Origin of the sequence: Caballeronia catudaia (genome assembly GCF_001544755.2) — a bacterium.
In the GTDB taxonomy this organism is placed as follows: Bacteria; Pseudomonadota; Gammaproteobacteria; order Burkholderiales; family Burkholderiaceae; genus Caballeronia; species Caballeronia catudaia.
In genome coordinates this window covers 1-55,135 of the sequence record NZ_FCOF02000029.1, presented here as the reverse complement: position 1 = coordinate 55,135, position 55,135 = coordinate 1, and the positions used below count along the sequence as shown (strand labels likewise).

General features: G+C 64.7%; 59 protein-coding genes (1 of these 59 cut by a window edge). 32 read left to right on the top strand and 27 right to left on the bottom strand.

Annotation, left to right across the window (positions count from 1 at the left end; genetic code table 11):
• From AWB75_RS25275 to AWB75_RS25265, 4 genes are all read left to right on the top strand, one after another.
• On the top strand, window positions 1–553 hold the 3' portion of the coding sequence (locus AWB75_RS25275) for a LysR family transcriptional regulator (RefSeq protein ID WP_061126776.1). 386 nt of this gene lie to the left of the window's left edge; only the last 553 of its 939 coding nucleotides appear in the window; its start codon lies beyond the left edge, outside the window; its stop codon occupies window positions 551–553.
• A gap of 159 nt (window positions 554–712) precedes the next feature.
• Window positions 713–1,726, top strand: coding sequence for a 2-dehydropantoate 2-reductase (locus tag AWB75_RS25270; RefSeq protein WP_061126775.1), 1,014 nt, complete (start codon window positions 713–715; stop codon window positions 1,724–1,726).
• A gap of 114 nt (window positions 1,727–1,840) precedes the next feature.
• Entirely contained in the window at window positions 1,841–2,062 is a 222-nt protein-coding gene (locus AWB75_RS37220; RefSeq protein ID WP_143746492.1) for a hypothetical protein, read from the top strand.
• Window positions 2,052–2,783, top strand: a complete 732-nt coding sequence (locus AWB75_RS25265) for a GntR family transcriptional regulator (RefSeq protein WP_061126774.1) — start codon at window positions 2,052–2,054, stop codon at window positions 2,781–2,783. Before AWB75_RS37220 ends, AWB75_RS25265 begins: the two co-directional genes overlap by 11 nt.
• Window positions 2,784–2,837: 54 nt before the next feature.
• Here AWB75_RS25265 and AWB75_RS25260 read toward each other — a convergent pair whose 3' ends face one another.
• The 4 genes from AWB75_RS25260 to sucC form a co-directional block, all read right to left on the bottom strand.
• Complete coding sequence (locus AWB75_RS25260) at window positions 2,838–3,197, bottom strand: hypothetical protein (RefSeq protein ID WP_061126773.1); 360 nt, start codon at window positions 3,195–3,197, stop codon at window positions 2,838–2,840.
• Window positions 3,198–3,201: 4 nt separating this feature from the next.
• Window positions 3,202–3,555 (bottom strand): hypothetical protein, encoded by a 354-nt coding sequence (locus AWB75_RS25255; protein WP_143746491.1) that lies wholly within the window; start codon window positions 3,553–3,555, stop codon window positions 3,202–3,204.
• Between the two features lie 114 nt (window positions 3,556–3,669).
• Entirely contained in the window at window positions 3,670–4,545 is an 876-nt protein-coding gene (sucD, locus tag AWB75_RS25250) for a succinate--CoA ligase subunit alpha (protein ID WP_061126771.1), read from the bottom strand.
• Window positions 4,542–5,747, bottom strand: coding sequence for an ADP-forming succinate--CoA ligase subunit beta (sucC, locus tag AWB75_RS25245; RefSeq protein ID WP_061126770.1), 1,206 nt, complete (start codon window positions 5,745–5,747; stop codon window positions 4,542–4,544). The genes sucD and sucC overlap by 4 nt, the downstream gene beginning before the upstream one ends.
• 334 nt (window positions 5,748–6,081) lie before the next feature.
• Between sucC and AWB75_RS25240 the strand changes: the two genes are divergently transcribed.
• The 5 genes from AWB75_RS25240 (at window position 6,082) to AWB75_RS25220 (ending at window position 12,969) form a co-directional block, all read left to right on the top strand.
• The gene (locus AWB75_RS25240) at window positions 6,082–7,848 is read left to right on the top strand and encodes a thiamine pyrophosphate-binding protein (RefSeq protein ID WP_061126769.1); all 1,767 of its coding nucleotides are present in this window, start codon (window positions 6,082–6,084) and stop codon (window positions 7,846–7,848) included.
• A gap of 45 nt (window positions 7,849–7,893) precedes the next feature.
• Window positions 7,894–9,156: a formyl-CoA transferase gene (frc, locus tag AWB75_RS25235; RefSeq protein WP_061126768.1), complete on the top strand. Its 1,263-nt coding sequence runs from the start codon at window positions 7,894–7,896 to the stop codon at window positions 9,154–9,156.
• 85 nt (window positions 9,157–9,241) lie between these two features.
• Window positions 9,242–11,449, top strand: a complete 2,208-nt coding sequence (locus AWB75_RS25230) for an acetate--CoA ligase family protein (RefSeq protein ID WP_061126767.1) — start codon at window positions 9,242–9,244, stop codon at window positions 11,447–11,449.
• Window positions 11,450–11,509: 60 nt separating this feature from the next.
• Window positions 11,510–12,298: a fumarylacetoacetate hydrolase family protein gene (locus AWB75_RS25225; RefSeq protein WP_061126766.1), complete on the top strand. Its 789-nt coding sequence runs from the start codon at window positions 11,510–11,512 to the stop codon at window positions 12,296–12,298.
• Window positions 12,295–12,969, top strand: coding sequence for a hypothetical protein (locus AWB75_RS25220; protein WP_061126765.1), 675 nt, complete (start codon window positions 12,295–12,297; stop codon window positions 12,967–12,969). Before AWB75_RS25225 ends, AWB75_RS25220 begins: the two co-directional genes overlap by 4 nt.
• Before the next feature lie 68 nt (window positions 12,970–13,037).
• Here AWB75_RS25220 and AWB75_RS25215 read toward each other — a convergent pair whose 3' ends face one another.
• From AWB75_RS25215 to AWB75_RS25205, 3 genes are all read right to left on the bottom strand, one after another.
• The gene (locus AWB75_RS25215; RefSeq protein ID WP_061126764.1) at window positions 13,038–13,292 is read right to left on the bottom strand and encodes a CsbD family protein; all 255 of its coding nucleotides are present in this window, start codon (window positions 13,290–13,292) and stop codon (window positions 13,038–13,040) included.
• Between the two features lie 95 nt (window positions 13,293–13,387).
• Entirely contained in the window at window positions 13,388–13,744 is a 357-nt protein-coding gene (locus AWB75_RS25210; protein ID WP_061126763.1) for a response regulator, read from the bottom strand.
• Complete coding sequence (locus AWB75_RS25205) at window positions 13,741–15,252, bottom strand: ATPase domain-containing protein (protein WP_061126762.1); 1,512 nt, start codon at window positions 15,250–15,252, stop codon at window positions 13,741–13,743. Before AWB75_RS25205 ends, AWB75_RS25210 begins: the two co-directional genes overlap by 4 nt.
• Before the next feature lie 384 nt (window positions 15,253–15,636).
• On the opposite strand from AWB75_RS25205, the gene AWB75_RS25200 reads away from it, so the two are divergent.
• From AWB75_RS25200 to AWB75_RS37770, 3 genes are all read left to right on the top strand, one after another.
• Entirely contained in the window at window positions 15,637–15,912 is a 276-nt protein-coding gene (locus AWB75_RS25200; protein WP_061126761.1) for a hypothetical protein, read from the top strand.
• A gap of 194 nt (window positions 15,913–16,106) precedes the next feature.
• Window positions 16,107–16,664, top strand: coding sequence for a DUF2968 domain-containing protein (locus tag AWB75_RS25195; RefSeq protein WP_235012225.1), 558 nt, complete (start codon window positions 16,107–16,109; stop codon window positions 16,662–16,664).
• 169 nt (window positions 16,665–16,833) lie between these two features.
• On the top strand, window positions 16,834–17,568 hold the full coding sequence (locus tag AWB75_RS37770; protein WP_159462804.1) for an OmpA family protein: 735 nt from the start codon (window positions 16,834–16,836) through the stop codon (window positions 17,566–17,568).
• Between the two features lie 83 nt (window positions 17,569–17,651).
• On the opposite strand, the gene AWB75_RS25185 is transcribed toward AWB75_RS37770, so the two are convergent.
• From AWB75_RS25185 to AWB75_RS25175, 3 genes are read right to left on the bottom strand one after another with little or no spacing between them, the layout of a single operon-like run.
• Window positions 17,652–18,167: a methylated-DNA--[protein]-cysteine S-methyltransferase gene (locus AWB75_RS25185; RefSeq protein ID WP_061126801.1), complete on the bottom strand. Its 516-nt coding sequence runs from the start codon at window positions 18,165–18,167 to the stop codon at window positions 17,652–17,654.
• Window positions 18,168–18,213: 46 nt separating this feature from the next.
• The gene (locus AWB75_RS25180; RefSeq protein WP_061126758.1) at window positions 18,214–18,474 is read right to left on the bottom strand and encodes a hypothetical protein; all 261 of its coding nucleotides are present in this window, start codon (window positions 18,472–18,474) and stop codon (window positions 18,214–18,216) included.
• A complete protein-coding gene (locus AWB75_RS25175) occupies window positions 18,467–19,225 on the bottom strand; it encodes a DNA/RNA non-specific endonuclease (RefSeq protein ID WP_061126800.1) in 759 nt (252 codons plus the stop codon). Before AWB75_RS25175 ends, AWB75_RS25180 begins: the two co-directional genes overlap by 8 nt.
• A 214-nt stretch (window positions 19,226–19,439) precedes the next feature.
• Between AWB75_RS25175 and AWB75_RS25170 the strand changes: the two genes are divergently transcribed.
• Window positions 19,440–20,447: an alpha/beta fold hydrolase gene (locus AWB75_RS25170; protein ID WP_235012227.1), complete on the top strand. Its 1,008-nt coding sequence runs from the start codon at window positions 19,440–19,442 to the stop codon at window positions 20,445–20,447.
• On the opposite strand, the gene AWB75_RS25165 is transcribed toward AWB75_RS25170, so the two are convergent.
• A complete protein-coding gene (locus AWB75_RS25165; protein WP_096031704.1) occupies window positions 20,436–21,767 on the bottom strand; it encodes an MATE family efflux transporter in 1,332 nt (443 codons plus the stop codon). The genes AWB75_RS25170 and AWB75_RS25165 overlap by 12 nt on opposite strands.
• A 94-nt stretch (window positions 21,768–21,861) precedes the next feature.
• Here AWB75_RS25165 and AWB75_RS25160 point away from each other — a divergent pair, with 94 nt between their 5' ends.
• Window positions 21,862–22,182 (top strand): YnfA family protein, encoded by a 321-nt coding sequence (locus AWB75_RS25160; RefSeq protein WP_061126799.1) that lies wholly within the window; start codon window positions 21,862–21,864, stop codon window positions 22,180–22,182.
• 19 nt (window positions 22,183–22,201) lie between these two features.
• Here the strand turns inward: AWB75_RS25160 and AWB75_RS25155 are convergent, their stop codons facing one another.
• Window positions 22,202–23,224 (bottom strand): DUF2891 domain-containing protein, encoded by a 1,023-nt coding sequence (locus AWB75_RS25155; RefSeq protein ID WP_061126755.1) that lies wholly within the window; start codon window positions 23,222–23,224, stop codon window positions 22,202–22,204.
• A 330-nt stretch (window positions 23,225–23,554) separates the two neighbouring features.
• Here AWB75_RS25155 and AWB75_RS25150 point away from each other — a divergent pair, with 330 nt between their 5' ends.
• On the top strand, window positions 23,555–24,850 hold the full coding sequence (locus AWB75_RS25150; protein WP_061126754.1) for an MFS family transporter: 1,296 nt from the start codon (window positions 23,555–23,557) through the stop codon (window positions 24,848–24,850).
• A gap of 219 nt (window positions 24,851–25,069) precedes the next feature.
• Window positions 25,070–25,741: a hypothetical protein gene (locus AWB75_RS25145; RefSeq protein ID WP_061126798.1), complete on the top strand. Its 672-nt coding sequence runs from the start codon at window positions 25,070–25,072 to the stop codon at window positions 25,739–25,741.
• Here AWB75_RS25145 and AWB75_RS38195 read toward each other — a convergent pair whose 3' ends face one another.
• Both AWB75_RS38195 and AWB75_RS25140 read right to left on the bottom strand, forming a co-directional pair.
• Window positions 25,742–25,903, bottom strand: coding sequence for a hypothetical protein (locus AWB75_RS38195; protein WP_200823028.1), 162 nt, complete (start codon window positions 25,901–25,903; stop codon window positions 25,742–25,744).
• 71 nt (window positions 25,904–25,974) lie between these two features.
• Window positions 25,975–27,039, bottom strand: coding sequence for an AraC family transcriptional regulator (locus AWB75_RS25140; RefSeq protein ID WP_235012224.1), 1,065 nt, complete (start codon window positions 27,037–27,039; stop codon window positions 25,975–25,977).
• A gap of 134 nt (window positions 27,040–27,173) precedes the next feature.
• On the opposite strand from AWB75_RS25140, the gene AWB75_RS25135 reads away from it, so the two are divergent.
• The 4 genes from AWB75_RS25135 (at window position 27,174) to AWB75_RS25120 (ending at window position 31,995) form a co-directional block, all read left to right on the top strand.
• Window positions 27,174–28,307 (top strand): acyl-CoA dehydrogenase family protein, encoded by a 1,134-nt coding sequence (locus tag AWB75_RS25135; RefSeq protein WP_061126796.1) that lies wholly within the window; start codon window positions 27,174–27,176, stop codon window positions 28,305–28,307.
• A gap of 21 nt (window positions 28,308–28,328) precedes the next feature.
• Window positions 28,329–30,035 carry an AMP-binding protein gene (locus AWB75_RS25130; protein WP_061126753.1) on the top strand — a complete coding sequence of 569 codons (1,707 nt, stop codon included), beginning with the start codon at window positions 28,329–28,331 and terminating at the stop codon, window positions 30,033–30,035.
• Window positions 30,036–30,039: 4 nt separating this feature from the next.
• Complete coding sequence (locus tag AWB75_RS25125) at window positions 30,040–31,161, top strand: enoyl-CoA hydratase/isomerase family protein (protein WP_061126752.1); 1,122 nt, start codon at window positions 30,040–30,042, stop codon at window positions 31,159–31,161.
• 108 nt (window positions 31,162–31,269) lie between these two features.
• Entirely contained in the window at window positions 31,270–31,995 is a 726-nt protein-coding gene (locus tag AWB75_RS25120) for a hypothetical protein (RefSeq protein WP_407642163.1), read from the top strand.
• 89 nt (window positions 31,996–32,084) lie between these two features.
• Here AWB75_RS25120 and AWB75_RS25115 read toward each other — a convergent pair whose 3' ends face one another.
• Window positions 32,085–32,636: a DUF6572 domain-containing protein gene (locus AWB75_RS25115; RefSeq protein ID WP_061126750.1), complete on the bottom strand. Its 552-nt coding sequence runs from the start codon at window positions 32,634–32,636 to the stop codon at window positions 32,085–32,087.
• A gap of 191 nt (window positions 32,637–32,827) precedes the next feature.
• Window positions 32,828–34,000, bottom strand: a complete 1,173-nt coding sequence (gene ydiK, locus AWB75_RS25110) for an AI-2E family transporter YdiK (protein WP_143746489.1) — start codon at window positions 33,998–34,000, stop codon at window positions 32,828–32,830.
• A 352-nt stretch (window positions 34,001–34,352) separates the two neighbouring features.
• Between ydiK and AWB75_RS25105 the strand changes: the two genes are divergently transcribed.
• The 3 genes from AWB75_RS25105 to AWB75_RS25095 are packed head-to-tail and all read left to right on the top strand — an operon-like array spanning window position 34,353 to window position 37,338.
• Window positions 34,353–36,092, top strand: coding sequence for a pyrroloquinoline quinone-dependent dehydrogenase (locus tag AWB75_RS25105; protein ID WP_061126748.1), 1,740 nt, complete (start codon window positions 34,353–34,355; stop codon window positions 36,090–36,092).
• A complete protein-coding gene (locus AWB75_RS25100) occupies window positions 36,092–36,706 on the top strand; it encodes a c-type cytochrome (protein ID WP_061126747.1) in 615 nt (204 codons plus the stop codon). The genes AWB75_RS25105 and AWB75_RS25100 overlap by 1 nt, the downstream gene beginning before the upstream one ends.
• On the top strand, window positions 36,703–37,338 hold the full coding sequence (locus AWB75_RS25095; RefSeq protein WP_061126746.1) for an ankyrin repeat domain-containing protein: 636 nt from the start codon (window positions 36,703–36,705) through the stop codon (window positions 37,336–37,338). Before AWB75_RS25100 ends, AWB75_RS25095 begins: the two co-directional genes overlap by 4 nt.
• 3 nt (window positions 37,339–37,341) lie before the next feature.
• Here AWB75_RS25095 and AWB75_RS25090 read toward each other — a convergent pair whose 3' ends face one another.
• The 7 genes from AWB75_RS25090 to AWB75_RS25060 form a co-directional block, all read right to left on the bottom strand.
• Entirely contained in the window at window positions 37,342–38,490 is a 1,149-nt protein-coding gene (locus AWB75_RS25090; protein WP_061126745.1) for a DUF1501 domain-containing protein, read from the bottom strand.
• A gap of 3 nt (window positions 38,491–38,493) precedes the next feature.
• Window positions 38,494–39,924: a DUF1800 domain-containing protein gene (locus tag AWB75_RS25085; protein ID WP_061126795.1), complete on the bottom strand. Its 1,431-nt coding sequence runs from the start codon at window positions 39,922–39,924 to the stop codon at window positions 38,494–38,496.
• Window positions 39,925–39,941: 17 nt separating this feature from the next.
• The gene (locus tag AWB75_RS25080; protein ID WP_061126744.1) at window positions 39,942–40,424 is read right to left on the bottom strand and encodes a periplasmic heavy metal sensor; all 483 of its coding nucleotides are present in this window, start codon (window positions 40,422–40,424) and stop codon (window positions 39,942–39,944) included.
• On the bottom strand, window positions 40,421–40,873 hold the full coding sequence (locus tag AWB75_RS25075) for a hypothetical protein (protein WP_061126743.1): 453 nt from the start codon (window positions 40,871–40,873) through the stop codon (window positions 40,421–40,423). Before AWB75_RS25075 ends, AWB75_RS25080 begins: the two co-directional genes overlap by 4 nt.
• The gene (locus AWB75_RS25070; RefSeq protein WP_061126742.1) at window positions 40,870–41,448 is read right to left on the bottom strand and encodes an RNA polymerase sigma factor; all 579 of its coding nucleotides are present in this window, start codon (window positions 41,446–41,448) and stop codon (window positions 40,870–40,872) included. Before AWB75_RS25070 ends, AWB75_RS25075 begins: the two co-directional genes overlap by 4 nt.
• Before the next feature lie 144 nt (window positions 41,449–41,592).
• Window positions 41,593–41,937 (bottom strand): YXWGXW repeat-containing protein, encoded by a 345-nt coding sequence (locus AWB75_RS25065; protein ID WP_087086812.1) that lies wholly within the window; start codon window positions 41,935–41,937, stop codon window positions 41,593–41,595.
• A gap of 95 nt (window positions 41,938–42,032) precedes the next feature.
• The gene (locus AWB75_RS25060) at window positions 42,033–42,947 is read right to left on the bottom strand and encodes a LysR family transcriptional regulator (RefSeq protein WP_061126793.1); all 915 of its coding nucleotides are present in this window, start codon (window positions 42,945–42,947) and stop codon (window positions 42,033–42,035) included.
• A gap of 106 nt (window positions 42,948–43,053) precedes the next feature.
• Here AWB75_RS25060 and AWB75_RS25055 point away from each other — a divergent pair, with 106 nt between their 5' ends.
• Both AWB75_RS25055 and AWB75_RS25050 read left to right on the top strand, forming a co-directional pair.
• Complete coding sequence (locus AWB75_RS25055; protein WP_061126741.1) at window positions 43,054–44,025, top strand: alpha/beta fold hydrolase; 972 nt, start codon at window positions 43,054–43,056, stop codon at window positions 44,023–44,025.
• A gap of 55 nt (window positions 44,026–44,080) precedes the next feature.
• Window positions 44,081–45,031, top strand: a complete 951-nt coding sequence (locus tag AWB75_RS25050; RefSeq protein ID WP_061126740.1) for a glutathione S-transferase family protein — start codon at window positions 44,081–44,083, stop codon at window positions 45,029–45,031.
• Here AWB75_RS25050 and AWB75_RS25045 read toward each other — a convergent pair.
• A complete protein-coding gene (locus tag AWB75_RS25045) occupies window positions 45,019–45,870 on the bottom strand; it encodes a 3-hydroxybutyryl-CoA dehydrogenase (protein ID WP_061126739.1) in 852 nt (283 codons plus the stop codon). The two genes, AWB75_RS25050 and AWB75_RS25045, sit on opposite strands and share 13 nt — an antisense overlap.
• 113 nt (window positions 45,871–45,983) lie before the next feature.
• Entirely contained in the window at window positions 45,984–46,463 is a 480-nt protein-coding gene (locus AWB75_RS25040; protein ID WP_061126792.1) for a 2,4'-dihydroxyacetophenone dioxygenase family protein, read from the bottom strand.
• A 129-nt stretch (window positions 46,464–46,592) separates the two neighbouring features.
• Between AWB75_RS25040 and AWB75_RS25035 the strand changes: the two genes are divergently transcribed.
• From AWB75_RS25035 to AWB75_RS25010, 6 genes are all read left to right on the top strand, one after another.
• Window positions 46,593–47,519 carry an ABC transporter ATP-binding protein gene (locus AWB75_RS25035; protein WP_061126738.1) on the top strand — a complete coding sequence of 309 codons (927 nt, stop codon included), beginning with the start codon at window positions 46,593–46,595 and terminating at the stop codon, window positions 47,517–47,519.
• Window positions 47,516–48,277, top strand: coding sequence for an ABC transporter permease (locus tag AWB75_RS25030; protein ID WP_061126737.1), 762 nt, complete (start codon window positions 47,516–47,518; stop codon window positions 48,275–48,277). The genes AWB75_RS25035 and AWB75_RS25030 overlap by 4 nt, the downstream gene beginning before the upstream one ends.
• 43 nt (window positions 48,278–48,320) lie before the next feature.
• Window positions 48,321–48,803: a peptide-methionine (R)-S-oxide reductase MsrB gene (msrB, locus tag AWB75_RS25025; protein WP_061126736.1), complete on the top strand. Its 483-nt coding sequence runs from the start codon at window positions 48,321–48,323 to the stop codon at window positions 48,801–48,803.
• A gap of 36 nt (window positions 48,804–48,839) precedes the next feature.
• Complete coding sequence (locus tag AWB75_RS25020; protein WP_061126735.1) at window positions 48,840–49,421, top strand: hydrolase; 582 nt, start codon at window positions 48,840–48,842, stop codon at window positions 49,419–49,421.
• A 52-nt stretch (window positions 49,422–49,473) separates the two neighbouring features.
• Window positions 49,474–50,520: a patatin-like phospholipase family protein gene (locus AWB75_RS25015; protein ID WP_061126734.1), complete on the top strand. Its 1,047-nt coding sequence runs from the start codon at window positions 49,474–49,476 to the stop codon at window positions 50,518–50,520.
• A 173-nt stretch (window positions 50,521–50,693) separates the two neighbouring features.
• Window positions 50,694–51,206 (top strand): hypothetical protein, encoded by a 513-nt coding sequence (locus tag AWB75_RS25010; RefSeq protein WP_143746488.1) that lies wholly within the window; start codon window positions 50,694–50,696, stop codon window positions 51,204–51,206.
• A 194-nt stretch (window positions 51,207–51,400) separates the two neighbouring features.
• Here AWB75_RS25010 and AWB75_RS25005 read toward each other — a convergent pair whose 3' ends face one another.
• The gene (locus tag AWB75_RS25005) at window positions 51,401–52,564 is read right to left on the bottom strand and encodes a metallophosphoesterase (protein WP_061126732.1); all 1,164 of its coding nucleotides are present in this window, start codon (window positions 52,562–52,564) and stop codon (window positions 51,401–51,403) included.
• Between the two features lie 259 nt (window positions 52,565–52,823).
• On the opposite strand from AWB75_RS25005, the gene AWB75_RS25000 reads away from it, so the two are divergent.
• Window positions 52,824–53,432, top strand: coding sequence for a hypothetical protein (locus tag AWB75_RS25000; RefSeq protein WP_235012222.1), 609 nt, complete (start codon window positions 52,824–52,826; stop codon window positions 53,430–53,432).
• 67 nt (window positions 53,433–53,499) lie between these two features.
• On the opposite strand, the gene AWB75_RS24995 is transcribed toward AWB75_RS25000, so the two are convergent.
• Window positions 53,500–54,948, bottom strand: coding sequence for an NAD-dependent succinate-semialdehyde dehydrogenase (locus tag AWB75_RS24995; protein ID WP_061126731.1), 1,449 nt, complete (start codon window positions 54,946–54,948; stop codon window positions 53,500–53,502).
• Window positions 54,949–55,135 lie beyond the last annotated feature (187 nt).

Genomic DNA, 55,135 nt, shown 5'->3' with positions numbered 1-55,135 from the left:
CACGGTCGTCGTGATGGACCGGCCGCAGAACGCGGTGCTGCAACTCGTGCGCTCGGGCGAGGCGGAACTGGGCTTGGTCATCGCGCCCGGGAATCTCGACGAACTCGCCGCCGAGCCGCTTTTCGCCGATGGACTCGCGGCGGTCGTCGGCGCGTCGCATCGGTTGGGCGCGGTATCGAGCATCGACTGGCAGCAATTGCGCGGCACGCCGCTCCTTCTTCTCGATGACGACACCGGCACCCTCGGCGCCATCGAAGCCGCGCTCGCCTTGCACGGCGTGACCGGCGCGGTGCGCCAGCGGCTCACGCAGCCGGCGGCGGTCGCGCGCATGGCCGAAGCGGGTCTGGGCGTCGGCATCCTGCCGCTGCACGCGCGCGCCGCGTGCGACGGCGCGCAGACCTGCTTCATCCCTCTCTCGCCCGACGTACCGCGCACGATCATGCTCGTGCGGCGCAAGAACCGCGCATTGCGCGCGAGCGCCGCGAACGTCTGGTCACACTTCGTCGCGCGCTCGTCGCATACTCTTGGCGTGGGTCAGGCGGTCGAAGCCTGACCGGAGCGCTTTCCCAATCATCGCAGACCCGCAGCGCCGTTGCGCATGCGGGTTTTCGCTCGTCCGCCAGCGCACGATTCGCCTTGTTCTTGCTCAATACGGAATGTAGTATCTTGTATATCAGAAGGCTATCAGGCTACAACCCTCAGGAGACGAAGCATGAAAATCTGCGTGTACGGCGCCGGCGCGATCGGCGGCTATATGGGTGCGCAATTGGCGCGCGCCGGTGCGGACGTCAGTTTCGTCGCGCGCGGGCCGCATCTCGCGGCGATGCAGGCGAACGGCGTGCGGCTCAGGATCGATGGCGAAGAACATGTCGTCAAAGTGCGCTGCACCAATAATCCCGCCGAGCTCGGTCCGCAGGATTTCGTGATCATCGCGTTGAAGGCGCATTCGATTCCCGCGGTCGTCGACCTGATTCCGCCGCTGCTCGGGCCGGAAACGGCGATCGTCACCGCCGTCAACGGCCTGCCTTACTGGTATTTCTACAAGCACGGCAACGAACTCGAAGGCACGAAACTGCAGAGCGTCGATCCGGGCGGCCGTCAGTGGGACGTCTTCGGGCCGGAACGCGCGATTGGCTGCGTGCTGCTGCCCGCGGCCGAGATTGCGGAGCCGGGCGTCATCGAGCATCACTACGGCAAGAAGTTTCCGATTGGCGAGCCGAGCGGCGAAATCACGCCGCGTCTGCAGGCGTTGCACGACATGATGGCGAAGGCCGACATGGAAGCGCCGATGCGCGACAACATTCGCGACGAAATTTGGCTCAAGCTCTGGGGCAACCTGTGCTTCAACCCGATCAGCGCGCTGACCGGCGCGACGCTGGACGTCCTGACGAGCGATCCGGGCACGCGCGCGCTCTCAAAGGCGATGATGCTGGAGGCGAAGGCCATCGGCGACAAGATCGGCGTCAATTTCCGCGTCGACGTGGAGCGGCGCATCAATGGCGCGGGCGCGGTCGGTGCGCACAAGACTTCGATGCTGATGGACTGCGAGGCCAATCGCCCGATGGAAATCGATCCGCTGATGACCGTCGTGCAGGAAATCGGCCGCCTGGTGCACGTCGAGACGCCGATGCTCGATGCGGTTCTCGCATTGATCAAGCTGCGCGAGGGCGTGAACCAGGGCACTGCGAGGGCATTGCCGCTCCCGCAATCCCAAAAAGCCGCCTAAACTGCAGACAAAGGCACCGGCGTTGTTTATGATATACAAGATGCAAAATATGTTGCGCGATATTGCGATGCAACATATAATGAGGGCTCTTGAGTGATTTAACCGGAGCCTTAAATGAGCATCGCCCTGTTGGTTGTCGTCGGATTCGCGCTGGTTGCCGTTGGTGTGGGTGTTACGTTTATGATTGCGTCGTCGGTGCCGCAGAGCATGCTGCAGCGCGCACAGAATCACGGTCGCTTCGCTGGTCTCGCGGCGGACGATCAGAACGGCGGATCGGGCAAGCGTGTCGACGCTCGCCGTCCGCACTTGGGAAATCAAGCCATCAATGCCATCTGATACTCAATCCGTAGAACGGCCGGAAGTTCGCACGTCGGGACTCACGCTGTCACTGGAACCGATCAATGCCACGGTTTCGCTGCGTGACCAGGCGTACGCAAAGCTGCGACAGGCGATCGCCGAGGCGGACATCTACCGCTCGCGGGAGGAGATTCGTCTCGACGAGAAAGAACTGACCGAAGCGCTCGGCGTGTCGCGCACGCCGATCCGCGAGGCCATGACGCTGCTGGAGCAGGAAGGTTTTCTGCGCACGGTGCCGCGCCGCGGCGTGTATATCCTGCGCAAGACCAAGCGCGAGATCGTCGAGATGATCCATATGTGGGCGGCGCTGGAGAGCATGGCGGCGCGGCTCGCGACGCAGCGTGCATCGGACGAGGAAATCGCCCAGTTGCGCCACATGTTCGACAACTTCCGCGACTCGACGCCCGCCGAGCATATCGACGAGTATTCGGAAGCGAATATCGCGTTCCATTCCGCCATCGTGCGGCTGGCGAAGTCGGAAATCATCTTCGACACGATCAAGAACATCTTCGTGCACGTGCGCGCCATCCGAAAGATGACGATCTCGCAGAGCGACCGGGCGTCGCGCTCGATCGTCGATCACATGCGCATCATCGAGGCGCTGGAGAAGCGCGACACAGAGCTGGTCGAGCGGCTCGTCAAGCAGCATTCGCTCGATCTGGCGGCGTTCGTCGAGGCGAACTGCGACTTTCTGGATTGAATGTTGTCGAGCAGGAAGAAGAAAGGCCGCGCGGTGATTGCCGCGCGGCCTTTCTTATTTGCAGCCGAGTATTGCGGATTGCCGCTCGAGCTCGCGCTGCCGGTCGGGCGACGTTTGACTGTCGGCGCCGCCCCACGTATTGCTCACGAAATCCTCGCTGCCGCGATTGCGCTGCGCGCTCGGGTTGTCGCGGCCCCAGTCGATCGACGCGCCCAATGCGGCGCAACGTTCGCTTTGCAATTGCTCGTCGGTGACGGACTGTCCCGGAGCGCGATCGAGATTCGTGCTGAGTTGGCTTTGAAAGCGCGGCGCGGACGCCGCATCGGCATAGGCCGGCGATAGCGAAACGGTCTGCGCCCCGGCCACGCCGCATAGGCAAGCCAGCGCCAGGTAGACGACGATTCTGTCGAGCATGGCGTCAGTCGCGCGCGCAGTCGAGCTGCTGGGATTGCATCGGCATCTGCGATCCCTTGTCGTCGGATTGTTGCGTCACCTGTGAACTGCCATCGGGCAAGATCGCGATCGAACCGCTGCGCTGCGGCGTCGTGCCCGGCAGCCCGGCCGACAGACTTTGCGGGCTTTGCGCGCCCTGCAAGTGGCAGTGGATCGGGCTTTTGGGCGGCGCAGGCGGGTTCTTCACGTTCGCGGACGCACTGCCATCGAAACGGGAAGAAGCGGGGCCGAAGGACGGAGAAAGCGACTGGGCCAGCGCATGCTCGACACAGACGGCCAGCGTCAGCGCTGCGACGGCGAAGTAGAAGAAACGGATCATGAGGCGCAACTGTCAGGCTTGGAGAACCTTGCAGTCTACGATGCGCCCACATTGAAACTGTCAAAATGTGTGTCTTGCGAGACGGTCAGAGGCGCCGCCTCGCAAGTTTGCCGATCAGCGACGCATCGCGCGCACCATCGTTTCGCCGAGCGCGGCGGGCGAATCGGCGACGTGAATGCCGGCGGACTTCATCGCGTCGATCTTTGCGGATGCCGTTCCCGAGCCACCCGAGATGATCGCGCCCGCGTGACCCATGCGGCGTCCCGGCGGCGCGGTCGTACCGGCGATGAACCCGACGACCGGCTTTTGCGTCTTCGCGTCCTTCAGGAACTGCGCCGCGTCTTCCTCCGCCGACCCGCCGATTTCGCCGATCATGATGATGCCTTCGGTCGCGTCGTCTTCCAGAAAGAGCGACAGGCAGTCGATGAAGTTCGTCCCGTTCACCGGATCGCCGCCGATACCGATGCACGTCGTCTGTCCGAGCCCGGCCGCCGTCGTCTGCGCGACGGCTTCGTAAGTGAGCGTGCCCGAGCGCGACACGACGCCGATCTTGCCCGGCTTATGGATATGCCCCGGCATGATGCCGATCTTGCATTGCCCCGGCGTGATGACGCCCGGACAGTTCGGCCCGACGAGCCGGCTCGCGGACCCGGAAAGCGCGCGCTTCACGCGCAGCATGTCGAGCACGGGGATGCCTTCCGTGATGCAGACGATGAACGGCACTTCGGCGTCGATGGCTTCGAGAATCGCATCGGCGGCGAAGGGCGGCGGCACATAGATGACGGACGCGTCGGCGCCGGTCTTCGCGACCGCATCGGCGACGGTGTCGAACACCGGCAGATCCAGATGCGTCGTGCCGCCTTTGCCCGGCGTCACGCCGCCGACCATGCGCGTGCCGTAAGCGATCGCCTGCTCCGAATGAAACGTGCCTTGCGCGCCGGTGAAGCCCTGGCAAATCACTTTCGTGTCTTTATTGATCAGCACGCTCATTTGGCGGTTCCTCCTTGGGCGACGGCGGTGACGATCTTGTCGGCGGCATCGGCGAGATTTTCGGCGGGAATGATGGCGAGGCGGGACGCGCGCAGAATCTCGCGGCCCGCGTCGACGTTCGTGCCGGCGAGGCGCACGACGAGCGGCACGCGCAGGTCGACTTCGCGCGCTGCGGCGACGACGCCTTGCGCGATCACGTCGCAACGCATGATGCCGCCGAAGATGTTGACGAGAATTCCCTGCACTTTCGGGTCGCGCAGGATCAGCTTGAACGCGGTCGCGACGCGCTCCTGCGTCGCGCCGCCGCCGACGTCGAGGAAGTTCGCGGGCTCGCCGCCGTAGAGCTTGATGATGTCCATCGTGGCCATCGCGAGGCCGGCGCCGTTCACCATGCAACCGATGTTGCCGTCGAGCTTCACATAATTGAGGCCGTGCTTCGCCGCTTCGATTTCGGCGGCGTCTTCTTCGTCCTCGTCGCGCAGTTTCTCGATATCCGCATGGCGATAGAGCGCGTTGTCGTCGAAATTGAGTTTGGCGTCGAGCGCCATCACGTCGCCGGAGCCGGTCACGACGAGCGGATTCACTTCGACGATGGACGCGTCCAGATCGACGAACGCCTGATAAAGCGCCGTGATGAACTTCGACGCCGCCTTGATCTGATTGCCGGTCAGCCCGAGTCCGAACGCGATCTGCCGCGTGTGGAAAGGCTGCAGGCCCGTGGCCGGATCGATCGCGACCTTGAGAATCTTTTCCGGCGTGCGATGCGCGACTTCCTCGATCTCCATGCCGCCCTCGGTCGACGCCATGAGCGTGATGCGCGACGTGGCGCGATCGACCAGCATGCCGAGATACAGTTCGCGCGCGATATCGCAGCCTTCCTCGATATAGAGACGCTTCACTTCCTTGCCCGCCGGCCCGGTTTGCTTCGTCACGAGCACCGACGCGAGCATGTTCCGCGCGTTCTCGCGTACTTCATCGACCGACTTCACGACCCGCACGCCGCCCTTGCCGTCGGGATCGTTGGCGAAGCGCCCGGCGCCGCGGCCGCCCGCGTGAATCTGCGATTTCACGACCCAGACCGGGCCGCCGAGCGCACTGGCCGCATCGGCGGCTTCCTGCGCGGAAAAGGCGACGCGGCCCTCCGGAACCGCGACGCCGTACTTTCGCAGCAGCGCCTTCGCCTGATATTCGTGGATGTTCATTGCGTCTCCTAATGTCCTCTGATGGGAATGGGCGCGACCACAAAAACGCGTCATCGTGGCGCGCTGAAATACTGTATATCACATTTCACGGAGCGCAAATAAATTTTGCGCGCGACTCGCCTGAGCTGTACACATTTGATGCGTTGCAGCGTCGAAAACGATCAAACCGAGACGGGAAGGAGATCTCAGCGATTATTGCACTGCATCACAGGGTTTTTTCCGAGCTTGATACAGTTGACTAATACTGTGTGTGGAATATTGTATATCACAGCAACCGGGACGCAGCGCGACGTCCACGGGATCGCACACCACCCAATCGAGGAGGAGACAAACAATGTCCGAAGTCGTCAGCAGCCGCCCTGAAGTCGCTCCAGCCACCACCACCGCAGATGACACGCTGAAAGCAAAAACCCGCGGCGCCGGCGTCGTCTCGGGCGGCCATCTGGTCGCCCGTGCTTTGAAGAACGAAGGCGTCGACACGATCTTCACGCTGTGCGGCGGCCACATCATCGATATTTATGACGGCTGCGTCGACGAAGGCATCCGCATCATCGACGTGCGCCACGAGCAGGTCGCGGCCCACGCCGCCGACGGCTATGCGCGTCAGACCGGCAAACTCGGCTGCGTCGTCACGACGGCCGGCCCCGGCTGCACGAATGCGGTGACGGGCGTCGCCACCGCGTTCCGCTCGGAAAGCCCGATCATCCATATCGGCGGACAGGGCGCGCTGACCCAGCACAAGATGGGCTCGCTGCAAGACCTTCCGCACGTCGACATGATGGCGCCGATCACGAAGTTCGCCGCGACCGTGCCGAGCACCGAGCGCGTCGCCGACATGATTTCGATGGCCGCCCGCGAAGCGTTCAACGGCGCGCCCGGCCCGGCGTATCTGGAAATTCCGCGCGACGTGCTCGACCGTGAGATCGACGTCACCCGCGCCGTGATTCCGCAGCCGGGCCGTTATCGCGCGTCGACGAAATCGGTCGGCGATCCGGCATCGATCGAGCAGCTCGCCGATCTGCTGGTGAACTCCGAGCGCCCCGCGATTCTCTACGGTCAGCAAGTGTGGACCGCGCGCGGCCACGAAGAAGCCGTCGCGCTGCTGCGCGGCCTCGACATTCCCGGCTACTTCAACGGCGCGAGCCGCGGCCTGTTGCCGCCGGGCGATCCGCATCACTTCGACCGCACGCGTTCGCAGGCTTTCGCGAAGGCGGATCTGATCGTGATCGTCGGCACGCCGTTCGATTTCCGCATGGGCTACGGCAAGCGCATCAGCAAAGATCTGAAGCTCGTGCAGATCGATATGGACTACCGCACGGTCGGCAAGAACCGCGATATCGATCTCGGTCTCGTCGGCGATCCGGGCGCGATTCTCGGCGCGGCATTGCAGGCGGCGAGCGGGCGTCTCAAGAATGACAAGCGTCAGGCGCGCCAGGCGTGGATGCGTGAACTCTCGGCGCTGGAGGAAACCGCGACCGCCAAGCTGATGCCGCTCTTCACGTCCGACGCGAGCCCGATCCATCCGTACCGCGTCGCGCACGAAATCAACCAGTTCCTGTCGGACGACACCATCTACATCGGCGACGGTGGCGATGTCGTGACGATTTCCGCGCAGGCCGTGCGTCCGCGCCGTCCGGGTCAGTGGATGGACCCGGGCGCGCTCGGGTCGCTCGGCGTCGGCACGGGCTTCGCGATCGCGGCGGGATTGGCGAACCCGGAGAAAGAAGTACTCTGTTATTACGGCGACGGCGCGTTCTCCATGACGTCTTTCGACATGGAAACCGCGAACCGCTTCGGTGTGCCGTATATCGCGGTGATCGGCAACAACTCGGCGATGAATCAGATTCGCTACGGCCAGCTCGCGAAGTACGGCGAGGAGCGCGGCAACGTCGGTAATCTGCTGTCGGATGTGCCGTATGGCCGCTTCGCCGAAATGCTCGGCGGCTACGGCGAGGAAGTGCGCGAGGCGTCGAAGATCGCAGGCGCGCTGCAACGCGCGCGCGAATCCATCGCGAAGACGGGCAAGAGCGCGGTCATCAACATCTGGGTCGATCCGACTGTCTACGCGCCGGGCACGATGGCGCAGACGATGTACAAATAAATGTGAACCTATAAACGTCGTAAGAGAGATTTGGGAGACAAAGCCATGACGGTGAACACTTCTGGCAAGGCGCTGGACGGCGTGCGCATCCTGGACTTCACGCACGTCCAGTCCGGCCCGACCTGCACGCAGCTGCTCGCGTGGTTCGGCGCGGACGTCATCAAGGTGGAGCGCGCGGGCGCGGGCGACATCACGCGGGAGCAACTGCGTGACATCCCCGACGCCGACAGCCTCTACTTCACGATGCTCAACCACAACAAGCGTTCGATCACCATCGATACGAAGAATCCCGAAGGCAAGAAGGTGCTCGAGACGCTCGTCAAGAAATGCGACGTGCTCGTCGAGAACTTCGCGCCGGGTGCGCTCGATCGCATGGGCTTCACGTGGGAGCGCATCCAGGAGCTGAATCCGCGGATGATCGTGGCCTCCGTGAAGGGTTTCGGACCGGGACCGTACGAAGACTGCAAGGTCTACGAGAACGTTGCGCAATGCGCGGGCGGCGCGGCCTCGACGACCGGTTTCGACGACGGCCCGCCCACAGTGACCGGCGCGCAGATCGGCGATTCGGGCACGGGGCTGCATCTCGCGCTCGGCATCGTCACGGCGCTGTATCAGCGCAACACGAGCGGACGCGGCCAGAAGGTGCTCGCGGCGATGCAGGACGGCGTGCTGAACCTCTGTCGCGTGAAGCTGCGCGATCAACAGCGGCTCGAACGCACCGGCGTGATGAAGGAATATCCGCAATACCCGAACGGCAGCTTCGGCGAAGCGGTGCCGCGCGCGGGCAACGCGTCGGGCGGCGGCCAGCCTGGCTGGATCCTGAAGTGCAAGGGCTGGGAAACCGACCCGAACGCGTACATCTACTTCATCACGCAGGCGCCGGTGTGGGGCGAAATCTGCAAGGTGATCGGCCGCGAGGAATGGATCGATCATCCGGACTACAAGACGCCGAACGCGCGCCTGCCGCATCTGAAGGACATATTTGCGGAGATCGAACGCTGGACGATGTCGAAGACCAAGTTCCAGGCGATGGAAATCCTCAACAAGCACGACATTCCGTGCGGCCCGATCCTGTCGATGAAGGAAATCGCCGAAGAGCCGTCGCTGCGCAAGACCGGCACCGTAGTCGAAGTGGATCATCCGGTGCGCGGCAAGTACCTCACGGTCGGCAATCCGATCAAATTGTCCGACAGCCCAACCGACGTCGTGCGCTCGCCGCTGCTCGGCGAACACACCGATGAAGTCATGGCCGAACTCGGCTACACGCCCGACCAGGTCGCCACATTGAAGAGTCTCGGCGCGATCTGACTTTAACGTTCTGAACGCTTGACCGCCGCCGCCTCGAACGAGGCGGCGCGGGCCCCTGCACGCCCATATACGGAGACACCTCAAAATGAACAGCACGGTTGTCCAGGAACGCAGCGAAGCAGCCAATTCATCCACGCAGACGGCGCAGGTCGTGCCGCTGCATGCGCCCGACGCGAAACGCCGTGTCGCCGAAATCTTCGATCGCGTGAAGGCCGAAGGCCGCACGTCGCTCACCGCGCCCGAAGGCAAACTCGTCTGCGATGCATACGGCATCGCGGTGCCGCAGGAAGGCGTGGCGAAATCGGCGGACGATGCCGCGAAGCTCGCATCGTTCATCGGCTATCCGGTGGTGCTGAAGATCGTATCGCCGGAAATCCTGCACAAGACGGAAGCGGGCGGCGTGCTCGTCGGCGTGAAGAATGAAGCCGATGTCCGCGCGGGCTTCGACACGATCATTTCGAACGCGAAGAAGTACGACCCGAACGCGACGCTCGTCGGCGTGCAGGTGCAGCAGATGGTCGGCGCCGGTCAGGAAGTGATCATCGGCGCGGTGACGGACCCGTCGTTCGGCAAGCTGATCGCGTTCGGTCTCGGCGGCGTGCTCGTCGAAGTGCTGAAGGACGTGACGTTCCGCCTGGCTCCGGTCACGCGCGACGAAGCCGCATCGATGCTCGACGGCATCCAGGCCGCCGAAGTGCTGCGCGGCGTGCGCGGCGCGGAACCGGTGAATCGCGAGGCGCTCATCACGCTGATCGAACGCGTGTCGCGTCTCGTCGACGACTTTCCGCACATCTCCGAGATGGACCTGAATCCGGTCTTCGCGAGCCCGAACGGCGCGGTCGCGGCGGACGTGCGCATCGTGATGGACTTCGCGCCGGCCGAACCGCGCTATCGCCCGACGCAGGAGCAGATCGTCGCGCAGATGAACCGCATCATGAAGCCCGATGCGGTCGCGGTGATCGGCGCGTCGAACGAGGACGGCAAGATCGGCAACTCGGTGATGAAGAACCTCATCAACGGCGGCTATCAGGGCGCGATCTATCCGATCCACCCGAAGGCCGACGAGATCATGGGCCGCAAGGCGTACAAGAGCGTGAAGGACGTGCCCGGCGTCATCGACGTGGCGGTCTTCGCGATTCCGGCGAAGTTCGTCGCTCAGGCTTTGGTGGAAGTGGGCGAAAAGAAGATTCCGGGCGCGGTGCTGATTCCGTCGGGTTTCGCGGAGACGGGCAATCACGAAGGCCAGGACGAGATCGTCAAGATCGCGCGCCAGTACGACATCCGCATGATGGGCCCGAACATCTACGGCTTCTACTACACGCCGAAGAACCTCTGCGCGACGTTCTGCACGCCGTACGACGTGAAGGGCAAGGCCGCGCTGTCTTCGCAATCGGGCGGCATCGGCATGGCGATCATCGGCTTCTCGCGCTCGGCGAAGATGGGGGTTTCGGCGATCGTCGGCCTGGGCAACAAGAGCGATATCGATGAAGACGATCTGCTCACGTTCTTCGAGCAGGATGACAACACCGAGATCATCGCGCAGCACTGCGAGGACCTGAAGGATGGCCGCTCGTTCGCCGAAGCCGCGAAGCGCGTGTCGAAGAAGAAGCCGGTCGTCGTGCTGAAGGCGGGGCGCACGAGTCTCGGCGCACGCGCGGCGAGCTCGCACACCGGCGCGCTCGCGGGCAACGACAAGATCTACGAGGACGTGTTCCAGCAATGCGGCGTGATCCGCGCACGCTCCTTGCGCGATCTGCTCGAATACGCGCGCGGCATTCCGAAGCTGCCGACGCCCAAGGGCGAGAACGTCGTCATCATCACGGGCGCGGGCGGCTCGGGCGTGCTGCTGTCGGATGCGTGCGTGGACAACGGACTCTCGCTGATGACGATGCCCGACGATCTCGATGCCGCATTCCGCAAGTTCATTCCGCCGTTCGGCGCGGCGGGCAATCCGGTCGACATCACGGGCGGCGAGCCGCCGTCGACGTACAAGAACACGATCCGCCTCGGGCTCGAAGACGATCGCATCCATTCGATCATCCTCGGCTACTGGCACACGATCATCACGCCGCCGATGGTCTTCGCGAAGCTCGTGATCGAAGTCAAGGAGGAGATGAAGGCGCTCGGCATCGAGAAGCCGATCGTGGCGTCGCTCGCGGGCGATGTCCAGGTCGAGGAAGCGGCCGAGTATTTGTATGAGCACGGCGTGCCGGCGTATGCGTATTCGACCGAATTGCCTGTCGCGGTGCTCGGTGCGAAATATAAGTGGGCGCGCGGCGCGGGTCAGATTTAAGGAGGAGGGGACGAGGGCGCGGGCCAAGCATGCCCGCGCCCCATCACAAGGGAGACACCTGTGACACACTGGATTCGCTTTCGCGATGCCGATGGCAGCATCGGCTTCGGCACGCTCGATCAGCACTCGGGCCGCGTCGTGCAGCACGACGGCGCGATGTTCGACCGCCCGCGCCCGACCGACATCACCTTCGCCGTGGACGACCTGACGCTGCTCGCGCCGTGCCAGCCGAGCAAGGTCATCGCGCTGTGGAACAACTACTACGCGCTGTCGCAGAAGCTGGATAAAGCGCCGCCGCAGCATCCGCTATTTCTCATCAAGCCGCCGATGTCGGTGATCGGGCCGAACGAGTCGATACGCCGGCCGAAGAGCTATCAAGGCAAGATCGCGTACGAAGGCGAGCTGGGCATCGTGATCGGCAAGACGGTGAGCGGCGCTTCGGTCGAGGAGGCCGAGGCGGCGATCTTCGGCTACACCTGCGTCAACGACGTCACCGCGATCGAACTGTTGCAGGAAGATCCCAACTTCGCGCAATGGTGCCGCTCCAAAGGCTTCGACACGTTCACTTGTCTCGGGCCCGCGATCGTCACGCCGGGCAATGGCTTCGACTGGCGCGCGGCGAGTGTCGTCACGACGCTCGAAGGCGTCGAGCGCCAGAACTATCCGCTCGACGACATGATCTTCTCGCCCGCCGAGCAAGTGAGCCTGCTGTCGCAGGACATGACGCTCGTTCCCGGCGATGTCATCGCGTGCGGCACGTCGATCGGCGTCGGCTCGATCAAGGACGGCTCGCGCGTGGATGTGTCGATCGGGGGGATTGGCACGCTGTCGAACGTGCTCGAAGCATGATCGGGGATGCGCTCTCGGGTGCGCTGTGCGTGCTCGCCGCGCTGTCGGCCGGGGCGTCGATGCGCCAGGGCGCGATGCGTTCGCTGTGGGTCGCCGGCGCGATTGCCGTCGTGGTTTGCGCGGTGAGCGGCGGGGCAGGCACGGTCGCGCTTTTACTCGCCGCTGTCGCGGGATTCGCAGGATTTCGGCTCAACCGCGGCGCTTCGAGTGCGTCGACGCAGGCATTGCTTGCGACGATCGCGTTCGTCGCGTGGCTGCTGCCGTACTCGAATAGTGTGTACGCGGTGGCCGCAGGCGGCGCGATGGCGGCGCCGGGCTATCTGCTTTGCGCCCGGTCGAATCGCGAAGGCGCGAACCAGCAAGCACTGCATCTCGCCTGCGCAGGCGCGTGCGCGGCGCTCGCGTATATCGTCGGCGCGCAGCCGGGCGTGCTCGCCGTGGTTCCGACGCTTGCGCTTCTGGCGCTCATCGGCGCGCATTTGTCGCTCGCCATCGGTGGCAATGTCGGCGCGCCTTTCGCGGGTCTCATGACTGGCGCGGCGTCGTGCGGTCTCGGCATCGCGGCCGCGATTGCTAGCGCGCATGGCGCGCTCGCCGTGACGGCGGCCGCGCTCGCAATCGAATGCGCGCAGTCGGCGGCGCTCGTCCGCATCGTGCGCGAAGCACCGTAAACGACAAAGCCGTCGCGATCGTCACGCCGGCTTTGTCATCGTTACGTCAGACGTGACGCGCGATCAGATCAACGATCGCGATTCCACAACGCGCCGAGCACGAAGCCGACCGCCACCGCGATCAGCACGCCCTGGATCGGCTGGTTCGCGACAGCCAGACGGACGTTGTCGACGGTCTGTCCGTAGCTTTGCTGCAAGTTGCCGTATGCCTGCCGCACTTTGCCTTCGACTTGCGTGCTTTCATCGCCCGTCAGCGCGCCGACCGCGTCCTGCACCTTGCCGACGACGCGTTGCGCCGTGCCTTCCACTTGATCCTGCACCATGGTGCCTCCCTTTCGGTTGAGCGGTTTCTCGTGAGGTCCTTCAGAGTCCGGTTTCGCCGGAACGCACCTGTACAGCACGTCGCGTGCCCAGTGCATCAGGCCGGACCGATCAGGCCTGTGACCGCGTCGATCAGTTCATCGATGGAAAGCGGCTTGCGCCGGAATTGCGCGTGCGGATGTTCGAGCACCGGCGCGTGGGCTGCCGCGCTCATCAGGATCACGGGCACCGCGCCGAGCCCGTCGCTCGCGGCGAGCTGCCGGATCAGCTGGACGCCGTCCATGTGCGGCATCATCCAGTCGGTGATAACGAGCGCGGGCGGATTGGCGCGCGCGACGTCGAGCGCCGTGCGCCCGTTGGATGCGGTCACGACCTCGTAGCCCTCCATTTCGAGGACGAGCCGCCACGTGGTCAGAATGTCGAATTCATCGTCGACGACGAGGATCTTTTTCATGCGCGCGCGCCGGGATCCGCCACCGAGAGTGCGGGCGCCACCGACGGTTGCCCGGACAACAGACCCGTCGTGCCGATGAAGCCTTCGCTGACATGCAGGCCGCGCGCATCAATCGTGAGGCGGCGGATCGCGGAATCGTGCGGGCCCTCGCGCTGCTTCACGATCGACACCATGCGATAGAGCGCGGAGTTCGCCTCCACATAGCGCATGAGCACGATGTTCTCGGTCAGCGCCGACGCGCGCAGCGTCGCGGGCAACGTCGCATCGCCGAAGAGCGGCAGCTCCTCGGTGAGAAGGGTCGTCACGCCCGCATCGCGCAGGCGGTGCGTGAGCGCGTTCAGGAAGAGCCCGAAGCGCTCCGTGCGATTCGCGGACTGATGAAATCCGTCGATGCCGTCCACCACGAGGCGCGACGCGTTCGTGTTCCGGACCGCGTTCATCAGCTCGACGGCGAGCTCGTCGATCGCGAGTTCGACGGCCGGATGCCAGTGGATCGACAGGCGCCCTTCCGCCACGGCCGGCGCGAGATCGATGCCGACCGAGCGCGCTTTCGCGAGGAGCCGCTCGGGCGATTCGTACAGCCCGAAATACACGCAACGCTCGCCGCGATCGACGCCCGCCTGAAGAAACTTGAGCGACAACAGCGTTTTGCCGATGCCCGACGGCCCGATGAGCGTGGTCGTCGAGCCGCGCACGACGCCGCCGCCGAGCATCTGGTCGAAATCGGAAAAGCCGAAAGCGAGCCGGCTGCTGAAGTCGGGCATGCCTTCGGCACTGGCAGGCGTCGCCTCGATGCGCGGGAAGGTCACGAGACCTTCCTGGGTGATCTTGAAAAAATGCTTGCCGAGCAGATGATCGCGGGCGCGCAGCTTGTGGACTTCGATCTCGCGGGCGCGGCGCATGCCGGTGTTGTAGCGGTTCAGCTCGATCAGCCCGTCGACGAGCGTGTGCTCTGGATGCGGCTCGTTGCCGGACAGCGGCGCGAGGATTAGCGTCGTGCAGCGGGCGGCGTTCACGAACGCGGACAGTTCGTGGATGAACTGCGAGAGTTCGAGCTCCGTCGAACTGAATTCGCGCGCGCTGCGAAAACCGTCGATGACCATGAAGCGCGGCCGGCTCGATTTGATGGTCGACGCGATCAGCGCGAGGAAACCGGACAGCCCGTCGCGCATCAACTCGTGATAACCGGAGACGAAGAGCATCCGGTTGGAGATCGCGTCGGCGTTGTAGAACGAGAGCGCCTTCAGGTGGGACAGCAGCTTGGTGTGCGATTCGGCGATCAGCGTGATGTACAGCACCATGTCGCCCTGAGCGACGCGGTGAAAGCCGATCTGCGAGGAAAGGATCGTCTTGCCCGCGCCCGCCATCCCTTCGATCAGATACAGGCCGCCTTCGACGAGGCCGCCGCCCAGGATGTCGTCCAGACCCGCGACGCCGGTCGTGACATTGCCGTCCGTGGCGGCCGTCTGCCTCGGTTGATCGGTGGGGAGTTTGTCGTCTTGAGTCATGGCATTTTCGTTTTTACTTGGGCGATCCGGCATTTTTTGCGAAGGCGCATTATGGCTGACTCCCGGCAAGCTGTGGCTGCATGCCGTGCCTGTCATACCTTTGCGCACGTGTTTCGCGGCGCGTGGCGCCTTTGCGCACCGTCGCTACGAGATTCAAAGGCATGCCGGAAGCCACGCTGCGGAGTGAACGTTTCAGGCTCGCATTTTTCACGCCTGAGCGCGTGCGATGCTTAGGCTGGTTGCGTGGAAACAGGGAATCTTTGAGAACCTTCTCATGGGCAAGTGACGTGAAGGCTGGTGGAATAGCGAGCTATGCCGTAGCCGCGTCTCGCTTTCGGCGGCTCCTTTCCGGCGCTCGAGCGCCATCCTGACCGTTCCCTAGCCATGTTTCGTTCACACCCGATTTCGGGCGCTTTCGCGCTCGTTGCCTGCCTTTTATCTTTTTTTGCTGTCAGCGCCGGTACGGTACACGCCGTCGAGCCGCTGCCCGACGCGCGCATTCTGTCGGCGGCGCCGTTCGTCTTTAAGGGCGACCGCGAAATTTTCTCGCGCATGAGCGCCGAGCCGTCCGACGCGCGTATCTTCAGGCCGCCGCAATCGTTGCGCAGCGCCGACGAGCCACACCTGAACGAGCGTCCGAAGCGCCAGTCGATGATTTGATTCCACGCAATTCCGATTTTCGAATAGCGCTTTGAATCGCCTGGCATTAACGGCTTGGCGCCACCATAATCCTTTCCGGGCGACGTGCTTTGCCGTTACGGAAAATCGCAATGAAACGCCTGGTGATTGCGAATATCGTGCTGATCTTGTCCGGTCTTGCTGGCCCGCTCGCGCAGGCGCTTGCGGCCGGCGATATGCGTGCGGACGCATCGTCGAATATGCCGGAGGGCGCGGCGGCGAAGAATGGCGATGTCGCGGAACTCGAGCATCTGACTGCCGCCGGGAAAATCACCGAATTGCGCAAGAGTTTCAATGGCAGTTACGGCGCGAGTCTTTCGTATTTTCCCGAGCAGATGACTTATTACGCCGCGCTCTTTCAGCAAAGCACGATCTGGCGCGTTTTCAAAACGCAAAATGACGGACGTGCCGAAGCGGTGTATTTTGATTTCGCCAAGACCTCCATGACCCTCGCCGATGCGGAAATCAAGCGCATCAAGCTCGAAGCCGAAAAAGCCTATGCCGACAGGCAGATTGCGGCTCAGCAGGAGCGCGCCGGCCGGCTGCAAGCGGATCTCGACATTGCGCGCGCGCAGCAAGGCCAGGTGACGAGCTACCAACAGGAGCAGCAGAATGCGGTCCGCGAACTGCGCACGGAACAGGCGGCCGCGCAGGCGCAGCTTCGCGCGCTGCAACTACGTGTGCAGGAACTACAGAAACAGGCCGACGGTGATCTTCCCGCCCCCGCCAGATAGGCGCATTGCCACGCATTCGGTGCACTTTAATTTGGGAGTTGTCCGCTTAAACCGCGATGGTCCGCCACGCTACAATCGCGCAGCTTTTGGATGGCTTACGAGCAATGAACACATCCGAAACCGATCCACGAATCTGCCTGCCTCTTTCAGGATGAGTCCGAGCCTGAAAATGAGGCGCGCTCAGCGCCACCGCGCTATGGAATTGACCTGCATGAACACCAAGATGATCACGAAAACCCTCGCCGTTAGTCTTACCGCCGTCGCTGTACTTGCGGGCTGTTCCTCGACGACCGGGCCGGCTTTCAATATCAGCGAGATTCAAACGTCGAATGGGCAAAAGGCGTTTCGCGCCGAATGCTTCGGACTTTTCGAAAGTGGCAGCGCATGTATGACCGCCGCTCAGAAATTGTGTGGCGACAAGAACGTCGCTTTGCTTCAGACCGCCGCAGGGACGAGTGCACCGAGCGACCCGCGCGACGTGATCTTCACGTGTGCGACGCCGGCGCAACCTGCCCCTGTGACGCCGCCGCCCGCGCCGCAGCCGGCACCGGCACCCGCACCGCGCAAGGTCGTGCTGGATGGGCAGACGAACTTCGCATTCGATAGCGCTGCCCTGACGCCTAAGGCGAAGGTCATTCTGGACAAGATCGTCAGCGAATCGCAGGGTACGAAGTTGGCGTCGGTCACGGTCGAGGGGTACACGGATTCGACCGGCCGGGATGCGTATAACGTCAGTCTGTCCCAGCGCCGTGCGCAGTCCGTACTCGACTATCTGAAGGGACGCGGCCTTGACGCCTCCAACTTCTCGGTGAAGGGTTACGGCAAGGCGAACCCGATTGCGTCGAACGCGACGGCTGCGGGCCGCGCTGAAAACCGTCGTGTGGAAGTGACGCTCACGCCGTAATAGCCGCCGCACGGCATCAAAGGAAAAGCCCGCGAACCGTCAAGTTCGCGGGCTTTTCGCATTGTGCGCCGAATCCGCGCAACTCAGAAAAGCGCGAGCTGCTCGCGCCCCGGTCCGCCTTCCAGCGTGAGCAAGTGCCGCTTGCGCTCCACGCCGCCCGCATAGCCGGTGAGTTCTCCATCGACGCCGATCACGCGATGACACGGCACGATGATCGCGACAGGATTGCGCCCGTTCGCCCCGCCGACGGCCCGCGATGCGCCCGCTGGCAAACCGAGCCGGCGCGCGAGATCGCCGTAGGTCCAGGCATCGCCGAAAGGAATCTGCCGCAGCGCATTCCATACCTGCTGCTGAAAAGTCGTGCCGCCGAGCCGCAACGCGATCGAAAATTCAGTGCGCGCGCCCGCGAAGTATTCGTCGATCTGCTCGCGCGCTTCGACGATCACGCGCGAGCGAGGCGCCGTCTCGGACAGCGTCGGCTCGGACAGGCCGCCAGGAAAATGCTTCTGGCCGACGAAGAAGAGTCCCGTCAGACAGTCGTTCTCGGCGCGATACAGAATGTGCCCGAGCGGGCTCGGGCCGACATGACATTCGATCACTTCGCATCCCCGCACGGCCAATACGACGAAACCATTGTAGGGCGCGTCAGATGAAGGGATTATCGGCGGTGCCGGACGGCGCGCTCGGCTCGTCCGGCAGCTTCGCGGGCAGCGACGCATCGTTTTGCAACGCGTCGACGATCGCGCCGAGCGCCTTGTGCAGCGCGAGCGCGTTCGCGAGACCGGCCTTGTCGCGCGTGATCGTCAGATCGCCGCTGACCGACAGGCGCTTCACGCCGTTCTCGATGTTGATCGCGTCACCCGCGATGTTCATCACATCCGTATCGTTGGCAAAGGGCTTAAACACCTCGCAATCCTCCAATTCGTTTGTCTTTCAGGCCGTCCGGAATGCCGGGAAACGTGAGGCCGCTCATCGTTTCGAGTTCGCGCACGGTCTTCATCGTATACGTGTTCGTCGGCGCATTTTCGACGATCACCGCGAACGCGACCTGACGCTGCGGCAAGTAGACGACCTTGTACAACTGCGTCGGCACGAACACGCGCGATTCGCCGATCGTTTGCAACTGGCGTCCTGAAAAAAGCGGTCCGGTGACGACGTAGGCTTCGCCCGATTCTTCCGTCAGCCTGCGCACCGCTTCCTCGATGCGCGACCAGATGCGCCGGTTGTTCGACGGATCTTGCGGCACGATGTTCGCGAGCGAGAACGATTCGGCCATGCCTTTCTGGCTTGCGCGATCGCCCGCGGGACTCATGTGGCCGCGGTCGTAACCGCTCTTCTTGTAGTCGGCGAGCTGCGCGCTCTCGCCAGCCGGCAAACGCTTGTCGACGAAAAAGCGATTGGTGCGCGTGTTGCTCTTCGCTTCATCGACACTTTGCGAGGTCAGATGTTCCGCCGACCAGAGCGGCCCTTTCGTGATGCCGGAATGAAGCAGCGCAAAGTCGGAATAGCAGATTTCCTGCGTCGCCGCGCGCATCTTCGAATTGACGACGACCGGCGCGCGGCCATTTGGGCTGAACTGTGGGCAGTCGCTCGCGAATGCGCCGGCACATACGAAACCGATGAGCGCGGCGGCGAATGCCTTGATGCGGAATTGCATGCGTTGAAATCCGGGCTGAATGCGATGCTTGAAAGAGCGCGCCGCGTTGCATCCTTGCGCAGCGCGCGGGGCCGAGAAGTATAAGCTGACAGGCAAGTGAACGCGCGTGAAATAGAGGCGCGCTAGAATGCGTCGGCCCGCCGTCATTTCGAAATGAAACATGAATTCAACGCGCAGCAAGTCCGTCGTCCGATCCTTGATGTCGTGTCTCGCGATGCTCTTCGCCTTGCACGCGCATGCCGATGAACCCGCGCCGCCGCCGGGCAACGACGGCCCCGCGTATGGCCCCGAACTGCAGGGCTTCGACTATCCGTATCCGGTCGCGCGCTTCTCGCTGACGTCGCAACGTCAGGTCGTGCGCATGGCGTATATGGATGTGCATCCGCTGCATCCGAACGGCCGGACCGCCGTGCTTCTGCATGGCAAGAACTTCTGCTCGGCGACATGGAAGCAGACCATCGAAACCTTGAGCGACGCGGGCTATCGCGTGATCGCGCCGGATCAGATCGGCTTTTGCAAATCGACGAAACCCGAGCGCTATCAGTACAGCTTCCAGCAGCTCGCGCGCAACACGCATGCGTTGCTCGCGGCGCTCGGCGTGTCGAAGGCGACGCTCATCGCGCATTCGACGGGCGGCATGCTCGCCGTGCGCTACGCGCTGATGTACCCGCGCGAGACCGAGCAGCTCGTGCTCGTGAATCCGATCGGACTCGAAGACTGGAAAGCGAAGGGCGTGCCGTCGATTTCGATCGACGACTGGTATGCGCGTGAGTTGAAGACCAGCGCCGACGGCATCCGCCGCTACGAGACGAACACGTACTACTCGGGCCAGTGGCGCGCCGATTACGAGCCGTGGGTGCAGATGCTCGCGGGCATGTATCGCGGGCCGGGCAAGGACATCGTCGCGTGGAATTCGGCGCTGCTGTACGACATGATTTACACGCAGCCCGTCGTCTACGAATTCGACCAGTTGAAGACACCGACGCTGCTGCTCATCGGCGACAAGGACACTACCGCAATCGGCAAGGACTTCGCGCCGCCGGAAATCCGCTCGACGCTCGGCCGCTATCCCGATCTCGCGAAACTGGCGAAGGAGCGTATCGAGGGCGCGAAGCTCGTCGAGTTTCCGGAGCTCGGCCATGCGCCGCAGATGCAGGACCCGACCGCCTTCCACAAGGCGCTGCTCGATGGCCTCGCCGCCATGAAGCCGCTATCGAACTGACTCGGCGCACGCCGCGCGCTCGATCGCGGGCACCTGAACGGACAGCGTGATGCCGCGCGCCACCATGAAAATCGTAAGCGCGAGCCACAGTCCGTGATTGCCGAGCGATCCGGCGAGCGCCCACGCCGCGAAGAGAAAGACCGCGAGCGAAACCGCCATTGCTTTCATCAGCTCGTGCGTGCGCGTGGCGCCGATGAACACGCCGTCGAGCTGAAAGCCCGCGACGGACGCGAGCGGCAAAATCGCGGCCCACGGCAAAAAGCGCAGCGCTTCATGCCGCACGACGGCCTGATCCGTCAGCGCGCCGATGATCCATCCGCCGCTCACCCAATAGACGATCGAAAAACCCGCCGCGCCGATCGCCGACCAGAGCATCGTCACTTTCACGGCCTGGCGGAACGCATGGCGGTCGCGCGCGCCGGCCGCCGCGCCGACGAGCGCTTCCGCGGCGTGCGCAAATCCGTCGAGCCCGTAGGACATGAACGTCTGGAAGTTCAGCAGGACGGCGTTCGCCGCGAGGACGGCATCGCCCTGACGCGCACCGAGATGCGCGAACCAGCCGTACGACCCGAGCAGGCAGATCGTGCGGATGAAAATGTCGCGATTGATCGCGACGAGCCGGCGCATCGCGTGGGCATCGAACAGCGTGCGCGGCGCGAGCGGCGGCAGGCCGCGCGGACGCCGGTGCCACAGTATCGCGAGGCCGAGCGCGAAGCCGCAGAAATCCGCGAACGCGGTCGCCGCGCCGATACCCGCGATGCCCCAATCGAGCCGATACACGAATAGCAGCACGGCGACGATGTTCACCAGATTGATGAAAATCTGCGTGACGAGCGCGAGCCGCACGCGCTGGCAGCCGAGCAGATACCCCAGCACGACATAGTTGCCGAGCGCGAATGGCGCGGCCCAGATGCGCGCGTGGCAATACGCGCGCGCGGTGTCCTGCACGGCCGCGCTGCCGCCCAGCGCGACGAGCGCATAACGGATCACCGGCACCTGCAGCGCGAGCACGGCTACGCCGATCGCGAGCGCGAGCAGCATCGCGCGCAGCACGCTCGCGCGCAACGCATCGTCGTCGCGTGCGCCGAACGCCTGCGCGACGAGACCCGTCGTGCCCATGCGCAGAAAGCCGAAGCCCCAGAACACGAAGCTGAACACGAGACCGCCGAGCGCGACGCCGCCCAGATACTGCGGACCGTCGAGATGGCCGGCGACGGCCGTATCGACGGCGCCGAGAATCGGCTGGGTGAGATTGGCGAGGACGATCGGAAACGCGAGCGTCAGCACGCGCTTGTGCCAGTGCATGGAGACTGCATTCATTCGATCGTGTGAGGTGGTCTGCAAAAGCAAGCGCGTCATTGTCCGCACACCACGCGCGCCGCGCAACGTCGCACGAACGCCGATAATGCGCGTCATGAAAACATTCACGCTCTATGTCGTCACGGCCATCGCCGAGATCGCCGGCTGCTATTTCCCTTATCGATGGCTCAAGGCGGGCGGCTCGCCGTGGCTCGTCGTGCCGGGCGCGCTGTCGCTCGCGTTGTTCGCGTGGCTGCTGACACTGCACGATACCGCCGCGGGGCGCATCTATGCGGCGTACGGCGGCGTGTATATCGGTGTGGCGATCGCGTGGCTATGGGCCGTCGACCGCATCCGGCCGACGGCGTGGGATCTCACGGGCGCGGCGATCGCGCTCATCGGCATGGGCGTGATCGCGTTTCAGCCGCGCGTCTGACACGATTCGGCATCACCCTTCACGCTTCGAGCGCGAGCAGCGCGAACGTCGCGAGCCAGTGCTCGCCCATGTAATCGCCCGCGACGTGCGCGATTCCCGAAGCCAGATGCTCGCCGGCGCTGGCTTCGAGCACCGCGATGCGCGCATCGCCTGCCGGCAGCGCCCGCGCAATCGTGCGCTGGCACCAGGCGCGGCTGAGGTTCAGGCCGTCGAGATGCGCGAGCTTGCCGTCGCTGCGATCGGTGACGGTCGCGGGCGTGAAAAGCGTCGCGGGTTCGCGCGCCGCGATGCGCGGCAGGAACCGGTCGAACCAGCCGACGAAGCCATCGCCCGGCAGCACGTGGCGCATCAGCACCGCTTCCATCAGCGACGGCGACAGGAATTCGTCGCCCGCCGGCTCCCACGCCTGGCAGCCTGCATCGTTCCCGAACCAGCGCAGCGCCGTCTCGCTCAGCATGCGCTCGAAGTCCGCGTTCCGCGCGATGCGCGCATAGCCGATCGCCAGCGTCAGCGCGAACGCCATGTTGAAGTGCGTGCCGACGCGCAGCGGATACGTCGATTTCGGCAGAAATTCCTCGAAACGCGCGACGAAGGCATCGGCGAGCGGCTGGAGCGTGCGGGCCCAGCGCCCGCCGTCGTCGGACTGCATCGAGCGAAGCTGACCCGCGAGCGCGAGCAGCCACGCCCAACCGTAGGGCCGCTCGAATCCGCGCGCGGCCGGGCGCCGCAGGTACGCGACTTCGGCTGCGACGTTCGCATCGGTGAAATGCGCGTCGATCGTCGCGCGGATACGCTCTGCCTCCGGCAAGCCGGGAAAAAGGTCGTGAAGGCGCGCGATCAGCCAGTAGCCGTGCACGCAGGAATGCCAGTCGAAGCTGCCGTAGAAGATCGGATGCAGCGCGCGCGGGCTTTGCACGTCGGCTTCGCCCGCCATTACGTGATCGAGCTTGTTCGGATATTCGCGTGTCAGGTGGCCGAGCGCGACCTGGGCGAACTTCGACGCGAGCGCGGCGTCGAGCGTGATCGGTTGATGCGGGTTCATACGGTCCTCTTGGTGCGAATCGTGATCCCGAGACTTTATCGACAAATAGTCAGCGAAATCTCGAATCAGGGTAATTACTTAGTACGACGGCAGCGGGAGCGCGCCGCAAGCCCGCAAAACGGCAGCGAAATGCTTTCACGACAAGCCTGAGCGAGCGCCGGACGCCATCGACGGCAAACGGTCGACACGGAATTTCGCATGTCCCGACCGCGCGCTCTCTGCCGAACCGTCGTATAAACTTGCGCCCGAACGCCGCCAAGAGCGTTCGCACCGGGGTCACGAGCCCCGGCAAACGCCATCCAGACAGTGACCAAGAGCCCAGAAAACAACATGACCGACATTCACGCTTATTCCCCCGAGGACACCCGGCGCCGCGTTTTCGCGATCGTCGGCGCCTCGTCGGGCAACCTCGTCGAGTGGTTCGACTTCTATATCTACTCGTTCCTCGCGCTGTATTTCTCGGCGGCGTTCTTTCCGGGCGGCAATCCGACGGTGCAGCTCCTGAACACGGCGGGTGTGTTCGCGGCGGGCTTCCTGATGCGTCCGATCGGCGGCTGGCTGTTCGGCCGCATCGCCGACAAGCACGGCCGCCGCAACGCGATGATGATCTCCGTCCTGATGATGTGCGGCGGCTCGCTCGTCATCACCTTCCTGCCGACCTACGCGACGATCGGTGCGTGGGCGCCGTTCCTGCTGCTGATCGCGCGGCTGTTCCAGGGTTTGTCGGTCGGCGGCGAATACGGCACGAGCGCGACCTACATGAGTGAAGTGGCGCTGCGCGGCCGGCGCGGCTTCTTCGCGTCCTTCCAGTACGTGACGCTGATCGGCGGGCAGCTTGCCGCGCTGCTCGTGCTCGTGATCCTGCAACTGTTCCTGTCGACGGAAGAGCTGAAGGCGTGGGGCTGGCGCGTTCCGTTCTTCATCGGCGCGTGCGCGGCGCTGGTTTCCCTGTATCTGCGCCGTTCGCTCGACGAAACCTCGACCGCCGAAACGCGCGATCGCAAGGAAGCGGGCACGCTCAAGGGCCTGCTGCAGCACAAGGGCGCGTTCATGACCGTGGTCGGTTTCACGGCGGGCGGCTCGCTGATTTTCTACACGTTCACGACCTACATGCAGAAGTACCTGGTCAACACGGCGGGCATGCACGCAAAGACCGCCAGCAACGTGATGACCGCCGCGCTCTTCGTCTATATGCTGTTGCAGCCGTTGTTCGGCGCGTTGTCGGACCGTATCGGGCGCCGTGCGTCGATGCTCTGGTTCGGCGGCCTCGCGACGGTCTGCACGGTGCCGCTGCTGCACGCGCTCTCCACCGTGACGAGCCCGGTCATGGCGTTCGTGCTGGTGGTCGCGGCGCTCGCGATCGTGAGTTTCTACACGTCGATCAGCGGTCTCATCAAGGCGGAAATGTTCCCGCCGGAAGTGCGCGCGCTGGGCGTCGGCCTCTCGTATGCGGTCGCCAACGCGGTGTTCGGCGGCTCGGCGGAATTCGTCGCGCTGAAGCTGAAGTCGATCGGCAGCGAATCCACGTTCTTCTGGTACGTGACCCTGATGTGCGCGATCTCGCTCATCGTCTCCTGGCGCATGCTCGATCCGAGCAAGGAAGGGTATCTGCGCAACGAGCCCTGAACCGGCTGACGCCATGCGGATGACGGCGACACGGCCGCCGTCCGCATCGCTTGCCGATGAAGGTAGTATGGTGTTTTATGCGGTATGTAGGCGACGCACCGGTTACGGTGCACGATCACAACGAGAGAAGCGCGGGAACCGGATATGCATGCGCGCGCAGCCGCCGCGCGCAATGCCGGTGCGCACATTCGGGCGCGTCGGTCTGCGTGGAGCCTGTTCATGGAAGATTTCGACGAAACGCTGTTCCTTGTCTGGCGCGCCAACCTGAACGTTCTGGTCGGCTCGCCGGGAGGCGCTGGACGCCTCGCGCGCATGATGAACTTCTCGCCGACGTTCATGAAGCTCATCGTCGCCGGTCAGCGTGATTTCAATGAGGAGTTCGTGCGCGGCATCGAGCTCGTCACGGGCCTGCCGCCGCACTGGATGGACGAACGCCGCGCGAGCGACGAAGTCCCGCCCGACGTGCAGCGCGCGATGGACGAAGAAACGCCGATGGCCGTGTTCCGCGGCACGGCCCATCCCGCGCCGAAGCGCTCGGTGCTGCGCGGCCCGGAGCCGCTGCTTTCGCAAACCGAGGCGACGCGCCGCGTCGCCGATCTCGCCCAGCAACAGGCCGAGGTGAACCGCCGCGACCTGCTGTTTCGCAAGAATCGCGAACTGCTGTCGCAGGATTTGCGCCGTCTGGAGCGTCAGCTCGGGCTGCTGCAGGTCGACGGGATGCAACCGAAAGTCGATGAACTGCTTACCTCGGATCGCATGAGCGAAGCGGCGAAGGCCGATCTGACCGGGCGTCTCGAACAGATCGACAAGCACGTGAAGCTGTTACATCAGCATGTCGAGAAACTGGTGGCGCTGCTGTCGAGCCCGGACGAGCCCGAACTGGGCGAATGATTATTTTTTCTTGCCGTCCTTCGGAGCTTTCGGCTCGGGATGCACGGCGATCGGATCGCTCGCGGGGAAGGTCTCTTCCAGCGCTTCATCGAGCAAATCCTCTTCGTTCAGTGCGGGCGGCTGATCCCGCTTTGAACGTTCCTCCCGGTTGGCTTTCTTCATGGTGCGCTCCGTGATGCGAGGTCATCGAGTCATCGTCGATTCAATATAGCAGTCCCGGCACACCCGCGCAGTCAGCCGTCGCGACGGTAATCGGCGGGGCGCACGCCCGTCCACTTTCGAAAAGCGCGCCGGAATGCGCTCGGCTCCGCGAAGCCGAGCGCGTCGGCGATCTGCGCAATCGTCTCCTGCGTGTGCGCGAGACGCGCGATCGCGAGATCGCGTCTCAGCGCGTCCTTGATCGTCTGATACGTCAGCCCTTCCTGTTTGAGGCGCCGCCGCAGCGTCGCTTCCGCCATGTTCAGCGCCGCCGCGATGTTCTCGGCCTCGGGCCAGTCCGTCGGCGCGGTCTGCTTCAGACGCGCCTTGATGCGCGCCGCGAGCGAATCCGGATTGCGATATTTCACGATGAAGTTCGCCGGCGCGTCGCGCAGGAAGCGCCTCAGCGTCGTGCTCGTCTGCACGACCGGCAGCGCCGCGCAGTCGGCCGACAGATCGACGAACGAGCGCGGCGCGTCAAAGCGCAGGTCGTCGCAGAACATGAGGCGGTATTCGTCGCTCGCGTGCGGTTCGGGACAGCGCAGATGCGCCGCGAGCACCGGAATGCGCCGCCCGACCAGCCAGCACAACAACCCATATACGAGGATGAAGCCGGTCGCGTAGGCGAACATCGACTTGGGCGCGGCTTTGTCGTCGAGCCAGATGCGCACGCGCTGTTCGTCGATATCGGGCGTGAAGGTGAGATCGTCGAGCACGAGGCGCAGGAAATTCGCGATGCGCGCGAGCGCCTGCGCGCCGTCGCGTGCGGAAAGCGCCGCATGACACAGGAGCACGAAGCTGCCGCGGCGCATCGGATGCGCGTCCTGGCCGAAGAACTCGTCGTCGAGCGCGTCGGCGGTGGCATTCCACAGCTTGCCGTATTGCACGGGCGACACGCGTGCGCGCGGCGAATCGAGCGTCGCCGGGGCAATGCCCGCAGCGGCCAGCAAGCCCTCGCGCGCGACGCCGCGGGCCTCGGCGCAGTGCAGCGCGGCTTCGACGAGACTGACCGAAATCGAATCGCGCTCGATGTTGCGTCCGTGAGTTGGGGTTGTCACTAGGTGGCCAAAGCGCTCAGTTAGCGTGATCGTTTTGGGCATCGGCTAATGTCCGGCGATTGCCTAGACTCGTAGCCGGACGGCCCATCCGCCACGCGGGCGGCGGCCGGAAAGTTTAAACGATGCGTACCGCGCGCCGCGCCGCGCAAGCCCCATTCAAACGAAATCGAAACATGATCGACGCTTTCCTCACCGAAGAGCAGCGCATGATCCGCGACGCGGCTCGCCAGTTCGCCACCGAAGTGCTCGCGCCGAACGCGGGCCAGTGGGACAAGGACGCAGCCATTCCCGACGCCGTCGTGAAGCATCTCGGCGAGCTCGGCCTGCTCGGCATGATCGTGCCCGCCGAACTCGGCGGCACATTCAGCGACTACATCGCCTACGCGCTCGCGATGGAAGAGATCGCCGCCGGCTGCGCGTCCTGCGCGACGCTGATGAGCGTGCACAACTCCGTCGGCTGCGGGCCGATCCTCGCGTACGGCACCGACGCGCAAAAGGCCGACTGGCTTCCGAAGCTCGCGAGCGGCGAGATCATCGGCGCGTTCTGTCTGACAGAGCCGCAGGCGGGCTCCGAGGCGAACAACCTGCGCGTGCGCGCCGTCGAAAAAGACGGCACGTGGGTGCTTTCCGGCAGCAAGCAGTTCGTCACCAACGGCAAGCGCGCGGGCGTGGCGATCGTCTTCGCGGTCACCGATCCAGAGCAGGGCAAGCGCGGCATCTCGGCGTTCATCGTGCCGACGAATACGCCCGGCTTCAACGTCGGCGCGCCGGAGCACAAGCTCGGCATCCGCGCCTCCGATACCTGTCCGATCACGTTCGACGATTGCGCGATTCCCGCCGCGAACCTGCTCGGCAAGCGCGGCGAGGGCCTGAAGATCGCGTTGTCGAATCTGGAAGGCGGGCGCATCGGCATTGCGGCGCAGGCGCTCGGCATCGCGCGCGCGGCTTTCGATGCGGCGCGCGCGTATGCGAGGGAGCGCGTGCAGTTCGGCAAGCCGATCCAGGAACATCAGTCGGTCGCGAACATGCTCGCCGACATGCAGACGCAGATCAACGCCGCGCGCCTTCTTATCCACCACGCGGCGCGCATGCGCACGGAAAGCGTGCCGTGTCTGTCGGAGGCGTCGCAGGCGAAGCTATACGCATCGGAAATGGCGGAGCGCGTGTGTTCCGATGCGATCCAGATTCACGGCGGCTACGGCTACTTGCAGGACTATCCGGTGGAGCGTCACTATCGCGATGCGCGCATCACGCAGATCTATGAAGGCACGAGCGAAGTGCAGCGGATGGTGATCGCGCGCAACGTCTGAAGACCTATAAACGGAGACGCAATGAATCGAGCCCAGGCATTCATCGAAGCACGAGACTTTCTGTTTGCGCATCGCACCGATTACGACACCGCGTATCGCGAGTTCGAGTGGCCTGTGCTCGATCGCTTCAACTGGGCGCTCGATTATTTCGATCCGATGGCGCGCGGCAACGATGCGCCCGCGCTGCATATCGTGAACGAAAGCGGCGGCGAGACGCGTCTATCGTTCGCGCAGATGAGCGAGCGTTCCGCGCGCGTGGCCAATCACTTGCGCAGCCTGAACGTGCGGCGCGGCGAGCGCATTCTGCTGATGCTGCCGAACCGCGTCGAGCTATGGGAAACGATGCTCGCCGCGATGAAGCTCGGCGCCATCGTCCTGCCCGCGACGACGCAGCTCGCGAACGCGGACTTGCGCGACCGCATCGCGCTCGGCGGCGTGCAACATGTGATCGTCGATGCAGCGGAAACGCAGAAGTTCGATGGCATCGACGTGCCCGGCCTGCGCATCGCGGTGGGCGGCGCGATGGAAGGCTGGCTTGCCTATGAAGCGGCTTACGGCGCATCGCCGGAATTTAATTCGGATGCCGAAACGAAAGCGAACGATCCGTATCTGCTGTACTTCACCTCGGGCACGACGTCGAAGCCGAAACTGGTCGCGCATACGCATCAGAGCTATCCGGTCGGCCATCTGTCGACGATGTACTGGATCGGCCTGCAACCCGGCGACGTGCACTGGAACATCAGCTCGCCTGGCTGGGCGAAGCACGCGTGGAGCTGCTTCTTCGCGCCGTGGAATGCGCAGGCGTGCGTGTTCATCTACAACTTCAGCCGCTTCGACGCGGCGCGCACGCTCGATGCGCTCGTGAAGCACGAAGTCACCACGCTGTGTGCGCCGCCGACCGTGTGGCGCATGCTCGTGCAGGAGCCGCTCACCGCGTATGACGTGAAGCTGCGCGAGATCGTCGGCGCGGGCGAGCCGCTCAATCCGGAGATCATCGAGCGCGTGCAGGCCGCGTGGGGCTTGTCGATCCGCGACGGCTACGGGCAGACCGAGACCACCGCGCAGATCGCCAACACGCCGGGCCAGCGGGTCGTGCCGGGCTCGATGGGCCGTCCGTTGCCGGGTTATCGCGTGGCGCTGCTCGATCCGGACGGAAACGCCGCGGAGGAGGGCGAAATCGCGCTCGCGCTCGATCCGCCGCCGCTCGGCCTGATGACCGGTTACGCGGGCAATCCGAAGGCCACCGAAAACGCGATGCGCGGCGGTTTCTATCGCACGTCGGATGTGGCGGCGCGCGGCGCGGACGGTTACTTCGTCTACGTCGGCCGCGCGGACGACGTGTTCAAGTCGTCGGAGTACCGGCTGAGCCCGTTCGAGCTGGAGAGTGTGCTGATCGAACACGATGCGATCGCGGAAGCGGCTGTCGTGCCGAGTCCAGATCCGCTGCGTCTTTCGGTGCCGAAGGCGTTTGTCACGCTGCGTCACGGTTACGCCATCGGACCGGAGCTCGCGAAGAGCGTGTTCGCGTTCTCGCGCGAGCGGCTCGCGCCGTACAAGCGAATCCGCCGGCTCGAATTCGCGGAATTGCCGAAGACGATTTCCGGCAAGATCCGCCGCGTCGATCTGCGCAGGCAGGAAGCGGCGCGCACGGAAGCCGGCACGCGCGGCGAGTTCGAGTTCTGGGAAGAAGATTTTCCGGAACTGCGTCAGACGAGCAAGGCGGACTGAACGCATGAGCACGCAAGGGCTGTTGCGCGACACGCCGGAAGTCGCCTTCGAAATCGTCAATCGGGTGGCGATCGTCACGCTCGACCGGCCGCATGCGATGAACGCGCTGTCGCACGACATGATCGCGCTGCTCGCCGATTGTTTCGCCACCTGCGCCGAAGACGATGCCATCCTCGCGGTCGTTTTACGCGGCGCCGGTGACAAGGCGTTTTGCGCGGGCGGCGACGTGCGCAAGCTGTATCACGCCGTGCGCAACGATCCGCATCACGCGACACCGTGGCTGAAATTTTTCATCGACGAATATCGGCTCGATTACACGATCCATCGTTTCGCGAAGCCGGTCATCGCGCTGATGGACGGCATCGTGATGGGCGGCGGCATGGGCCTCGCGCAAGGCGCGGCGCTGCGCATCGCGACCGAGCGCACGCGCATGGCGATGCCCGAAACGCGCATCGGACTCCTGCCCGATGTCGGCGCGACGCACTTCCTGCGCGTGCTGCCACGCGATCTCGCGCTGTACGTCGGCCTGACCGGTGCGAGTCTGTCGGGCGCGGATGCGAAGCGCATCGGGCTCGCGGATGAATGCGTGCCGTCCGCTTGGCTGCGCGGCTTCATCGAGCGTCTCGAAACGGTGCGCTGGCACGACGCGCAAGATGCAATGACGCAGTTGAGGCGCGTGTTCGTGCCGAGCGCGAACATCGAGCGCCACGCGCCAGTCGACGAACTCCGCGCGCAGATCAGGCGTCATTTCACCGCGTGCGCGACAGGCGGCGCGGAACGCATCGCGGCGTCGCTTGCCGCCGATGCGGACAACGAATGGTCGCGCGCGACGCTGGGCACGCTCGAACGCCACTCGCCGACGATGCTCGAGGTGACGTATCACGCGCTCTTGCGCGGCCGTCAGATGTCCCTTGCGGATTGCTTTCGCATGGAGCTGGGCGTCGTGTATCGCGCGATCGACGACGGCGATTTCGTCGAAGGCGTGCGCGCGCTCATTATCGACAAAGATCAGCGGCCTCGTTTCGCGCCGACGACGCTCGCGCAGGTGCGCGCCGAGCGCGTGCAGCACTTTCTCTCATCTCCGTGGCGTAAAGAGATGCATCCGCTCGCGGAGCTGTGCGCATAATCTCCAGACGCAATTCGCAAGCAATTGTTTCCGCGGCGAACTGTGTGAATGTCCGACGGGTCGAAGCTGGCTCACCGTTCATCGGACATTCAAGAGGAGGAACCGACCATGCCGAACCGTAAGTCACCGATTCGTATGTCACATCGGGCGCTTCTGTCGGCCGGCATCGCATTCGCGCTGATCGCACCGGCCGCGTCGCACGCACAGATCAACCTTCAGCAATTCGGCTTCGGCAGCGGCAAGTCCGAAGCCGCCGCCGGCGCGAACGGCGCGGCGCAGCCTTCGGCGCTGACTTCGCTCGTGCAGAACTATCTCGGTGCGAACCAGCAGGTGCTGTCGGGGCAGTCGAGCCTCGCGTCTGCAATGGGCATGTCGAGTGTCGCGAGCCAGGCGCAATCGGCGGCTGGCTTGTTGTCGGGCGCATCGGGCGGAAGCGGCGTACCGAGCACGAGCGTGCTGTCGCAGCTCGGCGGCACGCAGCAGAGCGTTTCGCAATCGTTGATGCAGGCAATGACCAGCGGCGCGGCCACGCCACCCACCGCCGCGAGCAAGAAGACCTTCACCGAAGGCCTCGCGTCGCTCGGGCAAGGCGTAAAGCAGTACGCCGGCCTGCAATCGGATCTCGGCTCCGTGTCGAACTCGATGAATATGTCGTCGCTGCTGCAAGCCGGTTCGAACCCGGCGACCGCACAGGCCGCGACCTATATCGCGCAATCCGCGCCGGGACAGTTGCAGTCGCTCGTGCAGACGCTCACGCAAGCGGTGCAATACGCGAAGACGAACGGCATTTCCGTGCCGTCCATCGCGACTTCGGCGTTGACCGGCGCGAAGTGATGTGACGCGTCGAACGCGCGCGTAAAACGAAAGCGGCGTGGCTCTACTTCGAGCCACGCCGCCTTTTTGTTTGCGGGGTCATGCGTTCTTCAGCCGGCCGCCTGGCGCATCGCCAGGCGCCTCAGTAAAGGGAGGGCTTGCCTCCGGCGCGACTCGCGCGACAGCGGCGGGAGATACGCGATATCGGTGACGTCGGCAAGTTGCGCGTGCGGATCGGCATCGAGCACTTCCAGCGCGGGCGGCTCGACGGGCTCGGCCTCGACATGCTCTGTTTCGACAGGCTCGGGTTTTTCGACCGCGATGCCGAGCGAAGGACGCACGTCTACGCCGCGGGCACGCGTTGTGTAACCGGCATCGGCCAATAGGCGTTCACGCGATTTCCAGTATTCGCGCGCAGAGGAAGGCATGGAATGCGTCGACACATATTCGATCACGATCTCATAACCGCGAACTTTCGGATAATTCAACAGCAATTTGCCGGAGCGAATATAACGAATGTAGTGGTCGATTTTCTTCGTGAGCAAATCCTGGTGTTCCCGTTCATCGCGCCAGTCGAGCTCGTCGAAGAGCCCGACATATACACGCTTGAAGAGAATGTTCACTCCGATGTAATCGATGGCGTCCACGTCGCGCAAAGACATGGTCAATCCCCTGCGCCCTGAATCGGGCAAGTATCAAAGGTTTGTATTGTAGCGGACCTTCACTGCCCGATTATCGTGAAACACGCTATTTAATCGGAGAAAATCTTATTTTCGTAAGAATCCTAATTCGCCAATTAAGCGCAATCTGATTGCCGCAAACAAATGCGACAAAATGCGAATCTATTTATCAATCACGTCCGCCTCCGCGATGCATCCGCGAGATCCGCAGCCGATGTGGGTTTGGCGACTTCCTCGTTAGTCATCGCTTCGACTTGCGGCAGCGGCGGCTGCTCGTTGATCCACGCATTCAGGATCGTCGACGTGACCGCGAGAATGACGGGACCGATGAACAATCCGACTATGCCGAACGCGAACATGCCGCCGAGCACGCCGGAGAGAATCAGCAGCATCGAGAGGTTCACGCCGCGCTTGATGAGAATCGGCCGCAGGAAGTTGTCGAGCATGGCGATCATGATCGACCACACCAGCAGCAGCGATCCCGCGATGTGCGCGTCGTGCCAGAAGAGATAGGCGACGCCGCCGAGAAGCGGCAGCAGCGGGCCGATCTGCGCGAGACACAGCATCAGCATGACGGCCGTGATGATGCCCGCCGCCGGCACGCCCGCGAGCGCGAGCCCGATGCCGCCTAGCGCCGACTGCGTGACCGCCGTCACGACGATGCCGAGCGCCACCGCGCGAATCGCGAGGCCGGCGAGCTTCACGGCTTCCGCGCCGCGCTGCGCGGCGATGCGCGTCGCGAAGCGCACGACGAAGCGTCCCGCCGCCTCGCCGTTCATATACAGAATGCCGGAGATGACGATGGTGATCAGCATGTGCATCACGAACACGCCGACGACGGCCGCATGCGAAAGCATCCAGCGTGCGGCGATCGTCACATACGGTTCGAGCTTCGCGAGCAGGCCGCCGGGGCCCGCGTCCGAGAGCGTCTGCCATTCCTTCGAAACCCGCGCGCCCGCGAGCGGCACATCGTGCACCCAGTTCGGCGGCGGCGGCAGGGCATAGCTCGGCAGGCTCTTGATGGCGGCCATGATGTCGGCGCCGTGCACCGCGAGCGTGGAGATAGCCGAATAGAGCGGCAGCACGATGACGATCAGCAGGATGAGCAGCATCACGGTGGTCGCGATCCAGCGGCGGTTGCCGCAGCGCCGCTGCACGGCGAGCATGAGCGGCCAGGTCGCGACGACGATCGTCGTCGCCCAGATGAGACCGGGCAGGAACGGGCGCAGCACGTAGAGGCTGCCGACCGTGAGCGCGGTCAGGATCGTGATGACGAGCAGGATGCGGGCGATATCCACCGGCTGGCGGGGATTCGGATTCGGCTGCCCGTTGGATAGGATTGGCATGATGCGTCCGGATGAAAGTGAGGGTCGATGCCGCAACAGGAAACATCGAGACGGCGCGCAACGAGCGCTACACGAACGATAAGCGAGCGATAAGCGAAAGCCGGCGATCCGGCAAGCCGCTTCCGGCGTGACGGGCGCAATGATAACGGCATCCAATCCATACTACTAAAAATCGTCACGCGCCTGCCCATGAAATACCCTTCTTCGCATGCGTGGCGCATCGAACGGGTGCTTCGATGTTTGCTGGAAATGCGTTATTAAATTGCCTATTCTTTTTGCGGGCGCAGAAAAGAGCACGTTATGCTCCGCCGCAACCAACGAGGACGATACAAGAACGATTTGAGAGACTGTCATGGCCGGTTTTTCCCGCACTTCGCTCGTTCCGCTCATTGTTGCCTTCGGTGCTTTCGGGATCGTGACATCGCCCGGAATTCAGGCCGCCGACGAAGTCCAGAACGCCAACACGACGCAAGCCTCGCCGGTTCCATCGACGTTGCGGCCGATCTCGCAGCAGCAACTCGACAGCGCCGCGGGCGACAGCGCGTCGTGGCTGCACTCGAACGGCTCGTATGCCGAAACGCGCTACGCACCCGCGACGCAGATCAACACGTCGAACGTGGCGAAACTCAAGCCCGCGTTCATCTTTCAGACGGCGGTCATGGAGTCGATGGAAACCGCGCCGATCGTTTCGAACGGCGTGATGTTCCTCACCACGTCCTACAACCACGTCTATGCGATCGACGCGGTCACGGGCAAGGAGTTCTGGCATTACAAGCACAAGATGGGTCCGGTCACGACCTTCTGCTGTGGTCCGAACAATCGCGGCGTCGCGATCTCGGGCAACCGGCTCTTCATGGGCACGCTCGATGCGAAGCTCGTCGCGCTCGATGCGAAGACCGGCAACGTGCTCTGGTCGACGCAGATCGCCGATCCGGAAGAGGGCTATTCGGAGACGATGGCGCCGGTCGTCGTCGATGACAAAGTGCTGATCGGCACGAACGGCGGAGAGTACGGCATACGCGGCTTTGTGAAAGCGTTCGACGCGAACTCGGGCCAGTTGCTGTGGACCTTCTACACGATTCCCGACACGGGCAGCGAAGGCGTCTGGGCGGAGAACGATGCCGTCGGCCGCAACATGAAACGCGACATCGCCGCGGAGAAGAAGACGCTCGCGGACAAGGGCACGGATTTCACGAAGACGCTCGGCGGCGGCGTGTGGATGGCGCCCGCGATTGATCGCCAGACGCGCACGGTGTATTTCGTGGTCGGCAATCCGTCGCCGGATCTCTATGGCGCGATTCGCCCCGGCGACAATCTCTATACCGATTCGCTCGTCGCGATCGAGCTCGATACCGGCAAGTACAAATGGCACTACCAGTACATCGCGCATGACGTGTGGGATCTCGATGCGGCGAGCCCGCCGATTCTCGTCGACGTGAAGGACAAGAACGGGCAGATGATTCCCGCCATCATCCACGGCGGCAAGACGGGCTTCGTGTATGTGCACGACCGCCGCGACGGGAAAATCATCCGCATCTCCGATGCGATGGTTCCGCAGGAAGGCGTCTGGACCCTGCCGACGCCCACCGGCGCGCGCATGCTGCCGGGCGCGAACGGCGGCGTCGAATGGTCGCCGATGGCGTTCAGTCCGAAGACGCGCATGGCCTACGCGGCGAACCTGCATCAGCCGATGACGTATCAGGTCGAGGAAGTGGCGTATCCCGGCGGCAAGCTGTGGCTCGGCGGCGCGTTCAAGGTGATACCGTCGGAGCAGCAGTGGGGCAGGCTCGTCGCGGTGAATGTCGATACCGGCAAGATCGCGTGGGGCTTCAAGACGGAGCAGCCGCTGATCGGCGGCGTGCTCGCGACCGCGGGCGGGCTCGTGTTCAACGGCGAAGCCAACGGGCTCTTCCGCGCCTTCGACGCCGCCAACGGCCGCAAACTGTGGGAGTTCCAGTGCGGCGCGGGCGTCAATGCGCCGGCGGTGTCGTACATGGTGAACGGCAAGCAGTACATCGCGGTCGCGGCCGGCGGCAACACGCAGATCGATGCCAAGCGCGGCAACAGTGTGATGGTGTTCGCGCTGCCCTGATGAAGACACGCGCGATCCGTGTGCGTATCTGGCTCGTCTACGCGCTGTGGATCGTCGTGTGCCTGCTGTTGTCGCTGCCGTCGTTGTCCCGCGCTGCCGACGCGGCCGCCGCCGCAGCAGCGAAGGCGGCCATCTGCACGTCGTGTCACGGTCTCGGCGGCAACTCCACGACGGGCGAGTATCCGTCGCTCGCGGGACAGACGTCGCGCTATCTCTATCTGCAGTTGCGCGATTTCAAGGCGGGCCGCCGCAGCGACCCGCGCATGTCCCCGATGGCCTTGAATCTCACGCCCGAGGACATGCACGCGCTCGCGGATTACTTCGCCGCGCAAAAGCCGATCGCCACCGATTTCAAGGCGGACCCAATCAAGGTCGAGGCGGGCAGGAAGAAGTCCGAAGAAATTCTCTGCACGATGTGTCATCTCGGAGGCTCCTCGGGGCAGAACGAGATTCCTCGCGTCGCGGGGCAGCAGTATCCGTATATCGTCAAGCAGTTGCAGGACTTCCGCGACAGGAAGCGAACCAACGACGCGGGCAACATGACGAGCGTATCGAAGAACCTGACGGACGCGGATATCGAGAATCTCGCGAACTACATTGCGAATCTGCAATGAAAGCGCTCGTCTTGTCGATGATGCTGGTTTGCGCGGCCGCTCACGCCGAACCCGACACCTACACGCTCAACGAACAGTTGCTCACCGCGACGCGCGCGGGCGACCGGGCGGCCGTCACGCGCCTCGTCGACGAAGGCGCGGCAATCGACGCGCGCAACCGCATCGGTGACACGCCGCTCATCAGCGCGTGCAAGAAAGGCCTGACGGCGATGGCGCGCATGCTGATCGAGCGGGGCGCGAACGTGAATCAGGCGGACGTGCAGGGCATCACGCCGCTGATGGCCGCCGCCTTCGATGGCAACGACGAAATCGCCGCGCTCCTGCTCGCGCATCATGCCGATGCCGCCGCGGCCGACCGCATCGGCAAAACCGCGATCGAGTACGCCGCCGGGCGCGGGCATACGGCCATCGTGCAGCGTCTGCTCGATGCGGGCGTCGATGTGAACGCGGCGTACCGGAATCACCTCACGGCCCTGATGTGGGCGGCGGGCTACGATCAGGAAGACACCGCGTCGATGCTGCTCGCACGCGGCGCGCGACGCGATCTGCGCGACGATCGCGGCATGACGGCGAAGGACATCGCCGAGCAGACCGGCTCGACGCATGTCGCGGCGTTGCTGTCGAAGGGCTGAACCTTACGCCCTCAGGATTCGTTGTCCAAACTGTTGCGCGCCGCCATCGGGAAAGAGCGCCGCACGTGCCTGCCGCGGATCGATGCCGAAGGTCTCGCCCGCCGCGCTCGCGATGACCGCATCGAGCCCGATCGTCGGCTTCAGGTCGCGCGCCTGATACAGCGATGCCGCAGCGAGTCCCGGCCAGTCCGCGAGCACGCGTCCGCCGGCCACCGCGCCGCCGACGATCATCGCCGCCGACGCCGTGCCGTGATCCGTGCCGCCCGTGCCATTCGCCGCCGCCGTGCGGCCGAACTCGGTCGCGACCAGCACTGTCGTGTTGGCCCAGTGAACGCCCAGGCCATCGCGCAGGGCGGCGAGCATCGCGTCGAGCGCCTTCAGTTGCGTGGCGAGGCGCGGATTCTGCGCGCTGTGCGTGTCCCAGCCGCCCGTTTCGATCATCGCGATGCGCGGGCCGTCGGGCTTGCTCAGGAAAGTCGCCGCGAGCTTGCCGAGGCTCGCCGGATTCTGGCGCGCGCCCGCATCGGCGGCGAGACCACGCGCCTGCATCGCGGCCTCCCATAACGAATGAAGTTGCGCATCGCCCGCGTAGAGCTGCGACACGCGCGCGATGAGATCGTCCGGCGCCTGGGGCAGCGACGACGGCGCATACGACGTCACTTCCGCGCGGCCGCGCAGCGCGAGCGGCACGGTCGGCGCGAACGCGATGGCATCGGTGCGCGGCGCGGGCAGCATCGCGAGCAGGCGGTTCATCCAGCCGTCCTTCAGCCGATACGGCGCGGCGCCGCCCGTTTCGAGCACGTTCTGGCCGTCGAAGTGCGAGCGCTCACGATACGGCGACGCCACCGCGTGCACGAACAGCGCCTCCTTGTCGCGATACATCTGCGCGGTCGCCGCGAGCGACGGATGCAGCGCGAAGGTGCCGTCGAGCTTCGTCGCGGTCGATGCGTCGATGGCGAGCGGTCCGCGCGCCGCCGCATAAGCCGGATCGCCATACGGCACGACGATGTTCAGCCCGTCCGCCGCGCCGCGCTGGATCACGAACACGAAGCGGCGGTCGGTTTCGGCGGACGCGAACACGAGTTGCGGCGCGACGAGCATCGCGCCGGCGCCCGCGCCCGCGCACCACAGGAATTTGCGACGCGTCAGCATGATTTATCTCCTCAGAAAGTCTGGCGATACGAGCAACAGCGCGAGTGCGGTCGGGGCGCTCTCGGCGCGCGACACGGCGTTCGCGGTCGCGTCGGACAGCGAGCCGGGAAGCAGTTGCGGCGCGAGCGTGCGGGCGTCGAGCGTGTCGCCTGCGGGTTGAGCAAAACTCGCCGCAAAGCGCTGCGCCAACTCGACGCGGCGCACGAGCGCATCGGGCGCGGCCCAGCTCGCGGCGATATCGTCGTAGCCGGCGGGCGAGCCGGGACGCCAGACTTGCTGGCCCAGTTGCGTCAGAAGCGGCGCGGCGTGCACGCCTTGCAGATCGCGGCGGCCGAGTCCGCGCAACGATGAAATCGTCCAGTCCCACGGCGTCTTGAACTTGGCGGGCGCGTTCGTCCACGCTTCGGGCGCATCGATGAGCGCGCGATACACCGAAGGCAGATCGCCGCCGCTATCGCTGAAAACATCCGCGAGCTTGTCGACGAGCGCGGGCGGCGGCGTATCCGCGACGAAGTGGCGCGCGAGCTTTTCCGCGATGTGATGTGCGGTTGCGCGCGCGTTGGCCAGATCGTGCAGCACGGCGAGCGGCTGGGCTTCGCCCGCCTGCGCGTATTGCTTGCCCATCACGGTGCGCGCGCCCGGTTCGTGCAGACGCGTGCGAAACACGAACTGGCCGGGCGGCGTCGGATCGTTGGCATTGTTCGCCGGCTTTGGCGTCATCGCGCCGAGGCTCCAGCCGGTGAGCGCGCGCGCGAATTCGGTCACGTCGGTCTGCGTGTAGCCGCTGCGCACGCCGAGCGTATGCAGCTCCATGATTTCGCGCGCGAGGTTTTCGTTGAGGCCGCGCTTCGCGTTCGGATCGCGCATCGCGGCGCGCATGGCGGCCGGGCTGTCGGGACCGACGGAGCGCGGTTGATCCAGAAAAATCTGCATCGCGGGATGCCGCTCCACTGCGACCAGCATGTCCTCGAAGCGCCCGAGCACGTGTGGGCGGATCGCCTCGTTTTCGAACGATCCGGCCAGCAGCGCAACGGGCGGCTTGTCGATCGATACGGCGAAGTGGTTCGCCCAGAAATGCACGAGGCGTTCGATGAACGGCGTGTCCGTCGCGAGCGCGCTCGTCACGCGGGCATCGACGGCATCGCGGTACACGTCGCGAAGCTGCTCGCGGTATTGCTTGCGAGCGGCGGGCTTGTCGGCGTCGCTGGCGTCACGCAGCGCGCGCTGGCGTTCGGCGAACTGCGCGGCGAGCGCGCCGCTCGACGGCTGGCCGCTCAGCGCGGGCGGCATCGGCTGATACCTGCTCTGGCGCGGATCGGCCTGTTGCGCGAGCCAGCCGCGCGGATCGGCGGGAAGCGGCTCGCCCGGCCGCGCACCGAGCCCGAAGCGGTTCAACGCGACGGCGGCGGGCGTGAGTTTCGGGTCGAGGGTCATGATGATGTGCTCCGGTGTCATGGCTGCGGACGTTCATCGGCGGGCACCGCGCGCAGCGGGCCGTAACGCTCCATCGCGCCGACGAGCTTGAGACGCTCTTGCGGCGTCAGCGTCGACGCGAAATCCGCGACCGCGCCTTCGATGCGCGCGCGCAATGCGACATCGGCGGCGCGGGTGCGGGCGAGGGCGTCGTCGAGCGCGTGGCGATCGAAGTCTTGCGCCGCGAGCCGATGCGCGAGATCGATGCGTCCGTCGCGCGCATCGCGGATCAGCGGCAGGCTTTCGCGTCGCGTCTTGCGCAGGGCGTCGCGCAACTGGCGCTGGCGTTCCGGCGAAAGATCCGCCGCCGCGAAGCGAATGCCGCGTTGTTGCGCGGCTTCGGTGCGCTGATGCGCGAACGGTCCCGACAGCCAGTACGCGCCGCCCGCGATCGCGCCGAGCAGAAACACGTTCAGCACGAGCGACAGCGCCGCGAGCGTCTTCAGCGTGCGTGGATTCATTGATCGCTCCAGTCCGTAGAGGCGCCGCCGAACGCCGTGCCCGACCACGATTGCTCGAACGCGCCGAAGTGCGCGTTATCCATCGACGCCGGCGCCGGCGCCGGCGCCGGCGCGAGCAGCGACACCAGCAGCGCGCCCGCCGCGACGCCCGCCGCGCCCGCGCCGACGAAGCCCACTCCCGAGAACCAGGTGCGCGGACGCCGCCAGAACGCGCGCGCCGGGTGCGTTGGCGCGGATTCGACGATGCGTCGCGTGAGTGCAGCACTCGGCGGCGCGACGGCATGCGCGTCGAGCAGGCCGTCGAGCGCGCGGGCATCGGCGAGGGCGGCGAGCGCTTCTTCATCGCCGGCATTCACGAGCGCGAGCGCCGCGTCGCGTTCGCCTTGCGGCCAGCGGTCCGGCGACGCGCCGTATGCCTCGGTGATGTGGCGAAATCGTTCGGGTGTCATCGATGTTCCTTCGGAGCGTCATCGCCCGGCCTGGCGAGATCCGCGAGTGCGGCTTTCAGATTGCGGCGCGCGCGCGCCAGCAGGCTTTCGAGCGCCTCGACGCTCACGCCCATCAGCGCCGCGCTTTCCGCGTTCGGCACGTCCTGGTAGTACTGCAGGACGAGCGCCTCGCGTTGCCGCGCGGGCAGTGTCGCGAGCGCCGCCTGGATGCGCGCGTTCGCGTGGGCCGTGGCGAGACGCTCGTCGGGCAAGGGCGCGAGATCGGCTGCTTCGGGCAGATCGTCGGACGACGGCGTTTCCCGATGGCGGCGCAGGCGGTCGTAACACAGATTGAGCGTCACGCGATGCAGCCAGGTATCGAAGCGCGCGGAGCCGGAGCGCCACTTCGGCGCGATGTTCCAGATGCGCAGGAACGCTTCCTGGGCCACGTCGTCGGCCTCGTCCCGATCGCCGAGCATGCGCGCGGCAAGCGCGACGATGCGCGGGAGCTTCTTCGCGACGATCTCGCGGATGGCTCCCGGTTCCCGATTGCCGACGCGGGCAATGAGCGCGGTATCCGGATCTTCTTCGTTCAAAGTGGTGTCGGGTTTCGTTGCGCATGTCGGACTGCGCGGGCGCTCTTCAGTAAACGACGACCGGTCCGCGATAGTAGACAGGATGCGCCGGATACACGACGCATCCGGCGAGCATCACCGCGACGAGCACGGTTTTGAGCCGGTTCATGCCCAGTGGCCCTCGGCCCAGCGCCAGCTCGGCCCGCGCTGCACCCAATGCCCCGGAATCCAGCGATAGCCCGCGCGCACCGGCCGCCAGTGGCCCGGCGCCCAGACATAGCCGCCGCGCGTCCAGCGCCAGTGCCCCGGGTCCCATGCGTAACCCGCGCGCGGCGGCGGAAGCTGCTCGACGCGCATCGGCGGCGGCGCGGACGGCGCGATGATGACGGCCTGCGCGCTGGCAGGCGTGCTGTGCAGCGCGGCGAACGACACCGCGATGACCGGCGCGAATACCGCGGCCGAAAGCGCCGCCGACAATGCCGCGCGCAGCGGCGTACGTGTTCTCTTCATGTTCTCTCCCGTCGACTTCTGGTTGCGACGAGAACTTGAACGTGGCGGCGTGCGCTATTCCGTCGCTTGCCGCGCGACGACTTTGTAACGGGTCATTACGCCGATATCGTCAGTCCATCGACGAGACGTTTCGCGAGGCGCGGCTGCCGCAATTGCTCGATCCACCATTGCAGCGCGCGGCCTTCGTGATCGCCGCGCCATGCGACGTACAGCACGTTCGGTTCGCGCGGATCGGCGGTTTCCTTTTCGACGAGTTCACCGCGCGCAAGCAGCGTGTCCACGCGATGCCGTGGCACCCATCCCGTGCCGAGCCCTTGCCGCTGCGCGAGGATTTTCGCGCGCATCGTCGGCACGGCGAGCGCGGCCTGACCGCCGAGCACGCCGTACGCGCGCCCCGCCGAACGCGACGAATCCGCGACGACGACCGCCCGATGCGCCGCGATCTGCTCGCGTTTGAGCGGCCCGTTCACGCTGGCGAGCGGATGACGCGGCGACACCGCGAAGGTCCATTGCATGACGCCGAGCTCGAACCAGCGCAGGCCGGGGATCGCGGGCGGCTCGTTGGTCGCGCCGACGATCAGGTCCGCGCGGCCGTCGCGCAAGGCTTCCCAGGTGCCGGAAAGCACTTCGTGCGTGATCCGCAGCGCGACGCCGGACTCGAGCGCATCGAACGCCTGCACGACCGGCAAGAGCGTTTCGAATTCGAGGATTTCATCGCAGACGATCCACAGCCGGTCTTCCCAGCCGCTCGCGATCTGCTTCACGCGCTGCGTGAGCCGCGACACGTCGAGCATCAGGCGCGCGGCTTCGTCGGCGAGCAGGTGTCCGGCGGGCGTCAGTTGCAGTCGATAGCGGCGCCGGTCGAAGAGCAGCGCGTCGAAGCGCGTTTCGAGTTGCCGCGCGGCGTGCGAGATCGTCGACGGCGCCTTGCCGAGCCGCGCGGCCGCGCGCGACAGGCTGCCGGTTTCGCGGATCGCGTCGAGCAGCGAGAGTTCTTCCTCTGTCAACATGTTCGACTCCATCGAACGAGTTCATCGTCCGGATCGTACGGCAAAGCGGGGTCGGCGGTCCAACATCAGTCATCGGGTAAAACCCAACCTTCGACGGAGCTGAACGATGAACACCTTCCTGCACACGATGCGCCGCGCCGCCGGCGTGCTTCTCGCCGCTGCCGCGCTGCAACCGCTCGCGCATGCCGCGAACACGCCGCGTGCGCCGCAGCCGGCTGCCGCCGCAAGCGCGATCCAGTCGCGCACGATCGACGCGAACGGCGTCGAGCTTCACTATCTGCAAGCCGGTCGCGGCGACGCGACGCCCGTCGTGCTCCTGCACGGCTACACGGAAACGAGCCACATGTGGCAACCGCTGATGACGCGTCTCGCGGGCGAGCGCGTCGTGATCGCGCCGGACTTGCCGGGCGCGGGCGGCTCGGCGATGCCCGCTTCCGGCTACGACAAGAAGACGATGGCGCAAGACATCCACGCGATGGTGCGTTCGCTGGGCTATCGCAAGGTGAAGCTGGTCGGGCACGACATCGGGCTGATGGTCGCGTATGCGTACGCGGCGCAGTATCCCGACGAAGTCGAAAGCATCGTGCTGATGGACGCCTTCCTGCCCGGCGTCGGCGACTGGCAAAAGGTCTGGTTGCTGCGCGACAAATGGCACTTCAACTTCTACGGCGGGACGCCCGAGCAACTCGTGCGCGGTCGCGAGCGCGTCTACTTCGAGCATTTCTGGAACGACTTCGCCGCCGATCCCGCGCATTCGGTGAGCGAAGCGGATCGCCGCTACTATTCGGCGCAGTACGCACGCAATGGCCGCATGCGCGCGGGCTTCGAGTATTTCCATACGTTCACGCAAGATGCGGACGATTTCGCCGCGTTCGCGAAAACGCCGCTGCCGATGCCGATGCTCGTTCTCGCCGGCGAGCGCGCGTCGGGCACGTTTCTGATCGATCAGGCGAAGCTCGTCGCGACGAACGTGCAGGGCGTGGTCGTGCCGGGCGCCGGACACTGGCTGATGGAGGAAGCGCCGGATGCGACGACGGCGCAACTCGTGCGCTTCATCGACGCGCCTTCGTCCAACTGAAAACCATCGATGCCGTGGCGCGTGTCTTGCGCCACGCCATCAAAGGAGAGCTGAAATGGGACTTCTCGTCGACGGGAAATGGCAGGACAAGTGGTACGACACGTCATCCACCGGCGGGCGCTTCGTGCGCAAGGACGCCGCGTTCCGCAACCGGGTGACGGCGGACGGTGAAAGCGGCTTCAAGGCCGAAGCGGGACGTTATCACCTGTACGTGAGCCTCGCGTGCCCGTGGGCGCATCGCACGCTTATCATGCGGGCGCTGAAGGGACTGGAATCGATGATCGACGTCTCGGTCGTGAACTGGCTCATGCTGGAAAACGGCTGGACCTTCGACGACGGCCCCGGCGTCGAGCGCGACACGATCAACGGCGCGCGCTATCTGCATCAGGTCTACACCGCCGCCGACCCGCACTACAGCGGCCGCGTGACCGTACCGATCCTGTGGGACAAGGCGCGCGGGACAATCGTGAACAACGAATCGTCGGAGATCATTCGCATGCTGAATTCGGCGTTCGACGGCATCGGCGCGAAACCGGGCGATTACTATCCGGGCGACCTGCGCGAAGAGATCGACGCGCTCAACACGCGCATCTACGACACGCTCAACAACGGCGTCTACAAGGCGGGCTTCGCGACGACGCAAGCCGCCTACGAGGAAGCGGTGACGCCGCTCTTCGACACGCTCGACTTCCTCGAAGAACGGCTGGGCACGCGCCGCTATCTCACGGGCGAGCGCTTCACGGAAGCCGATATCCGCCTCTTCACGACGCTCGTGCGCTTTGACGCGGTGTATGTCGGCCACTTCAAGTGCAACCGGCGGCGCATAGCGGACTATCCGAATCTCTCGAAGTACCTGCGCGAGATTTACCGGATGCCGGGCATCGCCGCGACGGTGAACTTCGACCACATCAAGCGGCATTACTACGAGAGTCATCGCACCATCAATCCGACGGGCATCGTGCCCGCCGGACCGGTGCTCGATTTCGCTGCGGATCAGTCGTACTGATAGACGCCGCGCTTCGTCTTGCGCCCGAGCCGCCCCGCCGCGACGAGCTCGCGCAGCAGCGGGCACGCGCGGTACTTCGAGTCGCCGAAGTCCTTGAGGAACACGTCCATCACCGAGAGACACACGTCGAGGCCGATCAGGTCCGCGAGCGCGAGCGGGCCGATCGGATGATTCGCGCCGAGCTTCATGCCCGCGTCGATCTCCTCCGCGCTCGCGACGCCTTCATAGAGCACGTAGAACGCCTCGTTGATCATCGGCACGAGAACACGGTTGACGACGAAGCCCGGCGAATTGCGCACGCCGATCGGCGACTTGCCGAGCTTCTCGGTGAGCTCGCGCACGGCGGCGGCGGTTTCATCGCTCGTCTGCACGCCGCGGATCACTTCGACCAGGGGCAACAGCGGCACCGGATTGAAGAAGTGCATGCCGATGAAACGCTCGGGCGTCGCGATCGTCGCGGCGAGCGCGGTGATCGAAATCGACGACGTGTTCGACGCGATGATCGCATCCGGGCGCGCCGCTTCCTCGATCTGCTTCAGGATGCGGTTCTTGAGCTCGGCGTTCTCGGTGGCGGCTTCGATCACGATATCGGTTGCGGCCAGGCGCGCGTAATCGGTCGAGGTCTCGATGCGGTTCAATGCCGCATCGCGCGCGGACGCGTCCAGTTTGTCCTTCGACACGAGCCGCTCCAGGCTTCCCGTGAGCGTCGCGACGCCCTTGGCGAGCGCGGCGTCGGTGACGTCGATCAGCACGACGCTGAAGCCCGCGACGGCCGCGACCTGCGCGATGCCGTTGCCCATGGTTCCCGCACCGACGATGCCGACGGTCTGAATCTTCATGCTCTGCTCCTCCTTGATCTGCGCCGGCGTGAGGCGCCGGCAAACCGGAAATGGTCGAATGCGCGCGAAGCGCTCTCAGGGAACGATTCTAACCAGCGATGCGGGCCGTGACGTTACCCGAAAGCCGTCAAATCTTTCAACGCGATGCCGTTTGCATGACAGAAGGCAGCGTACCGGTCCCAGCCGCTCTTCCAGTTTTCGGCCGCGAGCACGTGGCCGCTGTCGTTCACGAAGAGCAGTTCCCCCTGAATGATGTTGAGCGTGACGATGTCCGCGCCGTCCGTATCCGATGGCAGCGCCTCGGGCGTATGACTCGATCCCGCCGTCTCGTACACGATGCTCCCCGGCTCCGCGATCCACTCGTGCTCGCGATACTTCCAGCGTCCCGCCACGGTGTAGACGATCACCGTCCCCGTGTGCCGATGCCGCGGCATCTGGCCTTTGGCCGGAGCCTTCATCAGCGCGATGACCTCGCCGCGCACCGGGTCGAGCTTGAAATACTTGACGAGCACGCGCTCGCTGTATGGCGTGAACGGCACCCACGGCAGGTCGGCGTCATTGAGGCAGGCGGTCTGGATCTGTTCGAACAGCATGATGTCGGCTCCTTGCATTCAGCAGTGCATTGTAGGCAGCGCGGCGCGTGTCCACCATTGGCCGAATGGACGACCCGGGCCGACCCCGCCGGCCAAGCCGGATCGCGCGGTATCTGCTATCGTCCCGCCATGCCAACCATCATCACCGTTTCCAATCTGTCCAAGACCTACGGGTCGGGCTTCCGCGCGCTTCGGGACGTGAATCTCGAAATCCGGCGCGGCGAAATTTTCGCGCTGCTCGGCCCGAACGGGGCGGGCAAGACGACGCTCATCAGCACCGTGTGCGGCATCGTGAATCCGAGCGAGGGAAAGGTCACCGTCGCCGGCCACGATATCGTCACGGACTATCGCGCCGCGCGCGCGATGATCGGCCTCGTGCCGCAGGAACTCACCACCGACGCCTTCGAGACCGTCTGGGCGACCGTGTCGTTCAGCCGCGGCCTGTTCGGGCGGCCGAAGAATCCGGCGTACGTCGAGAAAGTGCTGAAATCGCTGTCGTTGTGGGCGAAGAAAGACAACAAGATCATGACGCTGTCGGGCGGCATGAAACGGCGCGTGCTGATCGCGAAGGCGCTCGCGCACGAGCCCGAAATCCTCTTTCTCGACGAGCCCACCGCCGGCGTCGATGTCGAACTGCGCCGCGACATGTGGGACCTCGTGCGCGAGTTGCAGAGCAACGGCGTGACCATCATCCTGACGACGCATTACATCGAGGAAGCGGAGGAGATGGCCGATCGCATCGGCGTGATCAATCGCGGCGAGATCGTGCTCGTCGAGGAAAAGCGCGAGCTCATGCGCAAGCTCGGGCAGAAGAAGCTCACGCTGCAGCTCGAACAGCCGCTCGCCGAGATCCCCGCGCCGCTGACGCCTTACGGCCTCGCACGCTCGGCGGACGGCAGCGAACTCACGTACACGTACGACGCGCACGACGAGCCGGGCCGCATCATCGCACTGCTGCGCCATGTCGACGAAGCCGGCGTGCGTTTCAAGGATCTGCAAACGACGCAAAGCTCGCTCGAAGACATCTTCGTGAGCCTCGTCAGGGAAGCCAAATGAATCTATATGCCCTTCGCGCGATCTACCGTTTCGAGATGGCGCGCGCCGGACGCACGCTGATGCAGAGCATCGTGTCGCCGGTCATTTCCACGTCGCTTTATTTCGTCGTGTTCGGCGCGGCCATCGGCTCGCGCATTCCGGAAGTCGACGGCATCAGCTACGGCGCGTTCATCGTGCCCGGTCTCGTGATGTTGTCGCTGCTGACGCAAAGCATCGCCAACGCGTCCTTCGGGATTTATTTTCCGAAGTTCACCGGCACGATCTACGAATTGCTGTCCGCGCCGGTGTCGTACTTCGAGCTCGTCCTGAGCTACGTGGGCGCGGCCGCGACCAAATCCGTCATCCTCGGGCTGATCATTCTTCTGACGGCAGGACTGTTCGTGCCGCTCAGAATCGATCATCCCGTCTGGATGATCGTATTTTTGCTGCTCACGTCCGTGACGTTCAGCCTGCTCGGGTTCATCATCGGCATCTGGGCGGACGGCTTCGAGAAGCTGCAGATCATTCCGCTGCTGATCGTCACGCCGCTCACGTTTCTCGGCGGCAGCTTCTACTCGATCAATATCCTGCCGCCGTTCTGGAAGACCGTGGCGCTGTTCAATCCGGTCGTGTATCTGATCAGCGGCTTTCGCTGGAGCTTTTACGGGCTTGCCGATGTCGAAGTCGGCGTGAGTCTCGGCATGACGCTGGTGTTTCTGGCGGTATTCGTCGGGATCGTCGCGTGGATCTTCAGGACGGGATACCGGCTCAAAACCTAGAGCGGCGCGCGGCACGGCGGCCGGGCATGAGGGCGTTCATCGGATGAAAATCATGAAACGCACGAAGCGCAATTTCCTCGGTGTAATGGCGGCGGCGTTCACGGGCGGCGCGGGTCCATCGGCGCCCGCCCGATCGTACGAAATCGACCATAGCAGCGCGGACTGGCGACGGCGTCTGTCATCGGAGCAATATCGCGTGCTCAGGCGCGGCGGAACCGAGCCGCCGTTCGCGAGCCCGCTGCTCAAGGAAGACCGCGGCGGCAACTACGCGTGCGCCGGATGCGGCCTCGCATTGTTTTCGTCAACGGCGAAATTCGACAGCCGCACCGGCTGGCCGAGTTTCTGGAAGCCGCTCGACGGCGCCGTCGCGATGCACGCGGAAGCGACCGGTCATATGCGCAACGAGGTGCATTGCCGGCGTTGCGGCGGCCATCTCGGCCATGTCTTCGACGACGGCCCGAAGCCGACCGGCCTGCGCTACTGCATGAACGGCGCGGCGCTCGAGTTCCTGCCGGACGAAGCCTGACACGGCGCGCCCATCCACTTTTCTTCAGGCTTTCCCATGAACGCAACCCAACTCGTGCTCGATGCCGCGAAGACCGCGCTCGTGCTGATCGATTTGCAGAAGGGCATCGCCGGGTTGCCCGTGCAGCCTCACGCCGCGGCGAGCGTGCTCGCCAACGCGCGTGCGCTCGCCGACCGTTTCCGCGCGCTCGGAGCGCCGGTCGTGCTCGTCAAAGTGGCGTTCCCGAACGCGCCGGGCGGCCTGCGCCCGATCACCGACGCGGGGCAGGCACAGGAAGCGCCCGAGCCCGCGGGCTGGAGCGAACTGTGCGCGGAGCTCGACGCGCAGGCATCGGACATCGTCGTCACCAAGCGGCAGTGGGGCGCATTCCACGGCACCGATCTCGATTCCCATCTGCGCCGGCGCGGCATCGATACGATCGTGCTGGGCGGCATCGCGACGGCCATCGGCGTGGATACGACCGCGCGCGGCGCGCACGAGCGCGGATATCAACAGGTTTTCGTCGAAGACGCGATGAGCGACCTGCACGCCGATACGCACGAATCCACCTGCCGTTACATTTTTCCGCGCATTGGCCGGCTCCGGTCGACGCAACAGGTGCTGGCGGCGCTGGCATAGCGGCGCGCGTCGCCTATGCTGTCCGATATCGACGGACGAATGAGGTGCGGTGATGGCGGCCATTCCGAAGGTAGCGATCGCGTGTCAGGGCGGCGGAAGCCATGCGGCGTTCGCCGCGGGCGTGCTTGACCGGCTGTTGAGCGACGAATGCTTCAGCCGCTTTGAGCTCGTCGCGCTGTCGGGAACCTCCGGCGGGGCGATGTGCAGCGCGCTCGCGTGGGCGGGCTTGCTGCTCGGCGGCCCCGTGGACGCCCGAAGGCGCCTCGCCGCTTTCTGGAAGGATCTGGAGGCGCGCGACGGCCCGGATATCGTCGCCAACGCGCTCGGCACCTGGTACGCGCGCTTGCCGGTCAATGCGGAAATCAGCCCGTATCTGTATCCGCCGGTCGCCGAGGAGCGCCTGCGCGAATTGCTCGACAAGCATCTGCCGTTCGCGTCGCTGCCCGACGCGCCCGAGCAGCGCGCGAGGCCCACGCTTCTCGTCGGCGCGACCGATGTGCGCACGGGCGATCGCGTGATTTTCCCCGGCGACAGGCTCGATCAGGACCAGTTGGTGGCATCGGCTGCGGTCCCGCCGCTGTATCGCGCGGTCGCGGCCGGCGGGCGCATGTGCTGGGACGGTCTCTTCAGCAGCAACCCGCCGGTGCGCGAGTTCACCGATTTCGCGTTCGACATGCGGCCCGACGAAATCTGGGTCGTGCAGATCAATCCGCAGCTTCGCCGGGAATTGCCTGAATCGATGAACGAGATCATCGACCGGCGCAACGAGCTCGCCGGCAATCTCGCGCTCGGGCAGGAGCTTTACTTCACGACGCGCGTGAACGAATGGCTGAAGGCCGACGCATCGCTCGCGCAACGCTATAAGCCGATCAAGGTTCGCGTCGTGCAGATGCATCTCGACGCGAAGGATTATCCCGGGCCGCTCGACTATGCATCGAAGCTCGATCGCAATCCCGCGCTCCTGCATGCGCTCATCCGCAAGGGCCGCGAGCGCGCCGAATGGTTCTTCGACGCACGCTCCGACTGGCCGAGAGAAGGCACCGCGCCGCATCGGAGCGTCTATGCGACGACGCCCGCGGCGGTATCGGCGAAGGCGTAGCGTCGCTGTCATCAGGCAACGATCTGGACGTCTGCCTGGCACAAAATTTCGCGCTGCCGTTGTCATGCGGACGGTCGATTCGTCGGCACAATCTATTGTTCGGGCCGAGGCACGGATGCCTCTTCGAAGTGCCGCGCCGGGCCGGACAGAGACAGGTGACAACAGAGAAAATCATGAACACAAGAAAACTCGGATTCCTTTTTGCAGCCTCGCTCATCGCGCTGTACGGCGAGGGGGCGATGGCGAACCGCGCAGCTTCGCGCATCGAAGGACTCATGGTCGTGCAGGTCATCGGCGAGGTGAAAGCGGTCGATGCAAGCGCGCATCGCGTCACGGTCGTGAACGCGCAAGGCGTCGCGACGCAACTGAACGTGAGCCCCGATATGCAGGATCTTGGCAAGCTGCCGCTCGGCACGCGCGTCAAGAGTTCGGTGCTGCAGCCCGTCACGCTGACACGGATCGGGCATGCGAAGCTTCAGCAGGCCGTTCCCGGCGACAAGCGCTTCGTGGCGCAAGTGGCGAGCGTCGACGCAGCAACAGGGGTCGTCATGCTCGAGGATGCGGACAGACTGCCCATCGAAGTGCGCGCGCGCGATGCGCGACAGGCGGGCATGCTCGCAAGCGGCGCGACCGTCAGGGTCGACGTGGTGAACGAGCACGCGAATGCGGCACAAAAGAAGCCATGATTGGCGTCGCGCTTTAAGAAAGTTCTAATGGTCCCGTTATTTCGGTTCCCTTAACTTTGCATCACTCGCTGGCGGGACCCCGCCTGCCACGTCGAGAGCGTCCGTTCATCCCCGTGTCCGGACGCAGCGCTTATCCCCGAGCGCCGGACGCGCGCCGCACCTGCGGCGCGCGTCCCTTTTTCTTGTCACTGGCGTCATGCCGGCGTCGACGGAACCAGCCGAACCCGCGTGATCTCGGACGGCGCGCCGAGTCGTTTCGGCGGCCCCCAATAGCCGGTGCCGCGGCTCGTGTAGACCCACAGCCCATTCACCTTCACGAGTCCCGCGACGAACGGCTGTTGCAGCCTTACGAAGAAATTCCACGGCAGAAACTGGCCGCCGTGGGTGTGCCCGGAGAGCTGCAAGGTAAAGCCTGCTTCGGCCGCCGCGGTGGCGCTGCGCGGCTGATGCGCGAGCAGCACGCGCACGGCGGCGTCGTCGGGCGCGCCGCTGATCGCCTTCGCGGGATCGCTGCGATGCGCGGGATCGAAGCTGCCCGCGCTGTAATCCGTGACGCCCGCCACCACGGCTTGCGCGCCGTCGTGGTTCAACACGACGTGCTGATTGAGCAGCACGTTCAAACCCAGGCGACGGAATTCGGCGATCCACTTGTCCGCGCCCGAGTAATACTCGTGATTCCCGGTGACGAGAAACGCGCCGTGCCGCGCACAGAGACCGGCGAGCGGGCGTGTGTGGTCGGCGAGATTCGGCACGGTGCCATCGACGACATCGCCCGTCACGGCGATCAGATCCGGTTCGAGCCCGTTCACCGCCGCGACGATGCGCTCCACATAGTGGCGCTTGATCGTCGGGCCGACGTGAATGTCGCTGATCTGCACGATGGTGAAGCCGTCGAGCGCGGCCGGCAGATCGTCGATGGGCACATCCACGCTCACGACCGGTGCGCGCCGGCGCGCGTTGTAGAAGCCGATCGCGGAAAAGAGCACGGCGAGCATCGGCACGGCGAGCGCGCTATACGCGACGAGCGTCGGTGAACCGACAGGCGCGCCGCGCAGCCAGTCGACGAGATGCACGAAGAAGAGCATCACATCGCGCGCAAAGGTCAGGAGAAGCAGCGAGGAGAAAAAGCCGAGCGCGGTGAGCCCGCACCACGCGAGCCGATCGGCGAGCGCCTGCGGTTCGATCTGACGCGCCGCCATGCCGAGCGGCACGAGGATCACCGATGCCGCGAGCAAGACCGCCGCCAGCATCTTGAGCGGCATGCCGACGGGCGCGGCCGGGATGAGCCGCACGCCGACGTAGATGTGAAACAGAATGCCGATGCCGATGAAGCGGAGAAAGAAAGCCGAGCGTCGCATAGCGCCCCTGAGAGATCGGAGAAGCGGCAAAAAGGCGCATGACGGACGGCAGCGCCGGAGCCAGAGCCGATTCTACCCGCTAGAAAAAGTCCCCGCCTTCGGCGCACCGATGCGCCGCATTCCCTCAATTGCAAAAAATTGCGCGTCCCTTGGACTTTCACCGGTACAGGGCGGTATAAATCGTCCGTTTAATTCCTGTAATCGCATTGTCGATCTCAAAAACATTAGCAATGCAAAACTCGAGAAGAGGAGTAGGCGCATGAACATGAAATTGCGTGCAATTTCGATCCTGGCGATGACCGCAATCGCAGCATCGGCGGGTTCCGCATTCGCACAGACCGATTCGCTTGCGAAGACGGCCGAGCAAGTGACGATGGCGGAAAACCCGATTCATCTTCAGTCGACTATCGTGGGCATCGATTCGGCGAACCGCGTGCTGATGCTGCGAGACCAGAGCGGCGACGTGATGCTGCCGGTCGTCAAAGAAGTCAAGAATTTCGACAAGTTCAAGGTCGGCGACGTCGTTGACGTGTATTACAAGAATGCGCTGCTGATGGACATCAGCAAAGCGACGGGCGACAAGACCGACCGCGCGCGCGTCGACACGACCACGGTCGCGCCGGCGTCGGGCGCGAACGTCGTCGCTGGCTTCGATGCGATGCGCAAGGTCGAAATTCTCGCCACCGTCGTGAGCATCGACGCGGCGAAGCGCACGATCACGCTGCGCGGCCCGCAGAACACCGTGAAGCTCGACATCGTGAAGAACGTCGACGTGAGCAAGCTGAAGAAGGGCGACAATGTTCACGCCGTGTTCGTGTCGGCGCTGGCGGTTCAGGTGTCGCAACCCGCGGCGACAGCGTCGAACTAAGACGCGCGGTTGCCGGAAATAGAAAGGCCTCGGCATGTCGCATGCCGAGGCCTTTGCCGTTGTGCGATCACACCGCCATGCAGAGATATTTGATGACGACGTAGTCGTCGATGCCGTAATGCGAGCCTTCGCGGCCGAGGCCCGATTGCTTCACGCCGCCGAACGGCGCCACTTCGTTGGAGATCAGCCCGGTGTTGATGCCGACCATGCCGTATTCGAGCGCCTCGGCCACGCGCCAGACGCGGCCGATGTCGCGGCTATAGAAGTACGCGGCGAGGCCGAACTCGGTGTCATTCGCGAGGCGTACGACTTCATCGTCGGATGAGAACTTGAAGAGGGGCGCGAGCGGGCCGAAGGTTTCTTCCTTCGCCACTTTCATGTCGGGCGTGACGCCTGTCAGCACGGTCGGCTCGAAGAAGCCGTGACCGAGCGCGTGACGCTTGCCGCCCGACGCGAGCGACGCGCCTTTCGCGAGCGCATCCTCGATATGCGACTCGACCTTCTTCACGGCCGCTTCGTTGATGAGCGGCCCGAGCGACACGCCGCTTTCGGTGCCGCGCCCGACCTTGAACTGCCCGACCGCCGCCGCCATCTTTTGCGCGAAGGCATCGTAGACGCGCTCGTGCACGTAGAAGCGGTTCGTGCAGACGCAGGTCTGTCCGCTGTTGCGATATTTCGATGCGATCGCGCCTTCCACGGCGGCGTCGAGATCGGCGTCGTCGAACACGATGAACGGCGCGTTGCCGCCGAGTTCCAGCGTCACTTTCTTGACCGTCGGCGCGCTTTGCGCCATCAGCAGGCGGCCGACCGCGGTCGAGCCGGTGAACGAGAGCTTGCGCACGACCGGATTGCTAGTCATTTCGCCGCCGATTGCTTGTGCATCGCCGGTCAGGACGCTGAGCACGCCCTTCGGAATGCCGGCGCGCTCGGCGAGCACGGCGAGCGCGAGGGCGGAGAAGGGCGTCGCTTCGGCGGGCTTCACGACGATCGGGCAGCCGGCCGCGAGCGCCGGCCCGACCTTGCGCGTGATCATCGCGGCGGGGAAGTTCCATGGCGTGATCGCCGCGCAGACGCCGATCGGCTCCTTCGTCACGACGATGCGTTTGTCGGAAGCGGGCGACGCGAGGGTATCGCCGGCGACGCGCTTGCCTTCCTCCGCGAACCATTCGATGAACGACGCTGCGTAGGCGATTTCGCCCTTTGCTTCGGCGAGCGGCTTGCCTTGCTCGGTGGTGAGGATGAGCGCGAGATCGTCGGCGTTCGCGATCATCAGGTCGAACCAGCGGCGCAGGATGGTGGCGCGTTCTTTTGCCGTCTTTTGACGCCAGGCGGGCCAGGCCGCGTTGGCGGCTTCGATGGCGCGTTTGGTTTCGTTCGCACCCATGTGGGGGACCGCGCCGAGGGATTCGCCGTTCGATGGGTCGATGACTTCGAAGGTTTTTCCATCGTCGGATGGGTGCCATTCACCTGCGAGGTAGGCTGCGTTGCGCAGCAGAGTTGGGTCTTTCAGGTTCATTTCTGTTTGGATTCCTTTGTTTTTCGATTTGGCTTTCGCCGGATCCCGTGTTCGTGTCGGTTTATTAGCTTCGCCCCTATGCGGGGCAGCAGTCACTTTCTTTGCTGCTGTGTATAGACCGGAGACATGGGTAACAGGTGTGTCAGGACATGGGTAACACATTTAGCTCCTTTGACTGCCACGTTTC

Coding starts and splice junctions, on each gene's coding strand:
- AWB75_RS25015 (WP_061126734.1), top strand. CDS start 49,474: ATGGCGGCCATTCCGAAGGTAGCGATCGCGTGTCAGGGCGGCGGAAGC.
- ydiK (WP_143746489.1), bottom strand. CDS start 34,000: ATGCCAATCCTATCCAACGGGCAGCCGAATCCGAATCCCCGCCAGCCG.
- AWB75_RS25270 (WP_061126775.1), top strand. CDS start 713: ATGAAAATCTGCGTGTACGGCGCCGGCGCGATCGGCGGCTATATGGGT.
- AWB75_RS25265 (WP_061126774.1), top strand. CDS start 2,052: ATGCCATCTGATACTCAATCCGTAGAACGGCCGGAAGTTCGCACGTCG.
- sucD (WP_061126771.1), bottom strand. CDS start 4,545: ATGAGCGTGCTGATCAATAAAGACACGAAAGTGATTTGCCAGGGCTTC.
- AWB75_RS25255 (WP_143746491.1), bottom strand. CDS start 3,555: ATGATCCGTTTCTTCTACTTCGCCGTCGCAGCGCTGACGCTGGCCGTC.
- AWB75_RS25100 (WP_061126747.1), top strand. CDS start 36,092: ATGAAGACACGCGCGATCCGTGTGCGTATCTGGCTCGTCTACGCGCTG.
- AWB75_RS25195 (WP_235012225.1), top strand. CDS start 16,107: ATGCGTGCGGACGCATCGTCGAATATGCCGGAGGGCGCGGCGGCGAAG.
- sucC (WP_061126770.1), bottom strand. CDS start 5,747: ATGAACATCCACGAATATCAGGCGAAGGCGCTGCTGCGAAAGTACGGC.
- AWB75_RS25160 (WP_061126799.1), top strand. CDS start 21,862: ATGAAAACATTCACGCTCTATGTCGTCACGGCCATCGCCGAGATCGCC.
- AWB75_RS37770 (WP_159462804.1), top strand. CDS start 16,834: ATGAGGCGCGCTCAGCGCCACCGCGCTATGGAATTGACCTGCATGAAC.
- AWB75_RS25060 (WP_061126793.1), bottom strand. CDS start 42,947: ATGTTGACAGAGGAAGAACTCTCGCTGCTCGACGCGATCCGCGAAACC.
- AWB75_RS25125 (WP_061126752.1), top strand. CDS start 30,040: ATGAGCACGCAAGGGCTGTTGCGCGACACGCCGGAAGTCGCCTTCGAA.
- AWB75_RS25035 (WP_061126738.1), top strand. CDS start 46,593: ATGCCAACCATCATCACCGTTTCCAATCTGTCCAAGACCTACGGGTCG.
- AWB75_RS25000 (WP_235012222.1), top strand. CDS start 52,824: ATGAACATGAAATTGCGTGCAATTTCGATCCTGGCGATGACCGCAATC.
- frc (WP_061126768.1), top strand. CDS start 7,894: ATGACGGTGAACACTTCTGGCAAGGCGCTGGACGGCGTGCGCATCCTG.
- AWB75_RS25040 (WP_061126792.1), bottom strand. CDS start 46,463: ATGCTGTTCGAACAGATCCAGACCGCCTGCCTCAATGACGCCGACCTG.
- AWB75_RS25260 (WP_061126773.1), bottom strand. CDS start 3,197: ATGCTCGACAGAATCGTCGTCTACCTGGCGCTGGCTTGCCTATGCGGC.
- AWB75_RS24995 (WP_061126731.1), bottom strand. CDS start 54,948: ATGAACCTGAAAGACCCAACTCTGCTGCGCAACGCAGCCTACCTCGCA.
- AWB75_RS25030 (WP_061126737.1), top strand. CDS start 47,516: ATGAATCTATATGCCCTTCGCGCGATCTACCGTTTCGAGATGGCGCGC.
- AWB75_RS25090 (WP_061126745.1), bottom strand. CDS start 38,490: ATGCTGACGCGTCGCAAATTCCTGTGGTGCGCGGGCGCGGGCGCCGGC.
- AWB75_RS25155 (WP_061126755.1), bottom strand. CDS start 23,224: ATGAACCCGCATCAACCGATCACGCTCGACGCCGCGCTCGCGTCGAAG.
- AWB75_RS25055 (WP_061126741.1), top strand. CDS start 43,054: ATGAACACCTTCCTGCACACGATGCGCCGCGCCGCCGGCGTGCTTCTC.
- AWB75_RS25005 (WP_061126732.1), bottom strand. CDS start 52,564: ATGCGACGCTCGGCTTTCTTTCTCCGCTTCATCGGCATCGGCATTCTG.
- AWB75_RS25105 (WP_061126748.1), top strand. CDS start 34,353: ATGGCCGGTTTTTCCCGCACTTCGCTCGTTCCGCTCATTGTTGCCTTC.
- AWB75_RS25230 (WP_061126767.1), top strand. CDS start 9,242: ATGAACAGCACGGTTGTCCAGGAACGCAGCGAAGCAGCCAATTCATCC.
- msrB (WP_061126736.1), top strand. CDS start 48,321: ATGAAAATCATGAAACGCACGAAGCGCAATTTCCTCGGTGTAATGGCG.
- AWB75_RS25095 (WP_061126746.1), top strand. CDS start 36,703: ATGAAAGCGCTCGTCTTGTCGATGATGCTGGTTTGCGCGGCCGCTCAC.
- AWB75_RS25215 (WP_061126764.1), bottom strand. CDS start 13,292: ATGGTGCAGGATCAAGTGGAAGGCACGGCGCAACGCGTCGTCGGCAAG.
- AWB75_RS25050 (WP_061126740.1), top strand. CDS start 44,081: ATGGGACTTCTCGTCGACGGGAAATGGCAGGACAAGTGGTACGACACG.
- AWB75_RS25170 (WP_235012227.1), top strand. CDS start 19,440: ATGCTCTTCGCCTTGCACGCGCATGCCGATGAACCCGCGCCGCCGCCG.
- AWB75_RS25085 (WP_061126795.1), bottom strand. CDS start 39,924: ATGACCCTCGACCCGAAACTCACGCCCGCCGCCGTCGCGTTGAACCGC.
- AWB75_RS25140 (WP_235012224.1), bottom strand. CDS start 27,039: ATGCCCAAAACGATCACGCTAACTGAGCGCTTTGGCCACCTAGTGACA.
- AWB75_RS25150 (WP_061126754.1), top strand. CDS start 23,555: ATGACCGACATTCACGCTTATTCCCCCGAGGACACCCGGCGCCGCGTT.
- AWB75_RS38195 (WP_200823028.1), bottom strand. CDS start 25,903: ATGAAGAAAGCCAACCGGGAGGAACGTTCAAAGCGGGATCAGCCGCCC.
- AWB75_RS25115 (WP_061126750.1), bottom strand. CDS start 32,636: ATGTCTTTGCGCGACGTGGACGCCATCGATTACATCGGAGTGAACATT.
- AWB75_RS25220 (WP_061126765.1), top strand. CDS start 12,295: ATGATCGGGGATGCGCTCTCGGGTGCGCTGTGCGTGCTCGCCGCGCTG.
- AWB75_RS25165 (WP_096031704.1), bottom strand. CDS start 21,767: ATGAATGCAGTCTCCATGCACTGGCACAAGCGCGTGCTGACGCTCGCG.
- AWB75_RS25205 (WP_061126762.1), bottom strand. CDS start 15,252: ATGACTCAAGACGACAAACTCCCCACCGATCAACCGAGGCAGACGGCC.
- AWB75_RS25210 (WP_061126763.1), bottom strand. CDS start 13,744: ATGAAAAAGATCCTCGTCGTCGACGATGAATTCGACATTCTGACCACG.
- AWB75_RS25010 (WP_143746488.1), top strand. CDS start 50,694: ATGAACACAAGAAAACTCGGATTCCTTTTTGCAGCCTCGCTCATCGCG.
- AWB75_RS25240 (WP_061126769.1), top strand. CDS start 6,082: ATGTCCGAAGTCGTCAGCAGCCGCCCTGAAGTCGCTCCAGCCACCACC.
- AWB75_RS25130 (WP_061126753.1), top strand. CDS start 28,329: ATGAATCGAGCCCAGGCATTCATCGAAGCACGAGACTTTCTGTTTGCG.
- AWB75_RS25065 (WP_087086812.1), bottom strand. CDS start 41,937: ATGAAGAGAACACGTACGCCGCTGCGCGCGGCATTGTCGGCGGCGCTT.
- AWB75_RS25200 (WP_061126761.1), top strand. CDS start 15,637: ATGTTTCGTTCACACCCGATTTCGGGCGCTTTCGCGCTCGTTGCCTGC.
- AWB75_RS37220 (WP_143746492.1), top strand. CDS start 1,841: ATGAGCATCGCCCTGTTGGTTGTCGTCGGATTCGCGCTGGTTGCCGTT.
- AWB75_RS25075 (WP_061126743.1), bottom strand. CDS start 40,873: ATGACACCCGAACGATTTCGCCACATCACCGAGGCATACGGCGCGTCG.
- AWB75_RS25145 (WP_061126798.1), top strand. CDS start 25,070: ATGGAAGATTTCGACGAAACGCTGTTCCTTGTCTGGCGCGCCAACCTG.
- AWB75_RS25120 (WP_407642163.1), top strand. CDS start 31,270: ATGCCGAACCGTAAGTCACCGATTCGTATGTCACATCGGGCGCTTCTG.
- AWB75_RS25175 (WP_061126800.1), bottom strand. CDS start 19,225: ATGCAATTCCGCATCAAGGCATTCGCCGCCGCGCTCATCGGTTTCGTA.
- AWB75_RS25080 (WP_061126744.1), bottom strand. CDS start 40,424: ATGAATCCACGCACGCTGAAGACGCTCGCGGCGCTGTCGCTCGTGCTG.
- AWB75_RS25045 (WP_061126739.1), bottom strand. CDS start 45,870: ATGAAGATTCAGACCGTCGGCATCGTCGGTGCGGGAACCATGGGCAAC.
- AWB75_RS25020 (WP_061126735.1), top strand. CDS start 48,840: ATGAACGCAACCCAACTCGTGCTCGATGCCGCGAAGACCGCGCTCGTG.